Below are 56634 nucleotides of genomic sequence, written 5' to 3' on the forward strand. Positions count from 1 at the left end.
GCAGGGGGGACCCTGTGGGAGAGTAGGACGCCGCCGAACAATTATTCCGAAAAGCCCCTGATCCCAACGGATCAGGGGCTTTTCGCATTTCCGGTGACGTATCGTCAGGGCATGGACGATCAGACAGCGGTCATTGCGGACGATGTGCTCCGGCCCGAGCAGCGCGACGGCGCCCTGCGAGTTCTGGCGGACGCCCAGGCAGTGGACGGCCGGGCCGCCGTGTCCGAACAGGGCCGGCTCCGGTTGCGCAACGCCGAGACGCCCCGCCCGGGCGTGACCCACCTCGTCGAGACCGGTCCCGAGACCGGTCCCGAGACCGGACCCGTCGTCGGCTACGGCCAGCTCGAAGTGCCGGAGGACCCGACCGCCAACCCCGCCGCCGAGCTGGTGGTCGACCCGACCGCCCGTGGCCGCGGTCTGGCCCGTCCACTGGTGGACGCCGTCCTGGCGCAGGCCCACCGGGCGGGGCGCGACGCGGTGGACTTCTGGGTGCACGGCGGCCACCCGGCGGCCCGGCACCTGGCCGGGGCGTACGACGCCGAGCTGGTCCGTGAGCTGCGGCAGATGCGCCGCACCGGCGCGCAGACCGAGGAGGTGGCCGTCCCCGAGGGCATCGAGCTTCGCACCTTCCGTCCGGGGGAGGACGACGCCGAGTGGCTGCGGCTGAACGCCCTGGCCTTCGCCCACCACCCCGAGCAGGGCTCCTGGACCGGCCAGGACCTGGCCGAGCGGATCGCCGAGCCCTGGTTCGACCCGGCCGGCTTCTTCCTCGCCACCCGCGCCGGCACGGTGGTCGGCTTCCACTGGACCAAGGTGCACCCGGCGACCGCCACCGAGCCCGAGCTCGGCGAGGTGTACGTGGTCGGGGTGGACCCGGCCGAGCAGGGCAGCGGTCTCGGCCGCGCGCTGACCGCGGCGGGCCTGCGTCACCTGACCGGCACCGGCCCCGGCGAGCGCGGACTGGAAACCGTCCTCCTCTACGTCGACGCCGACAATCCAGCCGCCGTGCGCGTCTACGAACGACTGGGATTCACCGTTCACGAGGTGGACCTCATGTACCGGGCCCGGTACCGGGCGGACCGGTCGGCCTAGCCGTCGCGTCCGCGGGGCCGCCGCGACCGCGGACCGGTTCTCCGGGCCTTTCGACTCTGTCGGCCGCGGCCGGGAGAGCACCCGGACGGTCCGCGGGCGAGGGGCGGGACGACGACACCCCTTGCCCCGACCGACTCAGCTTTCCTCCTGGCCATGCGGTGTTTACCGTGGATTCAATTGCTGCCGCGAAGATCACAGGATGAAGTCCGTAGTGTCTCGCTCGTGCAGAGTCGACCGCCACGCACCGGCCGGTCCTGTACGGACCGCACCCGGAGGGTGGGTGCTGTCCCCGGGCTCGGTCCGGGGCGAGGGCGACGGCCCGCAGAGCCATACGCGTCCGGACGCCGTCCTGCTGCTGGAGGAGCTGGAGCCCATGAGCATCCCCCGCCCCGTCTCTGCCCCGCTGTCGCCGACGGCCCGGATGTCCAGTGCGCTGGGCATTCCACCGGAGCTGCCGGCCGCGGACGAGGAGGAGTTCGAAGCGTTGCCGCAGGGCCGCTTCCTCGACCGCGAGCGCAGTTGGCTCGCGTTCAACGAGCGCGTCCTGGAGCTGGCCGAGGACCCGGGCATCCCGCTGCTGGAGCGGGCGAAGTTCCTGGCGATCTTCGCGAGCAACCTGGACGAGTTCTTCATGGTCCGGGTGGCCGGCCTCAAGCGCAGGATCGCCACCGGCGTCGCCCAGCGCAGCGCGTCCGGCCTCCAGCCGCGCGAGGTGCTGGACCTGATCTGGACCCGCTCGCGCGAGCTGATGGCCAGGCACGCCGCCGCGTTCCAGCAGGAGGTGCTGCCGGACCTCGTCGCCGAGGGCATCGAGGTGGTCCGCTGGTCGGAGCTGGCGGAGAAGGAGCAGGCCCGGCTGCACACGCTGTTCCGGCAGAAGATCTTCCCCGTCCTGACCCCGCTGGCCGTCGACCCGGCGCACCCCTTCCCGTACATATCGGGACTCTCGCTCAACCTGGCCGTGGTGGTGCGCAACCCGGTCTCCGGCCACAAGCACTTCGCGCGCGTCAAGGTGCCGCAGTCGCTGGCCCGCTTCCTGGAGGCCTCGCCCCAGCGGTACGTCCCGCTGGAGGACGTCATGGGCGCGCACCTGGAGGAGCTCTTCCCGGGGATGGAGGTGCTGGCCCACCACGCCTTCCGCGTCACCCGGAACGAGGACCTGGAGGTGGAGGAGGACGACACCGAGAACATCCTCAAGGCCCTGGAGAAGGAGCTGATGCGTCGGCGCTTCGGCCCGCCGGTCCGGCTGGAGGTCGAGGAGTCGATCGACCCGTACATCCTGGACCTGCTGGTGCGGGAGCTGAACATCACCGAGGCCGAGGTCTTCCCGCTGCCCGGGCCGCTGGACCTGACCGGGCTGTTCGGCATCGCCGACCTGGACCGGCCCGAGCTCAGGTACCCGAAGTTCGTGGCCGGTACGGCCCGCGGGCTGACCGACGTCGAGTCGGCCTCCCAGCCGGACATCTTCGTCGCGATGCGCGAGCGCGACGTCCTGCTGCACCACCCGTACGACAGCTTCTCCACCTCGGTGCAGGCCTTCCTGGAGCAGGCCGCCGCCGACCCGGACGTGCTGGCGATCAAGCAGACCCTGTACCGCACCTCCGGTGACTCGCCGATCGTGGACGCGCTGATCGACGCGGCCGAGTCCGGCAAGCAGGTGCTGGTGCTGGTCGAGATCAAGGCGCGCTTCGACGAGCAGGCCAACATCAAGTGGGCCCGCAAGCTGGAGGAGGCCGGCTGTCACGTGGTGTACGGCCTGGTCGGGCTGAAGACGCACTGCAAGCTCTCGCTGGTGGTCCGGCAGGAGGGCGACACCCTGCGCCGCTACTCGCACGTCGGTACCGGCAACTACCACCCGAAGACGGCCAGGCTGTACGAGGACCTCGGTCTGCTCACCTCCGACCCGCAGGTCGGCGCGGACCTCTCGGACCTGTTCAACCGGCTCTCCGGCTACTCGCGCCGCGAGTCCTACCGCCGCCTGCTGACCGCCCCGCGCGGCCTGCGCGACGGGCTGGTCTCGCGGATCCACAACGAGATCGCCCACCACAGGGCGGGCCGCCCGGCGTACGTGAAGCTCAAGGTCAACTCGATCGTCGACGAGGCCCTGATCGACGCGCTGTACCGGGCCTCCCAGGCCGGGGTGCCGGTGGACGTCTGGGTGCGCGGGATCTGCGCGATCCGTCCGGGCGTGCCAGGGCTGAGCGACAACATCAGGGTCCGCAGCATCCTGGGCCGCTTCCTGGAGCACTCCCGGGTCTTCGTGTTCGGCAACAACGGCGATCCCGAGGTCTGGATCGGCAGCGCCGACATGATGCACCGGAACCTGGACCGCCGGATCGAGGCGCTGCTGAGGATCACCGATCCCGCGCACCGCACCGAGCTGTCCGGGCTGATCGACCTCGGGATGTCGGACGAGACCGAGTCCTGGCACCTGGGGCCGGACGGCGCGTGGACCCGCCGCTCGCAGGACGGCGAGGGCGGGCAGCTGCGGCACGTCCAGGACCTGCTGATCGACTCGCGCCAGCGCCGCCGGGCCGCCACCTCGCGCTGACGCGTCCACGGATGCGAAGCCGCCGGAACAGCAAGGGGACCTGTTCCGGCGGTCGGCCACCAGCTCCGGGGGACCGCCCCGGGGGAACGGGGATCTACCACGCCATGACCGAAGCGCCGATGACGGCCCAGGCGGCCTCCACAGCGACCGCCGGGGACATCCTTTCCCGCCACCTCACCGTCCAGGCCGGCGCCTTCCTGCGCGCGCTGCCGCTGGCGGTGGGCGAGGTCGGCGCCAGACCGGGGACGGCCTCGGTCGTCCCGTCGGCCGGCACCTCGGACCTGCTGCGGTCCGTGCGGCGGGTCGGCGGGCTGCTGCACACCTTCGGCTCGGTCTTCGAGCAGACCTGGGCGCAGGAGTCGCGCACCGAGCTGCGCTGGCTGCTCAACCTGCTGGCGCTGGAGCCCGGCTACGTCCGCCGCTCGGCCCGGCTGCTGGGCGCGCTGGACTCGCTGAGCGGCACCGACCCGGACGGGACGGGCATGCTGGCCGGCCACGCGGGCGCCCCCAAGGCGCGGGCGCTGCTGGACCGGCAGCTGACCCTGGCCAGGACCAGGGCGCACTCCACGGTGCTCCAGGAGCTCCGCTCCGCCCGGCTGCACGCGCTGGCGGACCGGATGACCCTGCTGGTCGGCGAGACGCCGCTGCTGGAGTCGGCGGGCGGCCGGGCCCCGGCGGTGCTGCTGCCGCAGGCCGCCGCCGCGTTCGCGGCGCTGTCCGCGGGTGCCCAGCAGCTGCCGCTGCACCGGGCCGCGACGCCGTACGGCGGGGACGGGATGCGCCGGCTGGGCATGGTGCCGGCCTCCCGCGGCGCGACGGACGCGGACACCGCGCTGGCGGCCGACGACGCGCCCTGGGCCCGGCTGCGGACCCTGGTGAAGCGGGCCAGGTACGCGCTGGAGGTGTGCGGCCGCGCGTCCTCCGAGCTGGACGAGCTGGACGTGGTGCTGGCCAGGCAGCAGGAGGCCGCGGACGCCGCGGTCACCGCCGCCACCGCGGCACGCACCCCGCGGATCACCCCGGCGACCGCGTACGTGCTGGGCGTGGTGCACGCCGACCAGCGGCTGGAGGTGGAGTCGGCGCGGTACGCCTTCGGCCGGCGCTGGCCCGAGCTGCCGCCGGGCCCGGACGGCTGGCTGGACCTCCTCCCGGCCGATGCCTGGGGGCACGCGGCCGCGCCGAGGACGGTCTGAGGTGTCCGGGCCGGGCGAACACCCCGGCGGCGGCCTGGCGGAGGCCCAGGCCGCGCCCGGGAGGGGGCACGCCCCGGTGGTCCTGGCGGCGGGCGCGGTGCTGTGGCTGCCCGGCCGGCTGAAGAAGAGCGGCCGGCTGGGGCGGCCCCGGATCGCGGTGATCCACCGGCCGAAGTACGACGACTGGAGCCTGCCGAAGGGCAAGCTCGAAGCGGGCGAGGGCGTGGTCGACGCGGCGCTGCGCGAGGTCAGGGAGGAGACCGGCTTCCGCTGCCTGCTGGGCCCCGAGCTGCCCGCCCGGCACTACCGGGTGCAGGGCCGTCCTAAGGAGGTCCGCTACTGGGCGGCGGTGCCGGCGAGCGGGTCCTTCCGGCCGAACCGGGAGGTGGACCGGCTGGAGTGGCTGCCGGCCGGGAAGGCGCGTGCGCGGCTCACCCACGACCACGACCGGTCGTTGGTCGACGCCCTGCTGGCGATCCTGGGGGCGAAGCCGGTGCGGGCCGCGGGGGCGGCGCCGGTGAAGGAACAGTGGAAGTGATCTTCCCGCGCCCTTGCCGTGACGCAACCGTTACTACCTGACGTAGTTTCCTGTCATCCCTCCGAGGTTCACTCTACGTTCACTTGTGACCGGCTGACGTGTCACTTCCCCGGCCTAACTTCGGGACCACCGGAGGGCCGGACAGGCCCCGGACCACAGCAAAACCCGCGTCGGGCCGTACCCGTACGGCCTGCGCAGAGGGCAATGCCACAGAAAGGGACACCCCTGTGAAGCTCCAGCGGAACGGCCGCTCCAAGGCCCTCGCGATCGGTGCCATGGCGCTCGTCAGCTCGCTGTCGCTCGCCGCCTGCGGGTCGGACAACAACAACACGACCGCGGCCGGCGGCTCCAGCGGCTCCGCCGCGGCCGGCGGCGCGATCAACTGTGGCAAGCCCGGTTCGCTGATCTCGGCCGGTTCGACCGCGCAGGGCGCCGCGATGGACGTCTGGAAGACCAGCTTCGCCGCCGCCTGCTCCGGCACCACGATCAACTACCAGGGTGGCGGCTCCGGCGCCGGCATCCAGCAGTTCAACCAGGGCAAGATCCAGTTCGCCGGCTCCGACTCGGCCCTGAAGCCGGCCGAGGTCGAGGCCTCCAAGGCGGTCTGCACCGGCGGCCAGGGCATCGACCTGCCGATGGTCGGCGGCCTGATCTCGCTGGTCTTCAACGTCGACGGCGTCGACAAGCTGGTCCTGGACGGCCCGACCTCCGCCAAGATCTTCGACTCGCAGATCACCAAGTGGAACGACCCGGCGATCGCCGCCCTCAACCCGGGCGCCAAGCTGCCGGACGCGGACATCCAGACCTTCCACCGCTCGGACGACGCCGGTACCACCGAGAACCTGACCAAGTACTTCGCCGCCGCCGGCGGCGGCGCCTGGTCCTACCCGGCCGGCAAGGCCTGGGCGGGCAAGGGCGGCCAGTCGGCCAACGGCAGCGCCGGTGTCTCGGCCCAGGTGAAGCAGGTCAAGAACTCGATCAGCTACGTCGAGCTGGCCTACGCCCAGACCAACAGCCTGAAGAGCGCCGCGATCAACACGGGCGCCTCCAAGCCGGTCGAGGCCACCGCCGAGAACGCCGCCTCCACCATCGCCAAGGCGCAGGCCGCCGGCACCGGCAGCGACCTCGCGCTGAAGCTCGACTACGCGACCAAGGAAGAGGGCTCCTACCCCCTGGTCCTGATCACGTACGAGATCGTCTGCGACAAGGGCAACAAGGCCGAGACCCTCGACACCCTGAAGTCCTTCCTGACCTACACCGCCAGCGAGACGGGTCAGAAGGCCGTCGGCGAGAAGGGCTACGTCCCGCTGCCGAAGGCCGTCACCGACAAGGTCAACGGCGTCATCGCCACCCTGGCCTGACCCGACAGGACCCCCGGTGGGGCGGCCCCGTGAGCGAGGGGGGCCGGGGTCGCCCCACCGGAACGGACCACATCCAGCACCACGTCCGGGGCACCGCCGCCATGGTGCCGACCCCCTTCCCGGGGCGGCACCACCAGACCGGAGTAGACCAATGACTTCATCCTCCCCTGCCGCCCCGCGAGGCAGGGAACGCCGGCCGCGCGACAGCCGGGTCGGCGACAAGATCTTCATGAACCTCGCCCGGGGCTCGGGCATCCTGCTGCTGGTCATCATGGCCGCCATCGCCGCGTTCCTGACCTGGCGGTCGGTCCTGGCCCTGAGCACCAACGAAGGCAACTTCCTCACCAGCTTCGAGTGGACGCCGGACGCCCCGAAGCCCGTCTTCGGCATCGCCGTCCTGGCCTTCGGCACCATCGTCAGTGCCGTCATCGCGATGGCGATCGCCGTCCCGGTGGCGATCGGGATCGCGCTGTTCATCTCGCACTACGCACCGCGCCGGATCGCCCAGCCGTTCGCCTACCTGGTCGACCTGCTCGCCGCCGTCCCCAGCATCGTCTACGGCCTCTGGGGTGCGCTCTTCCTGGTGCCCCACCTGGACGGCCTGACCAGCTGGCTCGACGAGTACCTGGGCTGGACGTACATCTTCGACCAGACCAGGACCGGCACCCCGCGCAACCTGTTCACCGTCGGCATCCTGCTGGCGATCATGGTCCTGCCGATCATCACCGCGGTCTCCCGCGAGGTGTTCCGACAGGTGCCGCGGATGCACGAGGAGGCGGCGCTCGCGCTCGGCGCGACCCGCTGGGAGATGATCCGCACCGCGGTGCTGCCGTTCGGCCGCCCCGGCATCATCTCGGCCTCGATGCTCGGCCTCGGCCGCGCGCTCGGCGAGACCATCGCGGTCGCGGTGGTGCTGTCCGCCAGCAACGTCCTGTCGCCGCACATCCTCGACGCGGGCGGCGGCACCTTCGCGCAGAACATCGCGCTGAAGTTCGCCGAGGCCGGTGACAACGGCCGCAACGCGCTGATGGCCTCCGGCCTCGTCCTGTTCGTCATCACCCTGCTGGTGAACGGTGCCGCGCGACTGATCATCGCCCGCCGCAAGGAGTACTCGGGGGCCAACGCATGACCGTCACCGACATCGTCGAGGACGCCCGGCCCGTCGGCCGTCCACTGACCGCCAACCGCCTGCCCACCTGGGCCCCGGCCGCCGTCGCCGCCGGCTCGATCGCGCTCGGCTGCGGGATCGGCCTGGTCGGCGGCCTGGAGAGCCACCTCCAGTGGGGCCTGATCTCGGCCCTGCTCTTCCTCCTGATCAGCTACGCCCTCTCGGCCGGGATCGAGGGCCGCCGGCAGGCCAAGGACCGGTTCGCCACCTCGGTGGTCTGGGTCGCCTTCATCCTGGCCGTCGTCCCGCTGGTCGCCCTGACCTTCTACACCGTCCAGCAGGGCCTCGACGTGGTCGACGCCGACTTCCTGGGCCACTCCATGAAGGGCGTGATCCAGTCCGGGCCCGGCGGTGGCATCTACCACGCGCTGATCGGCACCCTGGAGCAGGTCGGCCTGGCCACCGCGATCGCCGCCCCCATCGGTCTGCTGACCGCCGTCTACCTGGTCGAGTACGGCCGCGGCACGCTCGCCAAGGCGGTCACCTTCTTCGTCGACGTCATGACGGGCATCCCGTCGATCGTCGCCGGTCTGTTCATCCTCTCGCTCTGGAACCTCGCGCTGGGCTTCGGCTACTCCGGCTTCTCGGGCAGCCTCGCGCTGGCGATCCTGATGATGCCGGTCGTGGTCCGGTCCACCGAGGAGATGCTGAAGCTCGTCCCGAACGAGCTGCGCGAGGCCTCGTACGCGCTCGGCGTGCCGAAGTGGAAGACCATCCTGCGGGTCGTCCTCCCCACCGCGATCGGCGGCATCACCACCGGTGTGATGCTCGCGGTCGCCCGCATCACGGGCGAGACCGCCCCGGTGATGATGCTGGTGTTCGGCGCCGACTACATCAACAACAACCCGTTCGACGGACCGCAGCAGTCCCTGCCGATGTACATCTGGACGCAGTACTCGCAGGTGAACAACGACTACGGCTACGCCCGTGCCTGGGGTGCCGCGCTGGTGCTGATCGCCTTCGTGATGGGGCTCAACCTCATCGCCCGGGGCATCGCCCGCTGGCGCTCGCCCAAGGGCGGGCACTGAGCGACCGACTGACGTACGAGACAGACGAGAGAAGCAACGATCATGGCCAAGCGCATCGACGTCAGCGGACTGTCGGCCTTCTACGGCACCACCAAGGCCATCGAGGACATCTCGATGAGCATCGAGCCCCGCTCGGTGACCGCCTTCATCGGCCCCTCCGGCTGCGGCAAGTCGACCTTCCTGCGGACCCTCAACCGGATGCACGAGGTGATCCCGGGCGCCCGGGTCGAGGGCAAGGTCCTCCTGGACGACGAGAACCTGTACGCCTCCAACGTCGACCCGGTCGCCGTGCGCCGCGCGGTCGGCATGGTGTTCCAGCGCCCGAACCCGTTCCCCACCATGTCGATCTACGACAACGTGATCGCCGGGCTCCGGCTCGCCGGCGTCAAGAAGAAGTCCGTGCTGGACGAGGTGGTGGAGCGCTCGCTGAAGGGCGCCAACCTCTGGAAGGAGGTCCACACCCGGCTGAACAAGCCGGGGGCCGGCCTCTCCGGCGGTCAGCAGCAGCGCCTGTGCATCGCCCGCGCCATCGCGGTCGAGCCCCAGGTCCTGCTGATGGACGAGCCCTGCTCCGCGCTCGACCCGATCTCCACCCTCGCCATCGAGGACCTGATCGGCGAGCTGAAGGAGCAGTTCACCATCGTCATCGTGACCCACAACATGCAGCAGGCGGCCCGCGTCAGCGACCGCACCGCCTTCTTCAACCTGGCCGGCGTCGGCCAGCCGGGCAAGCTGGTCGAGCTGGACGACACCCAGCGGATCTTCTCCAACCCGCAGGTCCAGGCGACCGAGGACTACATCTCCGGCCGCTTCGGCTAGACCGGACACCCCGTCACGGGCGCCGCCGTCGCGCGTGACGGACCGCGAGCTGTCCCGTGGTGCTGCATGGCGGTGCCGCCACGGGACATGGAAAAGGGCCCGCCCCCGAGATGTGGGGGCGGGCCCTGCCCGTTCACGCTTCCTGCGGGGCCGTCAGCCCCAGAACAGGTGGACGAACCAGTACATCAGCGCTGCGACGATGGCGGCCGCCGGCATCGTGATGAACCAGCCGAGCACGATGTTCTTGGCGACGCCCCAGCGCACCGCGCGGACCCGCTTGGTGGCCCCCGCGCCCATGATCGCCGCGGTGATCACGTGGGTGGTGGAGATCGGCGCCTTGAAGACGAACGAGGTGATGTACATGACCGCTGCGGAGGTCGCCTCGGCCGCGAAGCCCTGCGGCGGGTCCAGCTCGATGATCTTGCGGCCGAGCGTCCGCATGATCCGCCAGCCGCCCGCGTAGGTGCCCAGCGAGAGCATGGCCGCGCAGGAGATCTTCACCCAGACCGGGATCCCGTTGCCGGACTGGTGGCCGGAGATGGTCAGGGCCAGGACCACGATGCCCATCGTCTTCTGGGCGTCCTGGAGACCGTGAGCCAGGGCCATCGCGGCGGCCGAGGCGGTCTGGGCGACCCGGAAGTTGCGCTTGGCCTTGTGCGGGTTGGCCCGGCGGAAGATCCACAGGATCGCCAGCATCACCAGGAAGCCGCCGACCAGGCCGACCACCGGGGAGACGATCATCGGGATGATGATCTTGTCGAGGACCCCGCTCCAGATCACGTCGACCCCGCCGGCCAGCGCCGCGCCCACCATGCCGCCGAACAGCGCGTGCGAGGAGGAGGACGGAAGACCGAAGTACCAGGTGACCAGGTTCCAGGCGATCGCCCCGATCAGGGCGGCGAACAGGATCGCCATCCCCCGATCGCCGGTGGGGGTCTCGATGATGCCCTTGGAGACGGTGTGCGCCACGCCGCTGCCGAGGAACGCGCCGGCCAGGTTCATCACCGCGGCCATCGCCAGTGCCGCCCGGGGGGTGAGCGCCCGGGTGGAGACCGAGGTGGCGATCGCGTTCGCCGAGTCGTGGAAGCCGTTGGTGTACGTGAAGAAGAACGCAACGCCGACGACGGCGATGAGTGCTGCCATGTCCACGAGGGTCAGGACTCCTTGACGGCGATGGTCTCCACCGTGTTGGCGACGTGCTCGAACGCGTCCGCCGCCTCCTCAAGGACGTCCACGACCTGCTTGAGCTTGAGGACCTCGATGGCGTCGTACTGACCGGAGAACAGGTGGGCGAGCAGCTTGCGGTGGATCTGGTCGGCCTGGTTCTCCAGCCGGTTGACCTCGATCCAGTACTCGGTGAGGTTGGACATGCTGCGCAGGTTGGGCATCGCCGCGGCGGTGAGTTCCGCGGCGCGCGCCAGCACCTCGATCTGCTGCTCGACGCCCTTCGGCAGGGTCTGGATGTCGTAGAGGACGACCAGGTCGACCGCCTCCTCCATGAAGTCCATGATGTCGTCCAGCGACGAGGCGAGGCTGTAGATGTCCTCGCGGTCGAAGGGCGTGATGAAGGACGAGTTCAGCTGGTGGAAGACGGCATGGGTGGTGTCGTCCCCGGCGTGTTCGGCGGCGCGCATGCGCTCGACGATCTCCGCGCGGGCCGACACGTCTGATCCCAGCAGCTCCAAGAGGAGCTTCGATCCGACGACGAGGTTCTCCGCCGCGGCGGCGAACATGTCGTAGAAGCTCGTCTCCTTCGGCGTCAGGCTAAAACGCACGGAAATCTCCGATGTGCGGGGTAGGGACTGAACGATGCTAGGTGCAACCAAGCGCAATCACGCAAACGGGGTGTCGGGGAAGGAGCCGGACCCTCCCCTTCCGTTCGGCTGCCGCACCGGCTGATCCGGACCGCACCGCCACGTACGGATACGGGCCCAGTCTGACGGAACCTCGCCCGGATTGTCCCCGTCGTGCGTGCGGAAGACCGGGGCGCCGCTCAGACGGGTGAACCGCGGGGCACCCCTCCCCGACTCCGTGGCACATGCCGGGTCGGCCGTCGGAACACCACGGAGGGCCCGGGTGTTGGAGACTGGTGGCCGACGCAGCCACCAGGCACTGAGACGAAGGCGGGCCGATGACCACGACGCAAGCGCGCACCGAGCCGGAGCACGCGCAGGGGACCGACCCGCACGCCGGCCACGCGGCCGGAGGGCACGGCCCGCACGGCTACAGCGCGCAGAAGGACGCCCACCTCAAGCGGCTGCGCCGGATCGAGGGCCAGATCCGCGGCCTCCAGCGCATGGTCGACGAGGACGTCTACTGCATCGACGTGCTCACCCAGGTCTCGGCCAGCACCAAGGCGTTGCAGTCCTTCGCGCTCTCCCTGCTGGAGGAGCACCTGCGGCACTGCGTCGCCGCGGCCGCCGAGGAGGGCGGCGCCGAACTGGACGCCAAGGTGGCGGAGGCCACCGCGGCGATCAGCCGCCTGCTGCGCAGCTGAGCCGCCGGCACTCCGGTGCTCCGGCCGTCCGCCGCCGCAGCCGTCCGTCGCTCCGGCCGTCCGCCGCGGGGCCCGCTAGCCGTCGGCCTCCCGGTCGCCCCGTCCGGGTTCGGTCCGGTCGAGCAGCACCTCGTCGATCCGCTCGGTCGGCAGCCGGTCGCCGGAGCTGGCCGTCGCGGCGATCATCAGCTCGCCGGCCAGATCGATCTCGTCGAGGGCCGCGTCGTCGTGGCCGCCGCTGCGGCCGCCCGTGGACGACACCACCTGCACCACCCCTTCAGTGCCTCGCCAGCCCGGGCGGCAGCCACCCGGAGTCCAGCCTAGGCACTTCGGGGCCCGTCCACATGGCACGGACGGGCCATCTCGGCGCCGCCGAAACGGGTGGCCGTCGCTCCCCGGACGGCCACCCGTCCCGGCGGCGCCCCGTCTCGCCCCGGCGCCGGAGCGCTGCCCCGGTGGCCCGGGGCCTGCCGGACCACCCGCCCTACTTCGGGCTCTCCGTCGGCTTCATCTGGTAGATGTCCGAGGCCGAGGGCTCGGCCGCCTCCACCGGCTTGCCGAAGTCCGTCAGCGAGGTCGTCGAGGTCACCTTCACCTGGTCCCTGGGCTCCTTAGACCCGGCCACCCCGGCGAAGGTGAACACCTCCACCACCTTGCGCAGCCGGCCCCGGTCGTCCAGCCAGGCGTCGTACGGCACCTCCCTGACGGTGAAGGTCTGCGCGCCCATCCGCAGCCCGTCCCCGCCCCGGCCACCGGTCGCGTCGGCCGCCTTGGCCAGGTCCAGGGTGCCCCGGTAGTGGTGCAGCGCCACCCCGTCGACGGTCTCGGAGCCGACCGCCTCCGCCTTCTGCGCCCCGCGCAGCGCCCCCGCCGCCGAGGCCGGGTCGGTGGCGCCGCTGCTGACCAGGTTGCCGTCCGGCAGCTGGCGCACGTCCAGCTTGACCCACTTGCCCTCGGGGACCTTGGCGCCGCTGTTCTGGAGGTAGACGGTGCCCGGCAGGACCACCTCGACGATCTTCCCCGTGGTCGCCGCGCCCGGCGGCACCTGGACCTCCAGCCGGCCGATCCGCTTCACGTAGTCGTAGCCGCCGGTGCCGCTGAACGAGGCCTTCTTCTCGGCGGACTCGGTGACCAGCTCGGTCGCGGTGTGCGCGGAGCCGGTGCGGCCGGTGATGTCGGCGGCGTTGCGCACCGCCGTCAGCGGGTCCGCGACGAGCTGGTCGGGGGCGCCCGACTGCTGGTCGGAGGAACCGCCGCCGGAGCCGGCCGCGCAGCCGGCGGCCCCCGCCGCCAGGGCGGCGACGAGCAGGGCGGCCCCGGCCGCCGAGCGCAGGCGCGGACCCGGGCGGCGTGCCGGCCGTCCGGTGTGCTGCTGGTCGGTCATCTTCATTCCCGCGACAACCCCCTCGGGCCCGACTGCCCTGCCGGACACCGCCGGGTGGGCAGAACTCTTTCCGGGTAAACGAGTTGGGGCGCCAGGGGTTACGGGTGCCCGGCCTCCGGCGGGCGTCGCGCGGCACCCGTCCGGCGCGTTACGGTGAACCACGTGCACAGTGAGCTGCCGGCCGCACCCGGCACCGCCCGGATGCCCGAACACCGCCTCGCGGTCAGCGAGCGCGGCTCCTTCGCCTTCGCGACCTGTAGCTGCGGCTGGTACTCGCCGGCCCGTCGCTCGCGCGACCTGGCCCGCCGCGAGGGGGCCGACCACCTCGCCGAGAGCGGCGCCGAGCCGGACTGACCGCACGCGGACCCGTGCGCCGGCCTGTGTGCTTATGGGGCGTCAGGCCGCGAGGTCGGACTCCGGCGGCTGCTCCCCGGCCCGTACGGCCCCGCGTCCGCGCCGGCGGCCGCGCGGACCGGCCCCGCCGCGGGCGGCCGTGCCACCGCGCTCGGACGCCCGGATCAGCGGGCCGACGGCGGTACGGCTCAGCGCGTGGCAGAACGGCACCAGCACCGCCATCGCGATCGGCGCCAGCAGCAGCACCACGGCGACGGCGAGCGCGAAGCCGCCGATCACGTCGGTGGGGTAGTGGACGCCCATGAACATCCGGCAGAAGCCCTGGAGGAGGGCCAGCCCGCCGGCGATCCAGCCGAGCCTGCGGTTCACCAGGAACAGCCCCACCGCGACGCCCATGGTCATGGTCGAGTGGTCGCTGACGAAGGAGTGGGTGCCGGCCTTGCCCTCCACCAGCACCAGCAGCCCCGGATGGTCGACGAAGGGGCGCGGGCGGTCGACGATCGCGGCGATCGGCAGGTTGGCCAGCTCGGCGACGGCCACCGAGAGCGGCACCCAGAGCAGCCCGGCCATCGCCACCGGCGCGTCCGGACGGCGCCTGGCCTGGAGCCAGGCCACCAGGCCGAGCATCGCCAGGCCGATCAGGATGCCGTACTCGCCGATCCACGAGACCAGGTGGTCCAGCCACTCCGGGGAGCGCTTGGCCAGGCCGTTGACGGCGTAGAGCAGGTCGAGGTCGGGGTTGGTCGTGTCGGCAAGCGGCGTCGACACGCCGCACCTCCTTCTGGTCCGCTGCACCTGTACGTTCCCGCCGGGGCCCGCCCGGCACGGGGAGCTGACGGGGGACCACCGGACCCAACGTCATCGCCGGGACACAGCGTTCCATGGAAACGCGCGGTTATGGAAACGTGACTCAGCGTCCACAGTGCGCACACAGGTCCCGGTCGTCCCCGTTGTCCCGGCCGCCCCAGGGCTACCGTCCCGCCCCGGTGGGGCTCACCCCGGCCGGTGCGAGCGGGGCGGCCGCGGCGGCCCGGACGGGGGTCGCCGGGGTGTTGCCCGGTGTGCCACCCCCGCTTCCGGCGGGGGCGGTGGGCGCCGTCTCGCTCGGGCGGCTCGGGGCGTTGACCGCGCCGTCGCCGTTGCGGGTCGGCAGTGCCTGGGCGCCGTCCGAGGTGACCCGGGTCGCGCCGATGTACTCCCTGCTGTCGATCTTGTCGTAGCGGATCACCGCCCCGGTGTGCGGCGCGTTGATCATGTAGCCGCCGCCGACGTAGATCCCGACGTGGTGGATGCTCCGCGGATCGCCCAGGTCCGTCGCCCAGAACACCAGGTCGCCCGGCCGCAGCTGATCGCGCGACGGGTGCGGCCCGGCGTACCACTGGTCGTTGGCCACCCGGGGCAGCGTGATGCCCACGCTGGCGAACGCGGCCTGGGTCAGGCCCGAGCAGTCGAACCGCCCGTTCTGCGAGGGCAGGCCGTCGCCGCCCCACAGGTACGGGGTGCCGAGCTTGGTCTGCGCGAAGTAGATCGCGGCCGCCGACTGCGGGGACGCCTCCACCGGCGCGGCCGGCGAGTCCGGCGCGGTGAAGCTGCGGGCCATCGCCTGGATGTTCCGCACGTAGCCCTGGGTCTCCCGGTACGGCGGGATGCCGCCGTTGCGCGTCACCGCGTACGGGCCGGCGTTGTAGGCGGCCAGCACGTTGGCCTGCGGGTCGCCCGGGACGTTGGCGACGTCCTTGGCGAGCGCGCAGTCGTAGACCGCCGCCGAGGCGATCGCGTCGTACGGGTCCCAGACGTCCTTGCGGCCGTCCCCGTTCGCGTCCGTTCCGTACATCGCCCAGGTGCCCGGCATGAACTGCGCCATTCCCTGGGCCCCGACGCCGGACCGCGCCCTGGGGTCGAAACCGCTCTCCTGGTACAGCTGTGCCGCGAGCATCGGCGGGGAGATCGCCGAGCACAGCGAGCCCCACTTCTGGATCGGCTCCTGATAGGCCGCCGGGACCGTTCCCGGGGAGAGGGAGGAACGATTCGCCGCCTGTTTCGGCGTCCCACTCGCCGCATAAGTCCCCATCGTCACCAGCCCGATGAACCCGAACGCGACAACTCCCGCAGCGGCGGCGGCCGTCCCGGCCTTCCGGAGTACCATCAGCACCATCCCGACGAATCGTCAGTCGAAGTGTCCCGGAAGGCGTTGCTCACCGCAATCATCAGAGATACGAACAGTGAGCGCTATCCTTCGTACGGTGTACATCCTCGCGTACGTGTCCGACGCCTCACGACCAATCTGCGAGAAGTAGCCAAGTCGACATCAGATCTGGCCAAGAATAGGCCCCGACCCTTCGCGCGGGCCGGGTCCGGGCCCTTGAATTTGCCTGATCGGGCGGTGAGATGGAAATGAACCTGAGCAGCGTGCACACCAATGCGGTCGGCCACCTGGCCGAGGACCCCCCCAAGAAGCCGAACATCGACACCATCATCGGCGGAATCGCCCCGGACTGGGGCCCGTTCGCGACCCTCGGGTCGGAGGCCCGGGTGATGGTCGAGGTCGTCATGGCCGTCGCCATCCTCATCTGCCTCGGCCTCGCGGTCTGGGGTGCGGCCAAGCAGCGGATCGGTGCGACCGCGATGCGCGACAGCTTCGGCGCCGAACAGGGCAAGGGGCTGATCGTCGCCGGACTGACCGGCGTGTTCATCATCGGATCACTCGGCACTCTGTTCACCATTGTCTACGGCATGGCGATCTGACGATCGGACAGCAGTAGTCCGGCTTGTCCGGGACCGGTTCCCCGTCCGGGCCCCTCCGGTGGCCGGCCGCCGGGAGTCCACCCCGTCTCCACCCCCGTTCCCACCCTCCGTCCGCGCCCGCCCCCGGGCGGAGGGCCCCCGGAGCCGCCCCGGCTCCCCGCACCAGGAGGGCCGCCGTGCCGTTGTCCGACGACCAGCCGCACACCCGTACGCGGCTGCCGGTCGGCGAACAGTCCTCCCCCCAGCCGAGCTACCGTCAGTCCCGGCCGCTGCGGGCCCTGCTGACCGTCCTGGTGGTCGTCACGCTGCTCGTGGTGGCCATCGCCATCGCCAACCGCGTCAAGCCGGAGGCCGGAGCCAGCGGCAGCGGTGGCGGCGGCTCCGCCGACCGGGCCACCCCCAGCGCTGCCTCCGGCGCCGGCCCCGCCCCCAGCGGCGACCAGCCCGTCGGCACCACCGCCAACGGCATCCCGACCGGCTACCCGCGCACCGAGCCGGGCGCCCAGTCCGCCGCCACCAACTACGCGGTGGCGATCGGCTCGGCGGACATGTTCCGCACCGACAGCCGGCACGGCATCGTCGCCACCATCGCCGACCCGGGCGCCCTGGCGGGGCTCCAGAGCCGGTTGGACCAGGGCTTCTCGCCCGAGACGGCGGCCAGATTCGGAGTGGACACGCAGGGACGGTCACCGAAGGGCCTGACCTTCGTCAGCCGGACGATCCCGGTCGGAACGAAGAGCAGCGGCTACACCGCGGACAGCGTCAAGGTCGAGGTTTGGTGCACGGGTCTATTCGGGTTGGCTGGGGAAGGCTCCGTCAAACCGGTCTCCGAGGAGTGGTTCACACTCAGCATCAGCCTGCGGTGGACGGGGACGGACTGGAAGCTCAGCGACTACAGCCGTGTGGCGGGGCCGGCTCCGGTCCCGCCGGATCAACAGGCCGCGACTGCCGAGGAGATCACTGGTGTCGTCGAGCAGTTCGGAGGATTCCACTATGCCCGCTGACGGTAAATCGGGCGGTGTCCGGTGGGCCATGGGCCGTGTGGCAGGAGTGGCGCTGATAAGCGTGGTCTCGGCCGTGACGACGGCCAATCGAGCATTGGCGGAGCCCGCTCCCACCCCTAGCTCCGGTGTGAACACGAGCTGCCCGGGTGTCCCGCTTCCCGGTAGTGACGTCTACTGTGCCCCGCCTGGTGGGGGCTCCCTTCCCGGGGCCAACACCGTCGGGAACGTGGCCGATCCGCTCGGGGCGCTGGCCAAGAGCTGCGCTCAGGCCGCGGCGTGGGTGGTGCGGAAGCTGTCGGGGGCGATCGACGGGACGACGCAGGTGGACTTCACCAACGCGTCGTTCCTCCAGCAGTACGCCGTGGTGTTCGCCGTGTCGACGGTGATCACCCTGGTGCTGTGGCTGCTGGCGGTGACGAAGCGGGCGGTGCGGGGGGCGCCGCTGACGGCGGCGTTCTCGGAGGCGATCGGCTTCCTGTGGCTGACGGTGGTGGCGTCCGCGTTCACGCCGTTGATCCTGTTCACCGTGGTGAGCGTGACGGACGGTCTGACCAAGACGATCTCGGTCGGGACGAAGACGGACACCGGGTCGTACCTGAGCGGGTTCGCCGACACGCTGGAGAAGGGGGACGTGGGCGGTGGCCCGCTGATCCTGGTGATCGTGTCGCTGGTCGCGGTGCTGGCGGCGGCGGTGCTCTGGGTCGAGCTGCTGATCCGGGCGGCGATGCTGTACGTGGGTGCGCTGCTGGGTACGGCGGTGTACGCGGGGCTGGTGGACCGGCAGCTGTGGAAGCACGTGCGGCGCTGGGCGGGGGTGATGCTGGCGGTGGACCTGGCGAAGCCGATCATCGTGGTCATCATGGGCCTGGCGGGCGCGGTGGCGACCGGGGCCGGGGCCGACGACGACTTCGCCCGGGTGCTGTCCGGCCTGGCGATCCTGTTCCTGTCGATCTTCGCGAGCGCCGCGGTCTACCGGTTCGTGCCGGGCTTCGGGGACGAGATCCTGAACATGCGCCAGGCCAGGGCCAATGCCGTGCAGGCCGGTTCGGCGATGATCAACGGAACCGCGAACCTGATGAAGCAGGGCATCTCCACCCACGGCGAGCGCGGTCTGCCGGGGGCCGGCTCGGGTGGCGGCGGGGGCGCCGGCGGTGGTTCGGTCGCGCCGGGCATCGCCGCCCACGCGGGCCGGACGCCGGCCCCACCGCCGCAGGCCGGGCCGAAGCAGGTCTCGGCTCCGGTCCGCGACAGCAATCCAGCGAAGGGAGGGTGACGGGTAAGTGAGCAGTGAACCGCTCGGCCAGTACGGTGCCCAGTACGCCCAGCCGTACGTGCACCAGCGCCGCACCTACCTGATCGGCAAGGCCCGCCCGAACGCGCCGATCGGCCGGAACCGGGAGTCCGGCGAGATCATCATGATCATCTTCGGGGCCTTCCTCGGCATGCTCTGGGGCCTGCTGATGCCGATCCTGCCACTGCGGATCGGCGGTCTGGTCGGTCTGCCCGTGCTCGCCATCGCGGCGGTGTACGTGCCGTACCGCAAGCGGACGTTCTACAAGTGGGTGGAGATCAACCGCACCTACCGGCGGACGGTCCGCAGCGGGCGGGCGGTGTGGCGCTCGGACGTGATGGACGCCGGCACCCGGCTGGACGGCCGGGAGGTGGAGGTCGGTCCGCCGCCCGGGGTGGGGCGGCTGCGCTGGCTGACGGCGCCGTTCGGTCCGGACGAGGTCGGGGTGCTGATGCACCTGGAGCGGCGCACGGTGACGGCCGCGATCGAGATCGAGGGCCCGGGCGTCGGGCTGCGCGACTCGGAGGACCAGGAGGCGCTGGTCGACCGCTTCGGCACGCTGCTGAAGCACGTCGCGAACGGCGACGGCTTCGTGACCCGTCTCCAGATCCTGGCCCGGACGCTGCCGGCCGATCCGGACGCGCACGCCAAGGACGTGGACCGCCGCGGCGATCCGGCCTCGCCACGCTGGCTGAAGGACTCGTACGACCAGCTCCAGTCGATGGTGTCGACCTCCTCGGAGCAGCACCGGGCGTACCTGGTGGCCTGCATGCACTACACCCGCGACCTGGCCGCCGAGGCGCACGCGATGGGCCGCAGCGCCGATGAACAGCGTGCCGCCGGGCGCCGGGCGCGGGATGACGAGGGGCTGGCGGCCGTGATGGCGCGCGAGCTGACCGACATCTGCGCCCGGCTGGCCGAGGCGGACATCCGGGTGCGCCAGCCGCTGGGGCAGGCCAGGCTCTCCTCGCTGCTGCACTCGATGTACGACCCGGACCACCCGATCGACCACATCCAGGCGATGTCCCGGCGCAACGCCTGGCCGGCCGAGCTGGACGCGACGCACCCGCAGTACCTCCAGGCGAAGACCCGCGAGTCGGCGACCAGGGAGCCGTGGTGCCACGCCACGGCGTGGATCAAGGAGTGGCCGCTCACCCCGGTGGGCGTCAACTTCCTGGCGCCGCTGCTGGTGCACACCCCGGACGTGATCCGCACCGTCGCGGTGACGATGGACCTGGAGCCCACCGACGTCGCGATCGAGCGGATGCTGACCGAGAAGACCAACGACGAGGCCGAGGCCAGCCGTGCGGCCAAGATGAACCGCACGGTCGACCCGCGCGACCTGGCCCACACCGGCCGGGTGGACCAGCGCGGCGACGACCTGGCCTCCGGCGCGGCGGGCGTGAACCTGGTCGGCTACATCACGGTCTCCTCGCGCAATCCCGACGCGCTGGCCCGCGACAAGCGGACCATCCGGGCCTCGGCCGGCAAGAGCTACCTCAAGCTGGAGTGGTGCGACCGCGAGCACCACAGGGCCTTCGTCAACACCCTCCCGTTCGCCACCGGCATCCGCCGCTGAGCACGACCCGCTGAGCACGTCCGACCCCCGGATGCATCCGTACCCGTCCACCGCCGACCCGACAGGAGGCCGCCCATGGCGATCGGCAACCTCACCGAGGCGTTCACCAGCCTGATGTTCGGCAAGGTGGAGACCACCCGCCTGCCGGTGCGCACCTCCACCGGCCAGGCGCAGGCCGTCTACCTGCCCACGGCCGCGCCCGGGCTGGGCGACTCCGGCGTGATCATCGGCCGCGAGGTGTACAGCGGCAAGGGGTACGTGTACGACCCCTTCCAGCTGTACGGGCAGCAGCTGCCGGCCCCGCACTGGCTGGTGCTCGGCGAGTCGGGGAACGGCAAGTCGGCGCTGGAGAAGACGTACGTGCTGCGGCAGTTGAGGTTCCGCGACCGCCAGGTCGTGGTGCTGGACGCGCAGGGCGAGGACGGCGTGGGCGAGTGGAACCTGATCGCCAATGCGTTGGGCATAAAGTCGATCCGGCTGGACCCGATGGCGGCCAGGGACGGCGGGGTGAAGCTCAACCCGCTGGACCCGGCGATCACCCAGACCGGCCAGCTGTCGCTGCTGCGCACCATCGTCGAGGTGGCGATGGGGCGCGGGCTGGAGGAGCGGGCCGGCTTCGCGCTGAAGGCCGCGCACGCCCACGTGGTGGCCTCGGTGCAGGACCGCCAGCCGGTGCTGGACGACATCATCGACACCCTGCGCAACCCCGAGCTGTCCTCGGTGGAGTCGCTGGGCGTATCGGTGGACGAGGTGCAGTCCTGGGGCCTGGACGTGGCGCTGGTGCTGGACCGGCTGGTCGACGGTGACCTGCGCGGCATGTTCGACGGGTCGACCACCGACGGCATCGACCTGGACGCGCCGCTGATCGTCTTCGACCTCTCGCACATCGACCGCAACTCGATCGCGATGCCGATCCTGATGGCGATCGTCGGGGTGTGGCTGGAGCACACCTGGATCAGGCCGGACCGGAAGAAGCGCATCTTCCTGGTCGAGGAGGCCTGGCACATCATCAACAGCCCGTTCGTGGCCCAGCTGTTCCAGCGGCTGCTGAAGTTCGGCCGCCGGCTCGGGCTCTCCTTCGTCGCGGTGGTGCACCACCTGTCGGACGTGGTGGACGGCGCGGCGGCCAAGGAGGCGTCGGCGATCCTGAAGATGGCCTCCACCCGGACGATCTACATGCAGAAGGCCGAGGAGGCGCGGGCGACCGGCCGGGTGCTGGGCCTGCCACGCTGGGCGGTGGAGATCATTCCCACGCTCTCGCCGGGCATCGCGGTCTGGGACGTCAACGGGAACGTCCAGGTGGTCAAGCACATCATCACCGAGGCGGAGCGACCGCTGGTCTACACGGACCGGGCGATGACCGAGGACGCGGTGGCCGAACGGGCGCGCGCGGAGCGGCACCTGGCCGCCGAGCCGGGGGTCTGAGGGGCGCCCTCCACGGGCTCCGCACCCGGCGGACGGCGACGGTTCGTCAGGAGGTAATCCTCTCGTTACGTCCGACGTCCTGACAGCTACGCGCGTTGACCCTAGGCTTCGCTGACGCAACACATGCCCGATCGCCGGTGCTGTCCACCGCCGGTGCTCCTCCAAGGTGCAGGGGAACCCTTCATGCTCACCGTCAGATCCCGACGGACGGCGCTCGCCGTCGTCGCCGCCGCAGGTCTGCTCGGCACGGTGGTCGTGCCGACGGCCGCCCAGGCCGCCGACGCCAACGCCAAGCGCCACAAGACCGTCAACCTCCAGCTGCTGGCGATCAACGACTTCCACGGCAACCTGGAGCCCCCGGCCGGTTCGTCCGGCACGATCAAGGAGATCGACCCGGCCACCGGCAAGGAGGTCGCGACCCCGGCCGGCGGCATCGAGTACCTGGCCACCGAGCTGCGCAGGGCGCGCGTCCCGGCCGACGACTCGATCACCGTCGCGGCCGGCGACATCATCGGCGCCAGCCCGCTCACCTCGGCGCTCTTCCACGACGAGCCGACCATCGAGGCGATGGACAAGCTCGGCCTGGACGTCAGCGCGGTGGGCAACCACGAGTTCGACGAGGGCGCGCAGGAGCTGCTGCGCATCCAGGACGGCGGCTGCCACCCGACGGACGGCTGCTACGAGCCGGGCCGCACGTTCAAGGGCGCCAACTTCAACTACCTGTCGGCCAACGTCACCAACGAGAAGACCGGCAAGCCGGTGCTGGCCCCGTACTGGGTGACCAAGTCGCAGGGCGTGAAGGTCGGCTTCATCGGCGTCACCCTGGAGGGCACGCCGAACATCGTGACCGCCGAGGGTGTCAAGGGCCTGAAGTTCGCCAACGAGGTCACCACGATCAACAAGTACGCCGCCGAGCTCAAGGCCAAGGGCGTCAACTCGATCGTCGCGCTGATCCACGAGGGCGGCTACCCGGCCAGTAGCGTCTACAACTACGACTGCGGCGCGGCCGGCCAGGGCATCTCGGGTCCGATCGTCGACATCGCGCGGAAGATCGACCCGGCGGTCGGTGCCATCGTCACCGGCCACACCCACAACGCGTACGCCTGCAGCATCCCCGACCCCAACGGCGTCCCGCGCTCGGTGACCAGTGCCGCCTCCTTCGGCCGGCTCTTCACCCAGATCGACATGAAGCTGGACAAGACCACCGGCGAGATCGTGCGTCCCTCGGTCAAGGCCGAGAACCACGTGGTGCGCCGCACGGAGAAGGCGTCCGATCTGACGGCGCTGGTCGACCACTACCAGAAGCTGGCCGCCCCGATCGCCAACCGTCCGATCGGCTACATCGCCTCGGACATCAACGGCCGTGGCAACAGCGACCTGGAGAAGCCGCTCGGTGACGTGATCGCCGACGCGCAGCTCGCCGGGCTCGCCCCGGCGGACAAGGGCGGCGCGCAGGTCGCCTTCATGAACCCCGGCGGCATCCGCGCCGACCTGGTCCACAAGGCCTCGGGCAGCGAGGGCGACGGCGTGGTGACCTACGGCGAGGCGTTCACCGTCCAGCCGTTCACCAACATGATGCAGGTCAAGACGCTGACCGGCGCCCAGCTGATCCAGCTGCTCCAGCAGCAGGTGAGCGGTTCCAACGCCGCGGCGCCGAAGATCCTCCAGGTGTCGTCGAACCTGCACTACACCCTGGACCTGCGCAGGACCGGTGCGGACCGGGTGGTCCTGGACTCGGTCCGGCTGAACGGCGCCCCGGTCGACCCGGCCGCCGCCTACCGCGTCGCGGCCAACGAGTTCCTGGCCGGCGGCGGCGACGGCTTCCCGGCCTTCGCGGCCGGCACCGACAAGCTGGTCGGCGCCTCGGACCTGGACGTCTTCGCGGCCTACCTGAGCGGCCACAGCTCGGCGGCCTCGCCGCTCCAGGCCCCGGCGCAGGACCGGATCAAGGTCATCGGCCCGGGCAGCGACCTCGACTGACCGTGAGCCGGCCCTGAGAGGGCGGGTGGGGCGCCGTCGGGGCGCCCCGCCCGCCCCTCCGTCATTCCGGGGCGGGGCCGCCGGGCAGCCGGACGGTGGCCAGCGCGCCGGGACCGCCGTCGGCGGCCGGGCCGAGGGTCACCTCGCCGCCCGCCTCCCGGACGCTCTGCGCGACGATCGACAGCCCGAGACCGGAACCGGGCAGCTGGCGCGAGGACGGCGAGCGCCAGAACCGGTCGAAGACGTACTGGAGTTCCTCGGGCGGGATGCCGGGGCCGTGGTCGCGGACGGTCAGCACTCCCTGGTGCAGCCGGACGTCGATGGTGCCGCCGGGCGGGCTGTACTTGACCGCGTTGTCCAGCAGGTTGATCACCGCCCGTTCCAGCCCGGCCGCGTCGCCGTGCACGTACCAGGGCTCGGTGTCGGTCTCGAAGACCAGCCCCGGGCCGCGCAGTTCGGCCCGCTCGACGGCCCGGGCGGCGATCTCGTGCAGGGCGACCACGGTGGGGGCCGGGCCGCTCTTCGGGGTGTCCGGGCGGGATAGCTGGAGCAGGTCGCCGATCAGGACGGTGAGTTCCCGCATCTGCGCCTTCATGTTGCCGAGCAGCTTGGTCTTGGTCGCCGGGGGCAGTGGGCGGCCGGTGTCGTCGCTGCGGATCAGCAGGTCGACGTTGGTGCGCAGGGAGGTCAGCGGGGTCCGCAGCTCGTGCCCGGCGTCGGCTATCAGCCGGGTCTGCCGCTCGCGGGAGTTGGCGAGGGCGGTGCTCATCGAGTTGAACGAGGTGGAGAGGCGGGCGATCTCGTCGTCCCCGTGGACCGGGATGGTGGTGCCGACCTCCTCGGTCCTGGCGATGTGCTCGACGGCGTCGGTGAGCCGGTCGACGGGCTTGAGGGCGGAGCGGGCGACCAGGCGGCCGGCCACGGCGGCGAGCAGGATGCCGCCGGCGGAGACGGAGCCGAGGAGGACGGCCAGGCTCTGGAGGGAGTCCTCGACGGGCTGGGTGGAGGTGGCCACCATCAGCAGCACCGGGCGTGATCCGAAGTGGGTCAGCGAGATCCGGACGACCGCAGGGGTTCCGTCGGTGAAGCGGCCGTCGCGGATGATCGACTGGCCGTTCTTGAGCCTGAACCCGGCGGTGTCACCGGGCTGGACCACGATCGCCTTGGTCGCGTTCGGCGGCAGGCAGACGCCCGACGGGTTGGCCACCACGAACTGGGTGTCCCGGGCCACCGCGCCGCCGTTCTCCGAGGTGAGACCCGTCGGCTGTTCCGCCAGGGCTTGTTCCGCGGTCGGGTAGCAGGGGAGGGCGGGCACCCGGGGCTGCGGCGGGAGCGTCGCGTTGGCGAGATCCGTCCGCACCTGGTCGTACAGCTGCTTCTCCACGATGAACCAGCACGCCAGCGCCGACAGCGCGATCGCCACCGCCACCGCCGCCGCGCTCAGGAAGGTGAGCCGGCTGCGCAGCGAGCGGGAGCGGTACCAGCGGAGGATGCGCTGCCGGCGGCCGGACGTGCGGGGCGGGACCAGCGGCGGGGCCAGCGGCGGGGGCGGAACGTTGTTCACGCGCTCGGGCCGGTGGCCGGGCGCAGGGCGTAGCCGACCCCGCGTACGGTCTGGATCAGCCGGGGCATGCCGCCCTGCTCGGTCTTGCGGCGCAGGTACATCACGTACACGTCCAGGGAGTTGGAGGAGGGCTCGAAGTCGAAGCCCCAGACCGCCTTGAGGATCTGTTCGCGGGTGAGGACCTGGCGGGGGTGGGCGAGGAACATCTCCAGCAGCATGAACTCGGTGCGGGTGAGTTCGATCGGCTTGCCGGCCCGGGTGACCTCGCGGGTGGCGGTGTTCATCCGCAGGTCGGCGAAGGCGAGCACCTCGCTCGCGTCCTCGACGGCGGCGCGGGCGGCGGCCTCGGCGGCGAGGGCGTTGCGGCGCAGCAGCGCGCGGACGCGAGCGAGCAGCTCGTCCAGTTCGAAGGGCTTGGCGAGGTAGTCGTCGGCGCCGACGTCGAGGCCGGTGACGCGGTCGCCGACGGCGTCGCGGGCGGTCAGCATCAGCACCGGGACGGTGTCGCCGCGCGAGCGCATCCGGCGGACGGCGGTGAGGCCGTCCATCCGGGGCATCATGATGTCCAGCAGGACCAGGTCGGGCCGGTCGCGTTCGACGGACTCCAGGGCTTCGTAGCCGTCGGTGGCGGTGGCGACCTCGTATCCCTCGAAGGCGAGGCTGCTCTCCAGGGCGTCCCGGAGGGCGGGTTCGTCGTCGACCACGAGGAGCCGGGCGGAGGGGTGGCCGGCCTCGGCGGTGGTGCGGTCGTCGGCGGACGGGGTCATGGGCGGGTGCCCTTTCTCGTCGGGTGGAGGGCCTGCTGGGGCAATTGTCCGTCTCAGGAAGTGTGGCTCACAGACTCTGGCCGGCCTGGAGCTTCGGCAGAACCTGCTTGATGTCGTCGATCGGGATGGCGAAGCCGAGGCCGACGCTGCCGGCCGAGCCGCTGTCGGAGGAGCCGGAGCCGCTCGGCGCGTACATCGCCGAGTTGATGGCGATGACCTGCCCGTTGGCGTTGATCAGCGGACCGCCGGAGTTGCCGGGGTTGAGCGCGGCGTCGGTCTGGAAGGCCTTGTAGGTGGTGGTGCTGCCGTTGTCGGGCTGCGGGGCGGTGCCGCGGAGCCCGGGCAGGTACGGGAGGCCGAAGCCGCCGTTGCTGCCGGTGGTGCCTTCGTCGAGCTTGACGGTGACGTCGCGGTTCTCGGCGCTGATGATGCCGGAGGTGACGGTGCCGGTGAGGCCGTCGGGGTTGCCGATGGCGACGACCGGGTCGCCGACGGCCACGGCGGAGGAGTCGCCGAGGACGGCGGGGGTGAGGTTCTTCGCGCCGGTCGCGGTGATCACGGCGACGTCGAGTGCCTTGTCGGTGCCGGTGACGGTCGCCTGGGCGCTGGAGCCGTCCTTGAAGGTCACGGTGATCCGGCCGCCGGCGGTCGCGGTGTCGATCACGTGGTAGTTGGTGAGGATCTGCCCGTCGGTGTTCAGGACGACGCCGGTGCCGGTCGAGGTGCCGTTGCCGCTCTTGACGGTGATCTGGACGGTGCTGGGGGAGACCGCGGCGGCGACGGCGGGGACGTCGGCGCTGCCGTCGGAGCGGGCGGAGACGGGGCTGGCGACGGTGCCGACGCGGTCGCCGTTGCTCTGCCGGTCGGCGGTGACCAGTCCGCCGGTGACCCCGCCGAGGACGGCGGCGATCGCGGCGACGGCGGTGACCAGGGCGAGCCGGCCGCGCAGCACTCCGCGCCGGGCCCGGCCGCCGTGGCCGCCGGGGCCCTCGGGGGAGCCCGGGCCGAGGATCGTGGGCGGCTCGGGCGGGATCGGCGGCGGGGGCGGCGGTCCGTCGAAGCCTCCGCCGGAGTGGTCGTCGTGGGGGCCGTACCCGGCCGGAGCGCCGCTGCCGGGGCCGCCGGCGGCCGGGCCGGTGCCGAGCACGGTGCCCTCGATCACCCGGGGCTCGTCGGCCTGGTACGGGCCGTACTGCGCCTGGGCCTGGTACGGGCCGTACTGCTCGTCGGGCCGGTACGGGCGGTACTGCTCGTCGGGGTGCTGCTGCTGTTCGGTCATGCCGACCAAGCTCGGCCCGGTGCATGAGGACTTCATGAGAACCGGCTCAGAACGGGGAGAGAAGCCCGTTGACTTCTCATAAAGCCTGGTCAGGCAGTCCGCCGAGCGGAATCGACTATTCCGGTACGGACCGGCTCGGGCCGTCGCCCGAGCAGCCGCAGGAGCGGCGGATGACCAGCCGGGACGGGAACGTGCGGACCCGCTCGGTGTCGGAGCCGGGCACCATCAGCGAGTCGTCCAGCACCAGGTCCACGGCGGCCCTGGCCATCGCGTCGCGGTCGGAGGCGACGGTGGTCAGCGGCGGGTCGGCCAGCGCGGCCTCCGGCACGTCGTCGAAGCCGGCCACCGCGAGGTCCTCAGGGACCCGCAGGCCGACCTCGCGGGCGGCCCGCAGCACGCCGATCGCCTGGTCGTCGGTGGAGCAGAAGATCGCCCGCGGCCGGTCCGGCGAGCGCAGCACGCCGAGCGCGACGTCGTAGGCGCCGTAGCGGTGGAAGGGCGCGTCGATCAGGTGCGGTTCGGTGGGGACGCCGTGCGCGTCCATGGCGCGCTGCCAGCCCTCGACGTGGTCGATGACCGGGTCGCCGGGGGCGGGGGACTCGACCGGGCCGCCGAAGCAGGCCACGTACGGGTGCCCGTGCACCTCCAGCAGGTGGCGCACGATCGCCTCGGCGCCGGCCACGTCGTCGGTGACCACGGCGACGTCGTCGATCGCCTCGGGCCGGCGGTGCAGCAGCACCACCTTGGCGCCCTCCATCGCGGCGAACTCCTCGGCGGCGCGCTGCGAGGGGCCCTGGCTGACCAGGATCAGGCCGGAGACGCGCATCCCGAGGAAGGCGCGGACGTAGTGCACCTCGCGGTCGTCGACGTAGTCGGAGTTGCCGATCAGCACGAGCTTGCCGCGCTCGGAGGCGGCCCGTTCCACGGCGTGCGCCATCTCGGCGAAGAAGGGCTGGCGGGCGTCCGGGACGACCATGCCGATGAGGTTGGTGCGGCGGGAGGCCATCGCCTGGGCGACGCTGTTCGGCCGGTAGCCGAGCTGCTCGATCGCCGCGAGGACCTTCTCCCGGGTCGCGGGCGCGACCGGGCGCGGCCCGTTGTTGATGACGTAGCTGACGACCGCGGTCGAGGTACCAGCCAGTCGGGCTACATCGTCGCGCGTCACTTTGGCCACGGGGGGAGTCTACGCGTGTGGTCTCCGGGGCGGCAGTGGGACCTGGGGCCCCGTCCGGCAGGCCGGCGGGCGGCTCCGGGAGGAAGCCGGACAAGCCGGGCGGGAGTCGGCCCGCCCGGCCCTGCCTCAGACGTCCAGGGGGGTGGTGGGGCGCTGGGCGAGCTCCGGCCGCTCGCCCTTCTCGGGCTTCTCCGGGACGACGAAGCGGTAGCCGACGTTGCGCACGGTGCCGATCAGCTGCTCGTTCTCCACGCCGAGCTTGGCGCGCAGCCGCCGGACGTGCACGTCCACCGTCCGGGTGCCGCCGAAGTAGTCGTAGCCCCAGACCTCCTGGAGCAGCTGCGCCCGGGTGAAGACCCGGCCGGGGTGCTGGGCGAGGTACTTGAGCAGCTCGAACTCCTTGAAGGTGAGGTCGAGCACCCGGCCCTTGAGCTTGGCGGAGTAGGTGGCCTCGTCGACCGAGAGGTCGCCGTTGCGGATCTCCATCGGGCTGTCGTCGGTGACGACCTGGAGGCGGCCGAGCGCGAGCCGCAGCCGGGCCTCGACCTCGGCCGGGCCCGCGGTGTCCAGCAGGACGTCGTCGATTCCCCACTCGGCGGTGACGGCGGCCAGGCCGCCCTCGGTGACCACCAGGATCAGCGGGCAGCCGATGCCGGTGGAGCGCAGCAGCTGGCAGAGGCTGCGGATCTGCGGCAGGTCGCGCCGGCCGTCGACGAGGATGACGTCCGCGCTGGGGGTGTCCACGAGGGCGGCGCCCTCGGCGGGGGCCACCCGGACGTTGTGCAGCAGCAGGCCGAGGGCGGGCAGCACCTCGGCGGAGGGTTGCAGCGCGTTGGTGAGGAGGAGGAGAGAACTCATACCCGGTGGTCCCCTTTCCGGGTCGTCGCGGTCACGTGACGGCTGCCGCCACAGCCGGATGGCGCACGTGCTGAGGGGGAGGAGCGGACGACGGTCGCCCGCGGCGCGCCGGGGGAGTGGACGGCGTACCGGGCGCGACGGCGGGTCCGCAGGGGGTCCCGCGACCCCTGGCGCACCGTTCCTGCCCTGTTCCTCACCGTGAACCCTCCGGTCTGGTCCGGTGCCGGGTGGCGGCCCGGTGCCGGGTGGCGACGCCCCGGCCCGGCCGGGGCACGTCGTTGTGCCGCGTCAGGCGGGTTCCCGCGGCGCGTCGGAGGTGGGCCGACGAATCGCAAGAACGTCCGTACTGGCGTCCTGGAAGCACAAAAGGACCCGGGGGCGACTCTGCCCGGATCCCTCTAGGTGGTCGAGGATAGCCGACCACCCCCCGGGCCGGGAGTGCCCCAATCCGGCGGTTCGCCCGAATCGGGCGTGCGCCGGGTGAGGCTGGACACAGCTTCGAGTGCCGGTCCGGCGTCCCCCGGTGGCGGTCGGGTGGAAGGCCGGTGCGTGCTCCGTGTCCGTCCGGCCAGGGCGATTGCCGCTCGTGGTGGCGGACACGCCATCATGGGACGCACATCGTCGGCGCTGTTCGGGTCCATCGTTCGGGTGGCCGTGCGGGTGCCGTGGTGGCGGACCGGACCGGGGCACCGGGGCCGGGCGAGGACGACGAGAAGGGGTGGCCCGATGGGCGCGACCACCGAGCCCGCGAGCGGAGCCCGGGTGCGCGGGACGATCCGCTACTGGGCGGCGGCGAAGTCCGAGGCCGGGCTGGCCGAGGAGCCGTACGAGGCGGCGACCCTGGCGGAGGCGCTGGCGGCGGCCAGGGAGCGGCACGCCGGCCGGCCGAAGCTCGTCCGGCTGCTCGGGCACTGCTCGTACCTGGTCGACGGTGCCCAGGTGGGCGGCCGCGACCACGCGGCCGTCGCCCTGACCGAGGGCGGGACGGTCGAGGTCCTCCCGCCGTTCGCGGGAGGCTGAGCGGCGTGACGGACATGAACAACCCGAACCATCCGAACCACGGCGGCCACGACGAGTGGCCGCCGCAGCCCCACCAGCCCCAGGCACCGCAGCCACCGCGGTACCCCCACCAGCCGCGGCACCAGCAGCACCCGCAACAGCACCAGCCCTTCCCGCCGCAGCACTCGGGCCACCGGCCGCCGTACGGCTACCCGGTGGACGACGCGGCGGCGACCACCGTGCTGCCGCCGGTGCCCGCGTTCGACGACGCGGACGCGACCACCCTGCTGCCGCCGGTGCCGGCGGTGGACGACGTCGAGACGACGGCGCTGCTGCCGCCGGTGGTGGTGTCCGGTGTGCCGCCGGTCGCACCGCGGCAGCACCAGGCCCAACAGGTCCAGCAGCCTCAGCAGGCCCAGCCTCAGCGGCCGGGGCGGTCCCGGCCGCAGGCCCAGCCTCAGCCCCAGCCGGACCCGACGGTGCAGCTCAGGCAGCCGTCGAGGCCGCGGGCCAGGCACGCGGCCCCGGCGCCGCAGCCCGCCCCCGCACGGCAGGCGGCGGACGCCTTCGACCCGCCGACCATGACGCTCAAGCGCCCGACCGCGCCCGGCCCGGTGGGCCCGGGCCGGGCGGCAGGCCCGCCGGGCGCCCCCGCCGCGCCGCCGTACGCGGCCGTCCCGCCGCCGGCCGCGCAGCCCGCGGGCCCGCCCGGCCGGACCGGCTCGCCGATCATCGACCCGGGCCTGCGGCCGGCCCTGATCACCGCCGGCGCGGCCGCACTGCTGGCCGGGGGCGCCGCGCTCGGCCAGATCGCCCTGGCCCTGGTGCTCGCGCCGCTCCAGCTGCTGACGGCGGCCGGCTGGTTCCGGCTGAACGGCATGTGGCCGGCCCGGCAGGGCATCCTGCTCGCCGCGCTGGCCGGGCTCGTCGCGGACGTCTCGGTGCTGCTGGCGGACTCCGACGGCGGCGTGGCGGCCGTGGTGGGCACCCTGGGCGGGTTCTTCCTGCTCGTCCTGGTGCTCCAGACGTTCCGCCCGTCGGACCCGAAGGAGCGGTTCTACGCGCTGACCGTGCTCGGCTCCGCCACTGTGGTGACGGCGCTGGGCACCATGCTGCTGCTGGCGGACTGGGTGCCGGCCGGGGTGGGCGCGGTCGCGCTGGCCACCGTGCTGGCGGCGGCGCCGCTGCCGGGCCCGAAGCAGCTGGGCCCGGTGCTGGGCCTGGCCGCGGCGGTGGTGCTGGGCCTGCTGGTCGGCGCGCCGGTGGCGCTCGGCCTGCTGGCCGGGCTGGGCGCACTGGTCGGCCGCCGGGTCGCGGCGTACGACTTCCCGTCCCGCTTCGTGCACATGACGGCGGGGGTGGCGCTGCCGCTGGCGGTGGCCGCGCCGCTGATCTGGATCGCCACCGACCTGCTGGCCTGATCCTCCTGTCCGGCCCGGCCGCGTCGGCTGGGCCGGGCGGGCCCGGTCCCGCCCCGGAACCATGTTCCGGGGCGGGACGTCGTACGGTCGTGCGGGAGCGGGCGCGTCCTGCGCCCGCCACGGAGCGGCGAACGACCCACTGAGACCCACTGAGACCCACTGAGATCCACTGCGAACGACTGCGAACGACTGCGGACGACCGGCGGCGACCGGCGACGACGGGGGACACGATGCGCGGATGGCTGAAGGCCACGATCGGCCTGGCGGTGCTCTCCGGCCTGCTGCTGGGCGCCGACCGGATCGCGGTCGGCGTGGCCGAGGACGAGGCCGCCGACCGGATCGTGAAGAGCGGCCGGATGAGCCAGCGCCCGGACGTGTCGATCGAGGGCTTCCCGTTCCTCACCCAGGTGCTGTCGATGAGGCTGGACGACGTCCGGATCTCCTCCGACGGCCTGACCGTCGGCGACGGCGGCCACCAGGTGGCACTGCACTCGTTCAAGGCCAAGCTCGCCGGGGTCAAGGTCAGCGACAGCATGAACAGCGCCACGGTGGAGAGCGGCACCGGCAGCGGGGTGATCTCCTACCCGGACCTCGCGCAGCTGCTGCCGCCCGCCTCCGAGCTGCTGCACGGGACCAAGCTGCCGGTGGGCGGCAGCTCCCGGCTGAGCCTGTCCTACGCCGGTCCCGGCAAGATCAAGGCCTCGCTGGGGCCGCTCGCGATCGGTGAGGGCACCGTGCACAACAAGGGGAACACCGTCACGGTGGACGGCTTCCGGCTGAGTTCGCTGGTGGGGGCGGTGGCCGGTGTCACCAGCCAGCAGATCGAGCCGATGAGCTTCACCCTCGACCCGCTGCCGGCCGGGCTGGGACTGGCCGACAAGGACGGCGGGGGCGGTGGCGTGACGCCGCTGCCCGAGGGCCTCCAGCTGACCTTCGACGGCAGGGACGTCAAGCTCCTGGGCTGATCCCCGGCCCCTTCCGGGCCCTGCCGAATCGTTCCGCTCCGCGAGACGCGCTGTCCAGCGCGGGCCGCGGAGCGGTGTCGTTTCCGCCCCGGGGGTGCCGCCGGAGGGCTTCCGGGCGGGCCCCGGCGGGCCGGACCGAGGCCATATCCCACGATGCGGTCTTTTCGATCCCAGCATTCGATACGCTGATGACAGCGGGCCTCCGGTGTCCCTAGCATCGTCGGCATGAAGCGACAGACGGACCTCACGAAGCGGCGGGCGGTAGACCTGTGCCGCGTGGCCGCCTGTCTGTGTCGAATGCGCTGACTCGGCGCCCCGGCAGGGCAGTTGACGCCCGCCGCCGATCTTCCCGGCAACCGCGCCCGGCTCTGTGAGCGGGCTGGCGCCGACGTACTCCGCAGCTCCCCGCCCGGTCGCACCGGTCCACCCTCCTCGTCCCGGTATTCGGACGGGAATTCGGACCGCACCCATCTGGGCGTCCTCGCAGCACCCTCCTGAGCAGCACCTTCCGCACAACCGCCCTCGGATGGAGAACACCACCATGAGCCGCAGCGACGTCCTGGTCGACGCCGACTGGGTCCAGGCCCGCCTGGACGACCCGAAGGTCGTCATCGTCGAGGTCGACGAGGACACCTCCGCGTACGAGAAGAACCACATCCGCAACGCCGTCCGGATCGACTGGCGGCAGGACCTCCAGGACCCGGTCCGCCGCGACTTCATCGACCAGGCCGGCTTCGAGGCGCTGCTCAGCGCCAAGGGCATCGCCAACGACGACACCGTCGTCCTGTACGGCGGCAACAACAACTGGTTCGCCTCGTACGCCTACTGGTACTTCAAGCTGTACGGCCACGGCGACGTCCGCCTGCTGGACGGCGGCCGCAAGAAGTGGGAGCTGGACTCCCGCGACCTGGTCGCCGAGGTGCCGGCCCGCCCGGCCACCCAGTACACCGCGCAGGCCGTCGACTCCTCGATCCGCGCCTTCCGCGACGACGTGCTCGCCGCCATCGGCAGCCTGAACCTGGTCGACGTCCGCTCGCCCGACGAGTTCTCCGGCAAGCTGCTCGCCCCGGCCCACCTCCCGCAGGAGCAGTCGCAGCGCCCCGGCCACGTGCCGAGCGCCCGCAACATCCCGTGGGCCAAGAACGCCAACGACGACGGCACCTTCAAGAGCGACGACGAGCTCAAGGCGCTGTACGAGGCCGAGGGCGTCGACCTGGCGAAGGACACCATCGCCTACTGCCGCATCGGCGAGCGCTCCGCGCTCACCTGGTTCGTGCTGCACGAGCTGCTCGGCCAGGAGAACGTCAAGAACTACGACGGCTCGTGGACCGAGTACGGCAGCCTGGTCGGCGTGCCGATCGAGCTCGGCAACTGAGCCCCGGCTCGACCCGTAAGTCAGAAGGGAAGTACAGACATGTGCGGTGCGAAGGCCGGCGGCCCGGACCTGGCAGGAGTTGACGTGGCGAACGAGACGATCATCCAGGGTTCGGTGACCCGCGACGGTGAGCCGGTCAACGGCTACGTCCGGCTGCTGGACGAGAACAACGAGTTCACGGCCGAGGTACCCACCTCGGCGACCGGCCAGTTCCGGTTCTTCGCCCGTCCGGGCAAGTGGACCCTGCGCGCGCTGGTGCCCGGGCAGACCGTGGACCGCCAGGTGGTGGCCTCCCAGGGCACCGCCGTCGAGGTCGCGATCGCGGTCTGACCGGCGCCACGACGTTCCCGGACCACCCCGAGGGCCCCTGCCGCGCAGGGGCCCTCGGCCGTACCGTGGAAGGGTGCAGGCAAGGCGGCGGCGTCGCTACTACTTCGCCATGATGGGCGTGTGCCTGGGCCTGTTCGTCATGGCCTGGGGCGTGGTGCGGTTCTTCTCGGTGGGCGCCGCGATCGGCATGTGCGTGGTCGCGATGGTGATCCCGCCCGCCGCCGCGGTGTTCGCCAACAAGCGGGACCCGGACGACGACTGGTGGGACGACCCGCGCTGGGACGACCCGAAGTGGGACGATCCCGGCCACGACCGGGACCACCCCGACCACGAACCTCGGGACGGTTCCTAGAGCCTCGGGACGGCTCCTAGTAGACGAGCGCCTGGACGCCGTCGGCCATGATCTCGCTGACGAAGACCTGGGCGCCCGCGATCCGGACACCCTCGACGGTGTCCTTCTGCTCGATCCCGCGCCGGACCGCGCACTGGGTGCACAGCGTCACCGAGCCGGCCGCCAGGATCGACTCCAGCAGGTCGGGCAGCGGCGCCGCGTGCGGCAGTTCGAACTCCGCCGCCCGGCCCGGCAGCGCGAACCAGGAGGACTCCCCGGTCAGCCAGAGCGAGACGTCGATCCCGCTGGCGACGGCCACCGCCGCGACCGTGAACGCCTGCGAGCACCGCTCCGGCGCGTCCGCCCCTGCGGTGACCTTGATGACGAGTTTCTTCGGCATGGCGCCACCTTAGAGGTCCCGCCGCCCCCGCCGTCCGGCATCCCGGGAAGCCTTGGGCAAAGCTTGGGCAGCCGGGGGGAAGGGCGGCGCGAACGGCTACGTGGTGGGGCTCACCGCGAACGGCCGGAGCACGGCGGATAGAGTGAGCGGAGCAAAATCCACCACACTGTCGCCGCCTGGGAGCCACCCGTGTCCGGTCTGGAAATCTTCTTCGACGGTCTGCTGGCCCTCATGGCCGTGCTGATCACCTGGTTCGCCATCTTCTCGGTGATGAAGCTGTACCAGGGCCAGCGCTGAGCCTGCCGTACGGTTGAGGCAGCCCCACACCGACGACGACAGCGACCAGGAACATGATCGAGATCCCCTCTGACCTCCACAAGGACGTCGTGCCGCTCGCCTTCCTCCTCGGCACCTGGGAAGGCGCGGGCGTCTACGCCCCGCTGCCGGGTGAAGGGGGCGCGGGCGCCGAGAAGTGCAACTTCGGCCAGGAGATCGTGATCCGCCACGACGGCCGCCCCTTCCTGGAGTTCCGCTCCAGGACCTGGGTGCTGGACGCCGAGGGCGAGAAGGTCCGTCCGCTGGAGAACGAGCACGCGTTCTGGCGTATCACCAGCAACAACGACGGCACCAGCGGTGTCCGGGGGATCGAGATCTCCTCCGTCCGCGACGACGGCACGGTCGAGATCTGGTACGGCGAACTGGCCGACGGCAAGCCGCAGGTCGACGTCTCCACCGACGCGGTGGCCCGGATCGAGGGCTCCCCGGAGTACTCGGGCGGCAAGCGGCTGTACGGCTTCGTCAACGGCGAACTGCTCTGGGTCGGCGAGAAGGCCGCCCCGAACGTGCCGCTGCGTCCGTACATGTCCGCCCAGCTGCGCAAGGTGCTCAGCCCGGCCCAGCTGATCAAGGACATCAACGACCTGCCGGACGACGGCATCGCGTTCTTCAAGTGACCGGCCCGAAGTGACCGGCTCGAATTGATCGGGTCGCCGGCACTTCCGCGCACGAGGTAGGGACCGGCCGCCGGCCGGTCCCTACACTTGTCCCAGGACCCCCGACGTTTGGCAGGGACAGGACCGTGGCGGACACCGGCACCACCGACTGGCAGCTCTCCGGCGACTGGCACCTCTCGGACGACTGGAAGGCCGACCTGCGCGAGCGCGGCTACCGCCTCACCCCGCAGCGGCAGCTCGTGCTGGAGGCCGTCGACGTGCTCGACCACGCCACCCCCGACGACATCCTCTGCCACGTCCGCCGGACCGCCAGCGGCGTCAACATCTCCACCGTCTACCGGACCCTGGAGCTGCTGGAGGGGCTGGGCCTGGTCTCGCACGCCCACCTCGGCCACGGCGCCCCGACCTACCACCTGGCCGGCCGCCACCACCACCTGCACCTGGTCTGCCGGGACTGCGACGAGGTCACCGAGACCGGCACCGAGATCGCCCAGCCGCTGATAGAGAGCCTGCGCGAGCGGCACGGCTTCGACACCGACCTCAAGCACTTCGCCATCTTCGGCCGCTGTGCCGACTGCACCGCCAAGCTCGCCGGGGACCGGTCGTAAGCTGGCCGGTATGACCGGTGTGAAGAGCCCGCTGCTTGCCCTGTCCGGAGCCGTCCCCGCCGAGGGGGCCGACGAGGGCGTCGCCGCCCACTACGGCGACATCTTCCGTGAGCAACGCAACCTGTCGCAGGGCACGGGCTTCGTCGACCTCTCGCACCGCGGCGTGGTCACCGTCACCGGCGCCGACCGGCTCGCCTGGCTGCACCTGCTGCTCACCCAGCACGTCAGCGGGCTGCCGCCGCAGCAGGCCGCCGAGGCGCTGGTGCTCTCCGCGAACGGGCACGTCGAGCACGCGCTCTACCTGGTGGACGACGGCACCACCACCTGGGCGCACGTCGAGCCGGGCACCCAGGGCGCGCTGGTGGCCTACCTGGAGAGCATGAGGTTCTTCTACCGGGTGGAGGTCGCCGACGCGACCGCCGAGTACGCCGTGGTCCACCTGCCGGCCGGCTCCACCGCCGCCGTCGAGGGTGCCGCCGCCGTCCGCGAACTCCCCTACGGGCGCGACCTGTTCGTGCCGCGCGCCGAGCTGGAGAAGCTCACCGCCGGGTACGGCCCGGCGGCCGGGGTCTGGGCGTACGAGGCGCTGCGGATCGAGGGCCACCGGCCCCGGCTGGGCTTCGAGACCGACCACAGGACCATCCCGCACGAGGTGGACTGGCTGGGCACCGCCGTCCACCTCCAGAAGGGCTGCTACCGCGGCCAGGAGACCGTCGCCCGGGTGCACAACCTGGGCCGCCCGCCGCGCCGGCTGGTCTTCCTGCACCTGGACGGCACCGAGGAGACGCTGCCCCCGCACGGCACCGAGGTGCGGCTGGCCACCGACCCGGACGGGCGGGCGCTGGGCTTCGTGACCTCCTCGGCCCGGCACCACGAGCTGGGGCCGATCGCCATGGCGATCGTCAAGCGGAACGTCCCGGTGGACGTGGTGCTGCTGGCCGGGACGGTGCCGGGCACCCAGGACGTGATCGTCCCGCAGTAGACCGTCCGGCAGTGGATCGCCCCGCCGTGGATCGGCCCGCAGTGGATCGCCCCGCGGCGGGCGGTCCTGCGGCGGGCCGTCTCGCGGGAGGGGCCGCTCAGACCTCGACGAGGACGGTGAACGGGCCGTCGTTCACCAGCGCCACCCGCATGTCGGCGCCGAACCGGCCCGTCTCCACCTTGGCGCCCAGCTCGCGCAGCCGGGCCACCACCTCGTCCACCAGCGGCTCGGCGACCGGGCCGGGGGCGGCGGCGTTCCAGGTGGGGCGGCGGCCCTTGCGGGCGTCGCCGTAGAGCGTGAACTGGCTGATCACCAGCAGCGGGGCGGCGAGATCGGAGCAGGACTGCTCCACGCCGTCCTCGTCGGCGGGCAGCAGCCGCAGCGTCCAGAGCTTGCGGGCCAGCTGGGCGGCCTTGGCGGGGGTGTCGTCGTGGGTGACGCCCACCAGGACACAGAGCCCGGGCCCCTCGATCGCGCCGACGGTCTCACCGGCCACGGTCACCCGGGCCTCGGTCACTCGCTGCACCACTGCTCGCATGCCGCCATTGTGCCGGAGCGCCGCACGGCCCCGGGAAGGCCCCAGCGGCCTCCCCGTGCCCTCCCTGCGTCCTCCCCGCGCTCTCCGTGTCCGGCCTCGCCGTCGCAGCCTTCCCGCGCGTCCCGGCGGCCTCCTCGGGGCGCACCCCTGGGGCGCGTACATCGGAGGCGCACGCCCTGGCGTGCACGCCTGCGCTGAATCGGGCGCCACTCTCCCTGCGGAAAGGGCCGGTCATATCAGCCACCCCCGTTCGCCAGGGGGCCGTTCGGGTGCACGGGCAGTGCGCGCGCGCCGGGCGGGGTGGCACGCTGGTGGACCGTACGAAGGGTCCGGGGCGCCAGGAGGTCCGCCGCGCCGGGCCGGGGTTCGGCCGGGCGGTCGGGCCGGTGGGTCAGCGTTCCGGCGGTGCCGCCCGATGGGCGGTCGCGGCCGGGGGCCGGAACCTCCGGGGGCTCCCGGGTGTGCCGGTGGACGGGACGCGCGGCCCGTCGGGGGACGGGCAGGACCGGCGGCGGGAACGGGAGCCGCGAGCGGGCGGGATCGGACGACGTCAGGTGGTTGGGTGATGGACGCGAGCAGCGCGGCGCGGGACCGGTCCGGGCCGGTGGCGCGGGCCCCCGGGGGCCCGTACGGCCCGGCGGCGGGCGCGGAGGACGAGCCCGACCTGGAACGGCTGGGCCTGGACCAGCTGCGGGTGCTGCGCCGGGAGACCCTGGAGCAGGAGGCCGACCTGTCCTACCTGCGGCGGCTGCTGCACGGGCGGATGGACATCCTGCGCGCCGAGCTCGACCGGCGGCCCGGCGTGGGCCCGGTCCGCACGGCAGGCCCGTCCGGCCCCGGGCTGGTCCCCGGCGACCTGCTGGACCGGCTGCCGGCCATCCTGACCGACGCGCCCTCCACGGTGCGGCGCTCGGCCCGGCACGTCACCCTCGGCCCGCCGCGCACCCGGGAGTCCCGGCTGGAGGCGGACGCGCTGATGGGTGACGTCCAGCTCGCCGATCTGGCGGCGCACCCGGCCGAGGAGCTGCTGGCGGCCCTGGAACGGCTGCGGGCGCACGAGCGCGAGGTGTCGGGACGGCGCCAGCGGCTGCTGCGCACGGCCGACGGTTGCAACGCCGAGATCACCCGCAGGTACCGTGATGGGGAAGCACGGGTCGACGACCTGCTCGCGGGAGGGTCGCTCTGACCGGGTGAGTCGCCGCGGGCGGTGGGCCCGGCTCGCTCCCAGGCCCACCCTCGCCCCGGAAGGCTCATCCGCCATGCCCCTGCCCGCCACCGCGCCCGTTCTCGCCGAGGTCGTGCGCTCCGGTTTCGTCGAGGGCCGCCACCGCGGCTCCCTGGTGCTGCTCGCGGCCGACGGCTCGGTCGATTTCGCCCTCGGTGACCCGGACGCCCCGGTGTTCCCGCGGTCGACCGCCAAGCCGTTCCAGGCGGTGGCCACGCTGCGGGCCGGGCTGGCGATCGGGGGCGAGCTGCTGGCGCTGGCGGCCTCCAGTCACTCCGCAGAATCGTTTCACCTTGACGGTGTGCGGAGCATCCTCGGCTCCGCGGGGCTCGACGAGTCGGCCCTGCGCACCCCGCCGGACCTGCCGCTGGACGAGACCGAGGCGGAGCTCCTGCTCGCCGCCGGCGGCCGGCGCGCCCCGATCCTGATGGACTGCTCGGGCAAGCACGCCGGCTGGCTGGCCGCCTGCGCGGCCAACGGCTGGGACACCGCGGGCTACCTCGACCCGGACCACCCGATCCAGCGGCTGGCCCGCGAGGCCCTGGAGGAGGGCACCGGCGAGACCGCCGGCCACGCCGGGGTGGACGGCTGCGGCGCGCCGCTGCTGGCCGTCTCCCTGACCGGTCTGGCCCGCGGCTACCGCGGCCTGGTGCTGGCCGCCGAGGGCACCGCGCCGCGCCGCGTCGCCGACGCGATGCGCGCCCACCCCGAGTACGTGGCCGGCACCCGCAGGGCCGACACCTGGCTGATGCGGGCGGTGCCGGGCGCGCTGTCCAAGATGGGCGCCGAGGCCGTCCAGGTGGTGGCGCTGCCGGACGGACGGGCGCTGGCCTTCAAGATCGAGGACGGCGGCGAGCGGGCCCGCGGCCCGGTGCTGGCGGCCGCGCTGCGCCGGCTCGGGGTGACCGGGGCGGACGAGACCGTCGAGCGGATCGCCGCCGCCCCGCTGTTCGGCGGCGGCGTGCCGGTCGGCGAGGTGCGGGCGGCGTTCTAGCGCGCCCGGCGGCCGCCCGTCGGCGTGCGGGCGGCCCCGGGCCGGTGCACGGTGGACCGGGGGCCGTCGCACAGCTGAGGGAGTCCGCCATGACCGACCACGTGTACCGGGTGACCGAGATCGTCGGGTCCTCGTCCGAGAGCGTCGACGCCGCGATCCGCAACGGGGTGGAGCGGGCCTCCAGGACGCTGCGCAACCTCGACTGGTTCGAGGTCTCGCAGGTCCGGGGCCATCTGGAGGACGGCCGGGTCAAGCACTACCAGGTGTGCATGAAGGTCGGCTTCCGGCTGGAGGACTGAGCGCCGCCCGAACGTTCAGTGTCGGCCGGGGACCGGGCGCCGGCCGGGGGTTCAGCGCTCCGGCAGCACCAGTGGCACCCCGGTGCGCGGGTGCGCCAGCACCTCGACGGGGTGCCCGTACACCTCGCTGAGCAGCGGCGCCCGCAGCACCTCGGCGACCGGTCCGTCCGCGACCGTCGCCCCGCCCGTCAGCAGGACCACCCGGTCCGCGTAGGCGGCCGCCAGGGACAGGTCGTGCAGCACCACGACCACCCCGTCCCCGGCGGCGGCCCTGGCCCGGGCGACCCGCAGCACCAGCTCCTGGTGGCGCAGGTCCAGGGCGGCGGTCGGCTCGTCCAGGAGCAGCAGCGGGGTGCGCTGGGCCAGCACTCTGGCCAGTGCCACCCGGGCCCGCTCGCCGCCGGACAGGGCGGTGAACGGCCGGCCGGCGAAGGCGGCGGACTCGGTGGCCGCCATCGCCTCGGCCACGACGGCCTCGTCCTCGGCGGCGGCCGCCGTGCCGGCCCAGGGCGCGCGGCCCATCCGGACCACCTCGTCGGCCGGGAACGGGAAGGACAGCGCCGCGGACTGCGGCAACAGCGCGCGGTGCAGCGCGAGTTCGGCGGCGCCGTAGCCGCTCAGCGGGCGCCCGCGCAGGGTGACCTCGCCGTCGTCCGGCCGGACGTCGCCGGCCAGCACGGACAGCAGGGTGGACTTGCCGGCGCCGTTCGGCCCGAGCAGCGCGACCACCTCGCCGGCGGTCACCCGGACGGCGGCGCCGGACAGCAGCGGGCGTCCGCCGACGCTCAGCCGGACGGCCTCGGCGGCGAGCAACTCGCTTCCGGGCAAAGGTCGTTCCGGGATCTCCCGGTGGTGGCGCAGCCTCACGCCCAGCCTCCCTGTCTGGTCCTGGTCCGGCGCAGCAGCCAGAAGAAGAACGGGCTGCCGATCAGTGCGGTGAGCACTCCGAGCGGCAGTTCGGCCGGCTCGGCGATGGTGCGGGCGGCGAGGTCGGCGGCCACCAGCACCAGCGCGCCGCCGAGCGCGGAGGCGGGCAGCAGGAAGCGGTGGCCGGGTCCGGCGAGCATCCGCAGCAGGTGCGGCACGACCAGGCCGACGAAGCCGATGATGCCGCTGACCGCGACGGCCGCCGCGGTGAGCAGCGCGACGACGGTGATCAGCACCAGCCGCATCCGCTCGACGTCCACCCCGAGGTGGCGGGCCGGGCGTTCGCCGAGGGCCAGCAGGTCCAGCTTGCGGGCGTACAGCGGGGCGACGGCCAGGCCGGTCAGTGCGAACGGCAGGACGGCCAGCACCTTGCCCCAGGTGGCCTGGGAGAGCGAGCCGAGCTGCCAGAAGGTGACCTGGCTGATCGCGGCGGAGTCGGCGGTGAACAGGAAGATGCCGATCAGCGCGCCGCAGAAGGCGTTCACGGCGACGCCGGTGAGGATCAGCGTGACCACTTCGGTGCGCCCGCCGGAGCGGGCCATGACGTACACCGCGAAGACCGTCAGCAGGCCGCTCGCGAAGGCGAAGGCGGTGATGGTCCAGCTGCCGAGGGCGTCCAGGCCGAGCACGATGCAGGCCACCGCGCCGACCGCGCCGCCCGAGGAGACGCCGATCACGGCGGGCTCGGCGAGCGGGTTGCCGAACACGCCCTGCATCAGCGCGCCGGCGCAGCCCAGCGATCCGCCGACCAGCAGGGCGAGCACCACCCGGGGCAGCCGGACGTTCCACAGCACCGACTCCGGCACCCGGTCCAGGGCGTGGCCGCCGAGGCCGAGGCGGTGGGCGGCGGAGGCGAGGATGTCGCCGAGCGGGATGCGGTAGGCGCCGACTCCGGCCGCGAGCAGGGCGCAGAGGACCAGGGCGGCGGCGAGGCCGGCGGTGATCAGGGTGGTGCGGCGGACGGTCGGGACGGCCTTCCGGCTTGCGGCGAGGGTCACTTGGCGTCCGCCGGGTAGAGCTGGGCGGTGATCTCGCGCAGCACCTGCGGGGTGCGCGGGCCGTAGCTGAGCAGCTGGCCGTCCTCGATCGAGACGATCCTGCGGTCGAGGCCGGCCGGGGTCTGGGCGACGCCGGGCAGCTTGAGCAGGCCGTCCACGCCGCCGACCGAGTCGAGCCCCTTGCTCATCACCAGGATCGCGTCGGGCGCGGCCTTGACCAGGGCCTCGCTGGTGAGCGGGGTGAAGTCGCCGGTGAGGCCGGCGGCGGTGCCGGCGTCCTCGCCGCCGACCGCCTCGATCAGCGAGCCGGCGCCGGAGGCGGGGCCGCCGAGCAGGTAGACCGAGGCGCTGCCGCGCAGGTAGAGGAAGGCGACCTTGGGGTGGCGGCCGTCGGCCGGGACGGCCGCCCTGGCCTCGTCGATCCGCTGCCCGGTGCGTTCCTTCAACTGCCCTCCGGCGTCCGGGACTCCGAGCGCCGCGGCGACGGTGTCGATGCGCGGGCCGACGTCGTCCAGCCGCTTGGCGTCGTCCAGCACGACCAGCGGGACGCCGGCCGCCCGGATCTGCGCGATCGCCTCGGCCGGGCCGGTGGAGCGGTCCGCGAGGACGACGGTGGGGTGCAGCGAGAGCACGCCCTCGGCGGAGACGTCGTGGGCCTGGGTGATCACCGGCAGGGCGGCGGCCTGCCGGAAGGTGGTGGAGACGTCCCTGGCGACCACCTTGGGGCCCAGGCCGAGGCTGAACACCAGCTCGGCGAGGCTGCCGTTGAGCGGGATGATCCGTTCGGCGCTGGTGACGGTGACCTGGCGGCCGTCGGCCGAGGCCGTGGTGGCCGGGAGCTGCGGGACGGGCTCGACGGACAGCGGCTCGACCGCGTCGGGTGCGCGGGAGCCGGTCGCCGCGGCCGGTCCCGCGGCGGAGCCGCAGGAGGTGAGGGCGAGCAGCAGGCCGAGGGCGAGCAGCAGGAGGACGGGCCCGCGGGCCGCCCCGGATCGGATCGTGCGGCTGCTCAACCTGGTTCCCTCCGCCGGGAGTTGGTGCCGGTGCCGCCCGGGGTGGGGGAGTGGGGCGGCGGGGCTCTTGACTCATATATTAGGTTAGCCTTACCTCAGCTCCGCAAGGGGGTGGCCTCTGTCACCCCCCCCTGCGGAAAATCCCCCGCGCCCCCCTTCGAGGAGTGATTCGCCGTGCCCCTGTCCAGCCGGCTCCGCCGTCTGGCCGCCGCCCTGGTGGCCGCCCTCGCCGCCCTGCTGGCGGTGGGCCTGTCGCCGGGACCGGCGGCGGCCGCCGAGGGCAGGGTCTCCGGCGGCCGGCTGGACTGGGGGATCAAGCAGTCCTTCCTGACCTACGTCACCGGGCCCATCGCCAAGGGCAGTTGGGCGCTCACCGGCGGCGCGGCCACGGTCGGCGGCAGCACCTTCCGGTTCCACTCCGCGAACGGCGCGTACGACCCGGCGACCGGTGCGCTGAGCGCGGCGTTCTCCGGCGGTGTCCGGTTCACCGGGCACCAGGAGAACGGTTCCAACGCGCTGGATCTGAGCGTCGGCCGCTTCACCTTCAAGGCCGCCCAGGGCGGTGCGGCCGGCCTGTACGCGGACGTCAGCAGCAAGTCCAAGGAGACCGGCCAGGTGAGCAGCGCGAGCCAGGCGAAGCTGGCCGACCTCTCGCTGGCCGGCGTCGACCTGCGCGGCGCGGCCGGCACCCTGACGCTCGACAACGTCCCCGCCACCCTCACCGACGCCGGGGCGAAGGCCTTCGGCGGCTTCTACCAGGCCGGTACGGCCCTCGACCCGCTCACCCTCTCGGTCAACCTGCCCGCGGCGCAGGAGAAGCCCGCGGTCCAGGAGAAGCCCGCGGCGCCCGCACCGGCCGCCACCCCGACGCCCACCGCCGCTCCCGCCACCCCCGCGGCCCCCGCCGCCACGCCGAGCGCCGAGCCGACGGCCGAACCGACCGCCCAGGCCCCGACCAGGACCGAGTTCGCCGCCGGCGCCCTCGACTGGGGCGTGCGCCGCACCTTCCGGGACTACGTCACCGGCGCGATCGCCCAGGGCCGCTGGGAGCTCGGCGGCGGGGCGGCGGACGGCGGCGCGTTCTTCCGCTGGACCCCGGCCAAGGGCGCTTACGACCCGGCGACCGGTGAGCTGACCGCCGCCTTCACCGGCACCGTCCGCTTCACCGGCATGCGCAGCGGTGACAGCTACGGCCTGGACCTCACCCTCGCCAACCCGGGCGTCACCGTCTCCGGGGGCCGGGGCAGGCTGGTCGCCGACGTCTCCGGCCGGACCCCGGACGGTGGCACCCGGCAGCTCCCCGGCGTCGAGCTGGCGGTGTTCGACCCGGCCGGCCTCCAGGCCGAGGGCGGTCTGCTGAAAGCCGTCGAACTGCCGCTCAAGCTCGCCGAGGGCGGCGCCGAGGCGTTCGGCGGCCTGTACCCGGCGGGCACCGAGATGGACCCGCTGAGCTTCGCCGTCGCCCTCGACCCGGCCGCCGCACTGCCCCCGCTGCCCGACCTCGGCAGTGCCCCGGCCACGGCGCCGAGCACCCCCGCGAGTGCGGCCTCCTCCCCGTCCGCCGCGCCCGTCGCCGCCTCCTCCTCCGCGGGCGGCGTCCCGGTGGCGGCCGTGGCCGGCGGAGCGGTGCTGGTGGCGGCGCTCGCGGCCACCGGCGGCCTGCTCGTCCGGCGTCGCCGGGCGGCCGCCGCGTCCGGGGCAGCCGTCGCCGGACCCACCGCCGACGACGCGGCCTGACGACCCCTCCAGGGAGCTTCCCCCGGCTCCCTCCCCCCATCCGAACGGAGTACCCAGCATGTCCCGCAACCGCACCCGGCTGGCAGCCCTCGCGGCCGCCACCGCCGGTCTCGGCCTGACCGCCCTCGGTGTCCCCGCACTGGCCTTCGGCGCGGGCGCCCCGAGCAGCGTCACGTACGACACCGGCTCGCTGGACTGGGGCGTGAAGGCCAGCTTCCGCAACTACCTCAACGGCCCGGGCTCCCAGGGCGGCGCGATCGAGCTGACCGGCGGCGCGACCGCCAACGCCGACGGCACCTTCCACTTCGGCCTGGCGAACGCGACGTACGACCTGGGCACCCACGTGCTCAGCTCCTCCTTCACCGGCGGCGTGCACTTCACCGCCCACCACGGGGCGCTGGACGTCGCGCTCAGCGACCTGCGGATCACCACCTCGGGCACCTCGGGCACGCTGACCGCCGACACCGCCTCCAAGGAGTCGATGGGCGCCACCGAGATCACCCGGCGCGACGACGTTCCGCTGGTGACGTTCACCGTCGCGCGGGACACCACCACCGGGGTGCCGGCCGCCGCCAAGCTGACCGAGCAGGGCGCCCAGGCGTTCGCCGGCTTCTACCAGGCGGGGGCGGACATGGACCCGCTGTCGCTGCTGCTGAAGCAGAGCCCGGCCACGCCCTCGCCGTCCGCCACGGCGACCGCCTCGCCCACCGCCACGGCGACCGCCTCGCCCACCGTCACGCCGAGCGCCACCGGCACCCCGAGCGCGACCCCCACCGCCACGCCGACGGACACGCCGACCGCGACCCCGACGCCGACCGCAACCCCGTCGGCCACCTCCTCGCCGAGCGCCACCGCCACTCCCTCCGCGAGCGGGAGCCCCAGCACGGCCCCGTCCAGGCTGCCGGTGCTGAACGGCACCCTGGACTGGAAGGTCAAGGAGAGCTTCCGCACGTACCTGGCGAGCCCGATGGCGGCCGGCAAGGTCGAGTTCGGCGGCGGCGCGGCCGACTACCGCTTCGGCGGTGCCACCGGCGCCTACAACACCGCCGACCACACGCTGACCGCGGGCTTCGACGGCTCGGTCCGCTTCCTCGCCCACCCCGGCAAGGACGGCTGGGCGCTCGACACCACGCTCTCCAAGCTGGGCCTGACCGTCGACCGGGACGGCGCCTTCCTGACCGCCGACGTCAACGGCAAGTCCCCCGACGGCAAGTCGACCGCGCTGACCGGCGCCAGGATCGCCAGGCTCGACGTCCCGGCCGCCGCCCTGAAGCCGGTCGACGGCGTGGTGACGCTCACCGGCGTGCCGGCGACGCTCACCGCCGAGGGGGTGCCGGTCTTCTCCAACTACCCGGCCGGTACGGCGCTGGACCCGGTCAGCGCCACGCTCGCCTTCGACAAGGACGCCAAGCTCCCGACCGCCCCGCCCGCCGGCTCCTCCGGCAGTGGTAGCGGCAGTGGCGGTGGCTCCGCGGCCGGCGGCCAGGGCGCGGGGAGCGGCACCTCCGGGGGCCCCTCGCTGACCACCGGCGGTGCCTCGCTCACCACCGGCGGCCTGGGCGGTACGGGAGGCGGCTCGCTGGCCGCCACCGGGGCGGACACCCCGGTGGTCCCGCTGCTGGCCACCGCCGCCGGTCTGCTGCTGGTCGGCGGCAGCGCCACCGTGCTGGTGCGCAACCGCCGCGGTGCCGCCAAGGCCTGACGATGGCTCCGAAACGTGCGACGGCCCCGGCGAGCAACCGCTCGCCGGGGCCGGGCCCTTGGAAAGGGCCTGGAGAAACGTTTATGCGCTCAGCTGTTCACGCGCTCAGCGGGTAACGCGCGTCCAGGTCCCGGAAGATCGCCCCGTTGAGCACGAAGGCCCGCTTGCACTCCTCGACCACCCGGCGCCGCTCGACCTCGTCCAGCGCCTCCCCGGCCGCGTCCAGCTTGGCCCGGTACTCGCGCTTGAAGGCCGCCGGGTTGTCGACCTCCTCGAAGACGTAGAACCGCACGCCGTCGCCCTTGCGCTCGAAGCCCCAGGTCTTCTCCGCGACGCCCCGGATGATCTGGCCGCCCGAGAGGTCCCCCAGGTAGCGGGTGTAGTGGTGCGCGATGTACCCGGCCGGCCACTCGGCGGCCAGTTCCTCCACCCGGGCGACGTACGCGGCGGTGGCCGGCAGCGGCGCCAGGCCGTCCCGCCAGCCGGGCCCGCGCAGGTGCGCCAGGTCGCGCTCGACGGCGGCGGTGCGCAGCAGCGCCCGGTCGATGAAGGGGCCCGCCAGCGGGTGCTCCGCGAGCTGCTCCGCCCGGCCCTCCAGGGCCCGGTAGACGTACCAGAGCTGGCTGGTGAGGTCGGCGTACGCCTCGATCCCGAGCCGGCCGCCCAGCAGGTGGCTCATGAACGAGGACTGCTCGGCGGCCTCGTGCTCCTCGCTGCTGGCGGTGCGGAGCACGGTGGAGAACGGGGTGGGCGCGGGCGTGGGCATGCGGCCTCCAGGGTTCGGGGTCGGCCGGTTCGCGATCGGGCCGAATGTTTTGGTTAGCCTAACCTAACTTCACATCATGCCGACAGGGTGTCGGCAAACCGTCCGGTCCCCGGACACGACGAAGGCCGGGGCCCGCGGAAGAATCCGCGAACCCCGGCCCCAGGCTGTCCCGACCCGTCTCGACTGTCCTGGATCGAGTGGGATCGGAACGACGGCTCAGTGGCCGCCCTGCTCCGCCAGACGCTTGATCGAAGCGGTGACCTCGGCCTCGGCCTCGGCGCGGCCGACCCAGTCGGCGCCCTCGACGGACTTGCCGGGCTCCAGGTCCTTGTAGACCTCGAAGAAGTGCTGGATCTCCAGGCGGTCGAACTCCGACACGTGGTGGATGTCGCGCAGGTGCTCCCAGCGCGGGTCCGTCGCCGGGACGCAGAGCAGCTTGTCGTCGCCGCCGGCCTCGTCGGTCATGTGGAACATGCCGATGGCACGGCACTTGATCAGGCAGCCGGGGAAGGTCGGCTCGTCCAGGATGACCAGCGCGTCCAGCGGGTCGCCGTCCTCGCCGAGCGTGCCCTCGACGTAGCCGTAGTCGGCCGGGTAGCGGGTCGAGGTGAAGAGCATCCGGTCGAGCCGCAGACGGCCGGTCTCGTGGTCGACCTCGTACTTGTTACGAGAGCCCTTCGGGATTTCGATAAGGACGTCGAACTCCAACGGTTCCTCCAAGGTAGGGACTGACAGAATCCAAGTGTCTCCTACGGGAGCGAGTGCTCGGGAAAGGGGCCGGTCGGTGGGAGCAGGGGGAGCGGCGGCGCGGCGCCGCGGGGGGACGGTCTCGGGGCTGTTCGGGGCGGCCCTGCTGGTCGTCGGCACGGTCCTGACCTCGGGCGGCGCGTACGCGCAGCCGTCCCCGCCGCCGGGCGGGCACAGCGCCGGGCACGGTGACGACGAGGACCACGACGGGCAGGGCGGTCACGACGGCGGCAAGGGCGACCACGGGAAGGGCGGCGCCAAGTCCCGGGCCGGCGACGGCCCGAGCGCGGTGCCCACCCGCCGGTCCCTGCCGCCCGCCACCGCTCCCGTTCCCGTCGGCAGCGACGCGCCCGCCGCGGGCCCGGCCCCCGCGCCGGGCGCCGTCCTGGCGGCCGTCGAGGGCGGCGCGGGCTCCGCCGTCCCCACCGCGCAGGGCCTCCAGCAGGCCCTCGCCGCGGCCCTCGCCGACAAGAGCCTCGGCGAGGTCACCTTCGCCGTCGCGGACGCCGGCACCGGTCAACTCCTGTACGGCTCGGGGGAGAACACCCCGGCCACCCCCGCCTCCACCACCAAGCTGGCCACCGCCGTCGCGGCCCTGTCGCTGATCCCGGGCGACACCCGGCTGACCACCCGGGTGGTCAGGGGCGCCGACCCTGGCACGATCACCCTGGTCGGTGCCGGCGACCCGACGCTCACCGCACTGCCCGCCGACCAGGTGCAGATCGGCGGGCAGCCGGCCGACGCCGACACCGCCCCCGCCTCGCTGGACGAGCTGGCCCAGCAGACCGCCGGCACCCTCAGGAACCTCGGCACCACGACGGTCCGGCTGGACTACGACCTGTCGCTGTACGCGGGCAACCCGCAGCACAGGAACCACGACGGGCAGAACATCGCCCTGGTGGTCCCGCTGATGGTGGACGAGGCCAAGGTGGACCCGAAGAGCAGGGAGGACGCCCCGGAGCGGGTCGCCGACCCGGCGGCCGCGGCCGCCGAGACCTTCGCCGCGCTGCTCAGGGCCCGCGGCATCACCGTGACGGGCAAGGCCGGTCCCGCCGCCGCGCCCGCCCCCGACCCGGCCGCCTCCGGCACGACCGTCCTCGGCGGGGTCGACTCGCCGACCGTCGCCCGGCTGGTCGAGCGCCTGCTGACCACCTCCGACAACCAGCTCGCCGAGGCGATCGCCCGTCAGGTCGCCATCGCCGCCCACCAGCCGGCCGGTTTCGAGGGCGCCGCGGCCGCCGTCACCCAGGAGCTGACCCGGCTCGGCGTGCCGATGGGCAACGTGGTCCTCAACGACGGCAGCGGCCTGCACCCCGGCAACGCGATCCCGCCCGCCGTGCTGGTCCGGCTCCTCGCGCTGGCCGCCTCCGAGCAGCAACCCGCCCTGCGCCCGGTGCTCACCGGCCTCCCGGTCGCGGGCTTCACCGGCACCCTCAACAAGCGCTACGGCTCCGGTTCGGGCGCGGCCGACGCGGCCGGCCTGATCCGCGCCAAGACCGGGACCCTCAGCGGAGTCAACACCCTCGCGGGCACCGTGGTCGACGCCGACGGCCGCCTCCTCGCCTTCGCCGTCATGACCCGCACCGGCGCCCCCGCCGACACCGCCCGCGCCGCCATGGACCGGGTCGCCGCCCGCCTCACCGCCTGCGGCTGCCACTGACCGGACACGGGCACCGCTCCCGCCCGGGCCGGGGCCGCCCGCCCCACCCGTCCGTCATCCGTGGGCCGTCGGGCGGGAGGTGTTCGCGGCGGGTGGCTGCCGTTGGTGGTGGGGAGCACGTACGGTGAGGGCATGACGAGCGCGAGTGGCGGTGCTGACATGGTCGACTGGAACCTCGCGGTCGCAACCGCGACCAGGTTGGTGCGGCCGGGGCCCGAGGTGAGCCGGGAGGAAGCGGCGGCGGTGGTCGCCGAACTGCGCAGGCACGCCCTGGAGGCGGAGGAGCACGTGCGGGCGTTCACCGGCATGCGCTCGTCGAGCCTGTCCCGGGCCGCGGCGACGCCGGTGCTGGTGGTGGACCGCCCCGGGTGGATCCGGGCCAACGTGGCGGGTTTCCGTACGGTCGTCCAGCCGCTGGTGGAGAAGCTCCAGGCGCGTCGGACGAACAGCGCGGCGGCCGGGGTGTTCGGCGCGGTGGGCGAGAAGGCCACCGGGATCGAGGTCGGGGCGCTTCTGGCGTTCCTGTCCACCAAGGTGCTGGGCCAGTACGAGACCTTCGCCCCGGCCGAGCCCCCGCTGGAGGCGCCGGACAGCCCGGCCGCGCTGTTCGACAAGCCGCGGCTGGGGCCGGACGGTCCCGGTCCCGGCCGGCTGCTGCTGGTGGCGCCGAACATCGTGCACGTCGAGCGGGAGCTGGACGTGGACCCGTCCGACTTCCGGCTCTGGGTCTGCCTGCACGAGGAGACGCACCGGACGCAGTTCACCGCGGTGCCGTGGCTGCGCGACCACATCCAGTCCGAGGTGCAGTCCTTCCTCAGCGAGACGGACGTCGACCCGGGCGCGCTGCTGGAGCGGCTGCGGGACGCGGCGGGCTCGCTCGGCGGCCTGCCGGGCGGCAACCGGGAGAGCGCCTCCTCGGGGAACCTGCTGGAGATCGTCCAGTCGCCCGCGCAGCGCGAGATCCTCGGCCGGCTGACGGCCGTGATGTCGCTGCTGGAGGGCCACGCCGACGTGGTGATGGACGGCGTCGGACCCGCCGTGGTGCCGACGGTCGCCGAGATCCGGGAGAAGTTCCAGCAGCGCCGGGACCGCGGCGCCAACCGGCTCGACCTGCTGCTGCGCCGGCTGCTGGGCATGGACGCGAAGCTGCGCCAGTACCAGGACGGCGCGGTGTTCGTGCGCGGCGTGGTGGAGCAGGTCGGCATGGAGGGGTTCAACCGGGTGTGGACCTCCCCGAACACCCTGCCGACCAAGGAGGAGATCCACGATCCGGCCGCCTGGGTGGCCCGGGTGGCCCGCTGAGCGGGGTCGTGGCACCGGCGCGCCGTGAGCCGGACGGCAAGCGGCGCGCGTCGGTCAAACCCGCTCGTACGAGTGGTCCAATCGGCCAGACGACGGGTGAAGAAGCGTTTCTTCATTCACCCGAACGTGGGACGGGGGTCGTACCGGTGGCGCGGGTGGCGTAGCGGGTCGCTCCTTTCTGCCACCATCTGTGAGCGCCCGGTAACAGGGTGCTCATGCAGGGGCGCGGTCCCCGCCGCGTCCGCCGCACGTCCTGTCCCCCCTCCGTCGAGGAGTCGTCCGCCGTGGGCCCTCACCCCGCCGTCGCCGCGATACGCCTGGCCGTTCGCCGTACGCTCACCGACCTCGCAGCCGAGGCCGGTTCCACCTTCACCGCGCCCGTGCGCGAGCCCCGCGAGCGCCCGGCCGGGGTGCCGCTGGTGGGCGCCGCGGTCGGCACCACCCTGATCGGCAACGCCGCGCGGCACCCCTCCGGGCTGCCCCGCACCCCTGCCGCGCCCGGCTCGCCGCTGGTCCTGGTCGCCGTCAGCGGCGGCGCGGACTCGATGGCGCTGGCCATCGCCACCGCCTTCGAGGCCCCCAAGATCGGCCTGCGGGTCGGCGCGGTCACCGTCGACCACGGCCTCCAGGCCGGCTCCGCCGAGCGCGCCGCCCAGGTGGCCGACCGGCTCCGCTCGCTCGGGCTGGACCCGGTGGAGGCGGTCCCGGTGCGGGTCGGCCGGGCCGGTGGCCCCGAGGCCGCCGCCAGGGACGCCCGCTACGCCGCCCTGGACGGGGCCGCCGAACGCCACGGCGCGATCGCGGTGCTGCTCGGCCACACCAGGGACGACCAGGCCGAGACCGTGCTGCTCGGCCTGGCCCGCGGCTCCGGCGCCCGCTCGCTGGCCGGGATGCCGGCCCAGAAGGGCCGCTACCGCCGTCCGCTGCTGGAGCTGGACCGGGCGGCCACCCGGCAGGCCTGCACCGCCCAGTCGATCCCGGTCTGGGACGACCCGCACAACTGTGATCCCGCCTACACCCGCTCCCGGGTCCGCCACGAGGTGCTGCCGGTCCTGGAGAAGCACCTGGGCGGCGGAGTGGTCGAGGCGCTGGCCCGTACCGCCCGGCTGTTCCGCGACGACGCCGACGCCCTCGACCAGTGGGCCTCCCTGGCCGAACGCGACCTCCGTACGGGCGATGGCGCCCTGGACGCCGTGAAGCTGGCCGAGCTGCCGTCCGCGGTGCGCCGCCGGGTGCTGCGCCGGGCCGCGCTGCGCGCGGGCTGCCCGGCCGGTGACCTCTTCGCCCGGCACCTGGAGACGATCGACCTGCTGGTCACCGGATGGCGCGGCCAGGGCCCGCTGCACCTACCCGGGGGCGTCGAGGCGACCCGCAGGTGTGGCACGCTGGTCTTTCGGCGGCAGGGCGACTGACGGGCGAGGCATGCCCCGGGGGAGCCGGCCGCCGGCCACAAAGACCCCGAACGTTTGAGGACGTATCCCCGGTGGACCAGAACGACATGGGCGCTGACCTCGCGAAGGTGCTCATCAGCAAGGACGAGATCGACGCCAAGCTCCTGGAGCTGGCCGAGCGTATCGACCGGGACTACGCAGGCAAGGACCTGCTGATCGTCGGCGTCCTCAAGGGGGCCGTCATGGTCATGGCCGACCTCGCCAGGACCCTGCACTCGCAGGTCACCATGGACTGGATGGCCGTCTCCTCGTACGGCATGGGCACCAAGTCCTCGGGTGTGGTGCGGATCCTGAAGGACCTGGACACCGACATCGCCGGCCGTGACGTCCTGATCGTCGAGGACATCATCGACTCCGGTCTGACGCTGTCCTGGCTGCTGGGCAACCTGGGCTCGCGCGGCCCGGCCTCGCTGGAGGTCTGCGCCCTGCTGCGCAAGCCGGACGCGGCCAAGGTCGAGATCGACGTGAAGTACGTCGGCTTCGACATCCCGAACGAGTTCGTGGTCGGCTACGGTCTGGACTACGCGGAGAAGCTGCGCAACCTGCCCTTCATCGGCACCCTCGCCCCGCACGTCTACGGCGGCTGAGGGCCCCGTTCGGGCGACGGGCGGGAACAGTAGGCCGTTCCCGCCCGTTGGTCCGGGGGCAAGGAACCAAAGTCGTGTCGCAGTGCTCCCGCCACCGGTGGGTCCGACTGCGGTACGGTCCAATAAACCGCTCTTCACATGAGCACCAACCGGACGCGCCGCGGCCCAACAGCCCCCCGGCGCCGTTGAGTGGCAGGAGGGACGGGGCGGCAACGCCCCGCATGGATGGACGTCAAGCGATACTTCCGTGCGCCGATCATGTGGATCGTGCTGGCCGTCCTCGCCGTCATCGTACTGATGCAGGTCGTTTCGGATTCGAACGGCTACAAGACGGTGGACACCGGTCAGGTCGTCGCGGCGATCGATGCGCACAACGTCAAGTCGGCGCAGATCACCACCGGTGACTCGAACACGATCAAGATCCAGCTGAAGGACGGCGCCACGCTGCCCACCGCCGGTACGGGCAAGACCCCGTCCGGTACCAAGTTCCAGGCCTCGTACATCGGCGACCAGGGCGTCGCCATCGCCGACAAGCTCCAGGCCCAGGTCAACGACAAGGACCAGGGCACGCTCGCCGAGGGCTACACGATCAGCCCGGAGAAGCAGAGCACCTTCGTCAGCCTGCTGCTGTCGATGCTCCCGATCGTGATCATCGTCCTGGTCTTCCTGTTCCTGATGAACCAGATGCAGGGCGGCGGCTCCCGGGTCATGCAGTTCGGCAAGTCCAAGGCCAAGCTGCTCACCAAGGACACCCCGAAGACCACCTTCTCCGACGTCGCGGGCGCGGACGAGGCGGTCGAGGAGCTCCACGAGATCAAGGAGTTCCTCCAGGAGCCGGCCAAGTTCCAGGCCGTCGGCGCCAAGATCCCCAAGGGCGTGCTGCTCTACGGCCCGCCCGGTACCGGCAAGACCCTGCTGGCGCGCGCCGTCGCGGGCGAGGCCGGGGTGCCGTTCTACTCGATCTCCGGCTCGGACTTCGTCGAGATGTTCGTCGGTGTCGGCGCCAGCCGCGTCCGCGACCTCTTCGAGCAGGCCAAGGCGAACGCCCCGGCGATCGTCTTCGTCGACGAGATCGACGCCGTCGGCCGGCACCGCGGCGCGGGCCTCGGCGGCGGCCACGACGAGCGCGAGCAGACCCTCAACCAGCTGCTGGTCGAGATGGACGGCTTCGACGTCAAGGGCGGCGTGATCCTGATCGCCGCGACCAACCGCCCCGACATCCTGGATCCGGCGCTGCTGCGCCCGGGCCGCTTCGACCGCCAGATCGCGGTGGAGCGCCCCGACCTCCAGGGCCGGCTGGACATCCTCAAGGTGCACCAGAAGGGCAAGCCGATCGCGCCCGACGTCGACCTCTCGGCCGTCGCCAAGCGCACCCCCGGCTTCACCGGTGCCGATCTGTCGAACGTCCTCAACGAGGCGGCGCTGCTGACCGCCCGTTCGGACAAGAAGCTGATCGACAACTTCATCCTGGACGAGGCGATCGACCGCGTCGTGGCCGGTCCGCAGAAGCGCACCCGGATCATGTCCGAGAAGGAGAAGAAGATCACCGCGTACCACGAGGGCGGCCACGCCCTGGTGGCGGCGGCGTGCCCCAACAGCGACCCGGTGCACAAGATCACCATCCTGTCCCGCGGCCGGGCCCTCGGCTACACCATGGTGCTGCCGGAGGAGGACAAGTACTCCACCACCCGCAACGAGATGCTCGACCAGCTGGCCTACATGCTGGGCGGCCGCGCGGCGGAGGAGCTGGTCTTCCACGACCCGACCACCGGCGCCTCGAACGACATCGAGAAGGCCACCGCCACGGCGCGGGCCATGGTCACCCAGTACGGCATGACCGAGCGCCTCGGTGCGATCAAGTTCGGCTCGGACAACGCGGAGCCGTTCCTGGGCCGTGAGATGGGCCACCAGCGCGACTACTCGGAAGAGGTCGCCGGGCTGGTCGACGAAGAGGTCAAGAAGCTCATCGAGAACGCGCACAACGAGGCCTGGGAGATCCTGGTCGAGAACCGCGACGTGCTCGACAACCTGGTCCTGGAGCTCCTGGAGAAGGAGACCCTGAACAAGGAGCAGATCGCCGAGGTCTTCGCGCCGATCGTCAAGCGCCCGGCCCGGCCGGCCTGGACGGGTTCCTCCCGTCGCACGCCGTCCACCAGGCCGCCGGTGCAGTCCCCGAAGGAGCTGGCGCTCACCAACGGCGCCGCCGCCGGTGACGTCCCCCAGGTGGACGTCGTGAAGCTCCCGCCGCTGCCGGCGACCGAGCCGCCGGCCGAGGGCTGACCCCCGCAGCAGAGGGAATGGATGCCGCGTCACCAGGGTTTGTACCCTGGAGGCGCGGCATCCGTGCTGTTCAGCCACAGTCTTCCGATACATAAGCGAGGCCCGCATGATCGATCCGGTGACGCTCGACGGTCCGCCCGCCGTCGGTACCTTCGACCAGAAGCGGGCCGAGAACGCCATCCGCGAGCTGCTGCTCGCCGTCGGGGAGGACCCGGACCGCGAGGGTCTGCTGGAGACCCCGGCCCGGGTCGCGCGGGCCTACAAGGAGATATTCGCGGGCCTGTGGCAGGAGCCCGAGGACGTCCTCACCACCACCTTCGACCTCGGCCACGACGAGATGGTGCTGGTCAAGGACATCGAGCTGACCTCGGTCTGCGAGCACCACCTGGTGCC

The 56634-nt window shown here is 72.7% G+C and carries 55 protein-coding genes (1 of these 55 only partly in view); 37 read left to right on the plus strand and 18 right to left on the minus strand.

The genetic code is table 11. The annotated features are described in order from the left end of the window. Nucleotides 1-111 precede the first annotated feature (111 nt). From mshD to pstB, 8 genes are all read left to right on the plus strand, one after another. The gene (gene mshD, locus ACIQOW_RS25145) at nucleotides 112-1092 is read left to right on the plus strand and encodes a mycothiol synthase (protein WP_401088536.1); all 981 of its coding nucleotides are present in this window, start codon (nucleotides 112-114) and stop codon (nucleotides 1090-1092) included. Between the two features lie 373 nt (nucleotides 1093-1465). Beyond that, entirely contained in the window at nucleotides 1466-3643 is a 2178-nt protein-coding gene (locus ACIQOW_RS25150) for an RNA degradosome polyphosphate kinase (RefSeq protein ID WP_401088884.1), read from the plus strand. A gap of 104 nt (nucleotides 3644-3747) precedes the next feature. Then, the gene (locus tag ACIQOW_RS25155; protein WP_401088538.1) at nucleotides 3748-4836 is read left to right on the plus strand and encodes a CHAD domain-containing protein; all 1089 of its coding nucleotides are present in this window, start codon (nucleotides 3748-3750) and stop codon (nucleotides 4834-4836) included. A 1-nt stretch (nucleotide 4837) separates the two neighbouring features. Then, nucleotides 4838-5374, plus strand: coding sequence for an NUDIX hydrolase (locus tag ACIQOW_RS25160; protein ID WP_401088540.1), 537 nt, complete (start codon nucleotides 4838-4840; stop codon nucleotides 5372-5374). A gap of 227 nt (nucleotides 5375-5601) precedes the next feature. After that, entirely contained in the window at nucleotides 5602-6735 is a 1134-nt protein-coding gene (pstS, locus tag ACIQOW_RS25165; protein ID WP_401088541.1) for a phosphate ABC transporter substrate-binding protein PstS, read from the plus strand. 151 nt (nucleotides 6736-6886) lie between these two features. Beyond that, on the plus strand, nucleotides 6887-7864 hold the full coding sequence (pstC, locus tag ACIQOW_RS25170; RefSeq protein ID WP_401088543.1) for a phosphate ABC transporter permease subunit PstC: 978 nt from the start codon (nucleotides 6887-6889) through the stop codon (nucleotides 7862-7864). After that, on the plus strand, nucleotides 7861-8931 hold the full coding sequence (gene pstA / locus ACIQOW_RS25175; protein WP_401088545.1) for a phosphate ABC transporter permease PstA: 1071 nt from the start codon (nucleotides 7861-7863) through the stop codon (nucleotides 8929-8931). Before pstC ends, pstA begins: the two co-directional genes overlap by 4 nt. Before the next feature lie 42 nt (nucleotides 8932-8973). After that, the gene (gene pstB / locus ACIQOW_RS25180; protein ID WP_188298806.1) at nucleotides 8974-9750 is read left to right on the plus strand and encodes a phosphate ABC transporter ATP-binding protein PstB; all 777 of its coding nucleotides are present in this window, start codon (nucleotides 8974-8976) and stop codon (nucleotides 9748-9750) included. A 153-nt stretch (nucleotides 9751-9903) separates the two neighbouring features. On the opposite strand, the gene ACIQOW_RS25185 is transcribed toward pstB, so the two are convergent. Both ACIQOW_RS25185 and ACIQOW_RS25190 read right to left on the minus strand, forming a co-directional pair. Then, nucleotides 9904-10899, minus strand: coding sequence for an anion permease (locus ACIQOW_RS25185; RefSeq protein WP_401088548.1), 996 nt, complete (start codon nucleotides 10897-10899; stop codon nucleotides 9904-9906). A gap of 5 nt (nucleotides 10900-10904) precedes the next feature. Next, on the minus strand, nucleotides 10905-11525 hold the full coding sequence (locus tag ACIQOW_RS25190; RefSeq protein WP_188298808.1) for a DUF47 domain-containing protein: 621 nt from the start codon (nucleotides 11523-11525) through the stop codon (nucleotides 10905-10907). Between the two features lie 356 nt (nucleotides 11526-11881). Between ACIQOW_RS25190 and ACIQOW_RS25195 the strand changes: the two genes are divergently transcribed. Next, nucleotides 11882-12247 (plus strand): metal-sensitive transcriptional regulator, encoded by a 366-nt coding sequence (locus ACIQOW_RS25195; RefSeq protein ID WP_401088549.1) that lies wholly within the window; start codon nucleotides 11882-11884, stop codon nucleotides 12245-12247. A 75-nt stretch (nucleotides 12248-12322) separates the two neighbouring features. Here the strand turns inward: ACIQOW_RS25195 and ACIQOW_RS25200 are convergent, their stop codons facing one another. Then, complete coding sequence (locus tag ACIQOW_RS25200; RefSeq protein ID WP_223244828.1) at nucleotides 12323-12511, minus strand: hypothetical protein; 189 nt, start codon at nucleotides 12509-12511, stop codon at nucleotides 12323-12325. A 220-nt stretch (nucleotides 12512-12731) separates the two neighbouring features. After that, on the minus strand, nucleotides 12732-13631 hold the full coding sequence (locus ACIQOW_RS25205) for a hypothetical protein (protein WP_401088551.1): 900 nt from the start codon (nucleotides 13629-13631) through the stop codon (nucleotides 12732-12734). A gap of 162 nt (nucleotides 13632-13793) precedes the next feature. Here ACIQOW_RS25205 and ACIQOW_RS25210 point away from each other — a divergent pair, with 162 nt between their 5' ends. Next, nucleotides 13794-13985, plus strand: coding sequence for a hypothetical protein (locus tag ACIQOW_RS25210; RefSeq protein ID WP_401088553.1), 192 nt, complete (start codon nucleotides 13794-13796; stop codon nucleotides 13983-13985). Between the two features lie 42 nt (nucleotides 13986-14027). On the opposite strand, the gene ACIQOW_RS25215 is transcribed toward ACIQOW_RS25210, so the two are convergent. Both ACIQOW_RS25215 and ACIQOW_RS25220 read right to left on the minus strand, forming a co-directional pair. After that, a complete protein-coding gene (locus ACIQOW_RS25215) occupies nucleotides 14028-14753 on the minus strand; it encodes a phosphatase PAP2 family protein (protein WP_401088555.1) in 726 nt (241 codons plus the stop codon). 202 nt (nucleotides 14754-14955) lie between these two features. Next, on the minus strand, nucleotides 14956-16131 hold the full coding sequence (locus ACIQOW_RS25220) for an NlpC/P60 family protein (RefSeq protein ID WP_401088557.1): 1176 nt from the start codon (nucleotides 16129-16131) through the stop codon (nucleotides 14956-14958). Between the two features lie 248 nt (nucleotides 16132-16379). On the opposite strand from ACIQOW_RS25220, the gene ACIQOW_RS25225 reads away from it, so the two are divergent. From ACIQOW_RS25225 to ACIQOW_RS25250, 6 genes are all read left to right on the plus strand, one after another. Beyond that, the gene (locus ACIQOW_RS25225; RefSeq protein ID WP_401088559.1) at nucleotides 16380-16730 is read left to right on the plus strand and encodes a hypothetical protein; all 351 of its coding nucleotides are present in this window, start codon (nucleotides 16380-16382) and stop codon (nucleotides 16728-16730) included. A gap of 176 nt (nucleotides 16731-16906) precedes the next feature. After that, nucleotides 16907-17734, plus strand: coding sequence for a hypothetical protein (locus tag ACIQOW_RS25230; protein ID WP_401088561.1), 828 nt, complete (start codon nucleotides 16907-16909; stop codon nucleotides 17732-17734). Between the two features lie 226 nt (nucleotides 17735-17960). Next, nucleotides 17961-19007, plus strand: coding sequence for a hypothetical protein (locus tag ACIQOW_RS25235; protein ID WP_401088563.1), 1047 nt, complete (start codon nucleotides 17961-17963; stop codon nucleotides 19005-19007). Nucleotides 19008-19014: 7 nt separating this feature from the next. After that, nucleotides 19015-20604, plus strand: a complete 1590-nt coding sequence (locus tag ACIQOW_RS25240; protein WP_401088565.1) for an SCO6880 family protein — start codon at nucleotides 19015-19017, stop codon at nucleotides 20602-20604. 75 nt (nucleotides 20605-20679) lie between these two features. Continuing rightward, nucleotides 20680-22029 (plus strand): ATP-binding protein, encoded by a 1350-nt coding sequence (locus tag ACIQOW_RS25245; protein WP_401088567.1) that lies wholly within the window; start codon nucleotides 20680-20682, stop codon nucleotides 22027-22029. Nucleotides 22030-22212: 183 nt separating this feature from the next. After that, on the plus strand, nucleotides 22213-24009 hold the full coding sequence (locus ACIQOW_RS25250; protein WP_401088569.1) for a bifunctional metallophosphatase/5'-nucleotidase: 1797 nt from the start codon (nucleotides 22213-22215) through the stop codon (nucleotides 24007-24009). Between the two features lie 61 nt (nucleotides 24010-24070). On the opposite strand, the gene ACIQOW_RS25255 is transcribed toward ACIQOW_RS25250, so the two are convergent. The 5 genes from ACIQOW_RS25255 to ACIQOW_RS25275 form a co-directional block, all read right to left on the minus strand. After that, nucleotides 24071-25573 carry an ATP-binding protein gene (locus ACIQOW_RS25255; protein ID WP_401088571.1) on the minus strand — a complete coding sequence of 501 codons (1503 nt, stop codon included), beginning with the start codon at nucleotides 25571-25573 and terminating at the stop codon, nucleotides 24071-24073. Continuing rightward, complete coding sequence (locus tag ACIQOW_RS25260; RefSeq protein WP_188296177.1) at nucleotides 25570-26340, minus strand: response regulator transcription factor; 771 nt, start codon at nucleotides 26338-26340, stop codon at nucleotides 25570-25572. The genes ACIQOW_RS25255 and ACIQOW_RS25260 overlap by 4 nt, the downstream gene beginning before the upstream one ends. Nucleotides 26341-26407: 67 nt before the next feature. Next, nucleotides 26408-27619: a S1C family serine protease gene (locus ACIQOW_RS25265; protein WP_401088573.1), complete on the minus strand. Its 1212-nt coding sequence runs from the start codon at nucleotides 27617-27619 to the stop codon at nucleotides 26408-26410. Nucleotides 27620-27734: 115 nt separating this feature from the next. After that, complete coding sequence (locus ACIQOW_RS25270; protein WP_401088575.1) at nucleotides 27735-28793, minus strand: LacI family DNA-binding transcriptional regulator; 1059 nt, start codon at nucleotides 28791-28793, stop codon at nucleotides 27735-27737. 126 nt (nucleotides 28794-28919) lie between these two features. Next, nucleotides 28920-29651 carry a response regulator transcription factor gene (locus tag ACIQOW_RS25275; protein ID WP_188300445.1) on the minus strand — a complete coding sequence of 244 codons (732 nt, stop codon included), beginning with the start codon at nucleotides 29649-29651 and terminating at the stop codon, nucleotides 28920-28922. A gap of 726 nt (nucleotides 29652-30377) precedes the next feature. On the opposite strand from ACIQOW_RS25275, the gene ACIQOW_RS25280 reads away from it, so the two are divergent. The 7 genes from ACIQOW_RS25280 (at nucleotide 30378) to ACIQOW_RS25310 (ending at nucleotide 35093) form a co-directional block, all read left to right on the plus strand. After that, entirely contained in the window at nucleotides 30378-30671 is a 294-nt protein-coding gene (locus tag ACIQOW_RS25280; protein ID WP_188300444.1) for a MoaD/ThiS family protein, read from the plus strand. Nucleotides 30672-30685: 14 nt separating this feature from the next. After that, nucleotides 30686-32071 carry a hypothetical protein gene (locus ACIQOW_RS25285; RefSeq protein ID WP_401088886.1) on the plus strand — a complete coding sequence of 462 codons (1386 nt, stop codon included), beginning with the start codon at nucleotides 30686-30688 and terminating at the stop codon, nucleotides 32069-32071. Nucleotides 32072-32301: 230 nt separating this feature from the next. Beyond that, nucleotides 32302-33036: a DUF2993 domain-containing protein gene (locus ACIQOW_RS25290; RefSeq protein ID WP_401088578.1), complete on the plus strand. Its 735-nt coding sequence runs from the start codon at nucleotides 32302-32304 to the stop codon at nucleotides 33034-33036. Between the two features lie 225 nt (nucleotides 33037-33261). Next, a complete protein-coding gene (locus tag ACIQOW_RS25295; protein ID WP_350517234.1) occupies nucleotides 33262-33342 on the plus strand; it encodes an Ms5788A family Cys-rich leader peptide in 81 nt (26 codons plus the stop codon). Nucleotides 33343-33577: 235 nt separating this feature from the next. Continuing rightward, complete coding sequence (locus ACIQOW_RS25300; RefSeq protein WP_188300441.1) at nucleotides 33578-34411, plus strand: sulfurtransferase; 834 nt, start codon at nucleotides 33578-33580, stop codon at nucleotides 34409-34411. Nucleotides 34412-34450: 39 nt separating this feature from the next. After that, entirely contained in the window at nucleotides 34451-34741 is a 291-nt protein-coding gene (locus ACIQOW_RS25305; RefSeq protein ID WP_030288989.1) for a DUF1416 domain-containing protein, read from the plus strand. Between the two features lie 73 nt (nucleotides 34742-34814). After that, nucleotides 34815-35093, plus strand: coding sequence for a DUF3099 domain-containing protein (locus tag ACIQOW_RS25310; protein WP_188300440.1), 279 nt, complete (start codon nucleotides 34815-34817; stop codon nucleotides 35091-35093). Between the two features lie 16 nt (nucleotides 35094-35109). Here ACIQOW_RS25310 and ACIQOW_RS25315 read toward each other — a convergent pair whose 3' ends face one another. Then, the gene (locus ACIQOW_RS25315; protein WP_188300439.1) at nucleotides 35110-35472 is read right to left on the minus strand and encodes a DsrE family protein; all 363 of its coding nucleotides are present in this window, start codon (nucleotides 35470-35472) and stop codon (nucleotides 35110-35112) included. 350 nt (nucleotides 35473-35822) lie between these two features. Between ACIQOW_RS25315 and ACIQOW_RS25320 the strand changes: the two genes are divergently transcribed. The 3 genes from ACIQOW_RS25320 (at nucleotide 35823) to ACIQOW_RS25330 (ending at nucleotide 38015) form a co-directional block, all read left to right on the plus strand. After that, nucleotides 35823-36425 (plus strand): FABP family protein, encoded by a 603-nt coding sequence (locus tag ACIQOW_RS25320; RefSeq protein WP_401088582.1) that lies wholly within the window; start codon nucleotides 35823-35825, stop codon nucleotides 36423-36425. A 125-nt stretch (nucleotides 36426-36550) separates the two neighbouring features. Beyond that, complete coding sequence (locus tag ACIQOW_RS25325; protein ID WP_401088584.1) at nucleotides 36551-37033, plus strand: Fur family transcriptional regulator; 483 nt, start codon at nucleotides 36551-36553, stop codon at nucleotides 37031-37033. 19 nt (nucleotides 37034-37052) lie between these two features. Then, nucleotides 37053-38015, plus strand: a complete 963-nt coding sequence (locus ACIQOW_RS25330; RefSeq protein WP_401088888.1) for a YgfZ/GcvT domain-containing protein — start codon at nucleotides 37053-37055, stop codon at nucleotides 38013-38015. Nucleotides 38016-38112: 97 nt separating this feature from the next. Here the strand turns inward: ACIQOW_RS25330 and dtd are convergent, their stop codons facing one another. Then, complete coding sequence (gene dtd / locus ACIQOW_RS25335) at nucleotides 38113-38553, minus strand: D-aminoacyl-tRNA deacylase (protein WP_401088586.1); 441 nt, start codon at nucleotides 38551-38553, stop codon at nucleotides 38113-38115. 565 nt (nucleotides 38554-39118) lie between these two features. Here dtd and ACIQOW_RS25340 point away from each other — a divergent pair. The 3 genes from ACIQOW_RS25340 to ACIQOW_RS25350 all read left to right on the plus strand — a co-directional run bounded on the left by ACIQOW_RS25340 (nucleotide 39119) and on the right by ACIQOW_RS25350 (nucleotide 41071). Then, nucleotides 39119-39739 (plus strand): ABC transporter substrate-binding protein, encoded by a 621-nt coding sequence (locus ACIQOW_RS25340; RefSeq protein WP_401088588.1) that lies wholly within the window; start codon nucleotides 39119-39121, stop codon nucleotides 39737-39739. Between the two features lie 73 nt (nucleotides 39740-39812). Then, nucleotides 39813-40772, plus strand: a complete 960-nt coding sequence (locus ACIQOW_RS25345) for an asparaginase (protein ID WP_401088590.1) — start codon at nucleotides 39813-39815, stop codon at nucleotides 40770-40772. A gap of 89 nt (nucleotides 40773-40861) precedes the next feature. Beyond that, complete coding sequence (locus ACIQOW_RS25350) at nucleotides 40862-41071, plus strand: dodecin (protein WP_188300434.1); 210 nt, start codon at nucleotides 40862-40864, stop codon at nucleotides 41069-41071. Between the two features lie 51 nt (nucleotides 41072-41122). On the opposite strand, the gene ACIQOW_RS25355 is transcribed toward ACIQOW_RS25350, so the two are convergent. Genes ACIQOW_RS25355 through ACIQOW_RS25365 form a run of 3 tightly spaced genes read right to left on the minus strand, consistent with a single transcriptional unit; the run spans nucleotide 41123 to nucleotide 44009 of the window. Next, nucleotides 41123-41932, minus strand: coding sequence for a heme ABC transporter ATP-binding protein (locus ACIQOW_RS25355; protein ID WP_401088890.1), 810 nt, complete (start codon nucleotides 41930-41932; stop codon nucleotides 41123-41125). Nucleotides 41933-41934: 2 nt separating this feature from the next. Beyond that, the gene (locus ACIQOW_RS25360) at nucleotides 41935-42996 is read right to left on the minus strand and encodes a FecCD family ABC transporter permease (RefSeq protein WP_401088592.1); all 1062 of its coding nucleotides are present in this window, start codon (nucleotides 42994-42996) and stop codon (nucleotides 41935-41937) included. Then, entirely contained in the window at nucleotides 42993-44009 is a 1017-nt protein-coding gene (locus ACIQOW_RS25365) for a hemin ABC transporter substrate-binding protein (RefSeq protein ID WP_401088594.1), read from the minus strand. Before ACIQOW_RS25365 ends, ACIQOW_RS25360 begins: the two co-directional genes overlap by 4 nt. A gap of 174 nt (nucleotides 44010-44183) precedes the next feature. On the opposite strand from ACIQOW_RS25365, the gene ACIQOW_RS25370 reads away from it, so the two are divergent. Further along, a complete protein-coding gene (locus ACIQOW_RS25370; protein ID WP_401088596.1) occupies nucleotides 44184-45746 on the plus strand; it encodes an HtaA domain-containing protein in 1563 nt (520 codons plus the stop codon). Between the two features lie 58 nt (nucleotides 45747-45804). Then, nucleotides 45805-47448, plus strand: a complete 1644-nt coding sequence (locus tag ACIQOW_RS25375; protein ID WP_401088598.1) for an HtaA domain-containing protein — start codon at nucleotides 45805-45807, stop codon at nucleotides 47446-47448. A 97-nt stretch (nucleotides 47449-47545) separates the two neighbouring features. Here the strand turns inward: ACIQOW_RS25375 and ACIQOW_RS25380 are convergent, their stop codons facing one another. Together ACIQOW_RS25380 and ACIQOW_RS25385 are read right to left on the minus strand one after the other, a co-directional pair. Then, nucleotides 47546-48214 (minus strand): heme oxygenase (biliverdin-producing), encoded by a 669-nt coding sequence (locus tag ACIQOW_RS25380; protein ID WP_401088599.1) that lies wholly within the window; start codon nucleotides 48212-48214, stop codon nucleotides 47546-47548. A 216-nt stretch (nucleotides 48215-48430) separates the two neighbouring features. After that, on the minus strand, nucleotides 48431-48922 hold the full coding sequence (locus tag ACIQOW_RS25385) for an inorganic diphosphatase (RefSeq protein WP_188300447.1): 492 nt from the start codon (nucleotides 48920-48922) through the stop codon (nucleotides 48431-48433). 76 nt (nucleotides 48923-48998) lie between these two features. Between ACIQOW_RS25385 and dacB the strand changes: the two genes are divergently transcribed. From dacB to folE, 6 genes are all read left to right on the plus strand, one after another. Next, nucleotides 48999-50621, plus strand: a complete 1623-nt coding sequence (gene dacB / locus ACIQOW_RS25390; RefSeq protein ID WP_401088601.1) for a D-alanyl-D-alanine carboxypeptidase/D-alanyl-D-alanine-endopeptidase — start codon at nucleotides 48999-49001, stop codon at nucleotides 50619-50621. A 132-nt stretch (nucleotides 50622-50753) separates the two neighbouring features. Continuing rightward, a complete protein-coding gene (locus tag ACIQOW_RS25395) occupies nucleotides 50754-51923 on the plus strand; it encodes a zinc-dependent metalloprotease (protein ID WP_401088603.1) in 1170 nt (389 codons plus the stop codon). Nucleotides 51924-52207: 284 nt separating this feature from the next. After that, the gene (gene tilS / locus ACIQOW_RS25400; protein WP_401088605.1) at nucleotides 52208-53335 is read left to right on the plus strand and encodes a tRNA lysidine(34) synthetase TilS; all 1128 of its coding nucleotides are present in this window, start codon (nucleotides 52208-52210) and stop codon (nucleotides 53333-53335) included. Between the two features lie 71 nt (nucleotides 53336-53406). Next, nucleotides 53407-53961, plus strand: coding sequence for a hypoxanthine phosphoribosyltransferase (gene hpt, locus ACIQOW_RS25405; protein WP_049654051.1), 555 nt, complete (start codon nucleotides 53407-53409; stop codon nucleotides 53959-53961). 225 nt (nucleotides 53962-54186) lie between these two features. Continuing rightward, nucleotides 54187-56241: an ATP-dependent zinc metalloprotease FtsH gene (gene ftsH / locus ACIQOW_RS25410; RefSeq protein WP_188301526.1), complete on the plus strand. Its 2055-nt coding sequence runs from the start codon at nucleotides 54187-54189 to the stop codon at nucleotides 56239-56241. A gap of 106 nt (nucleotides 56242-56347) precedes the next feature. Continuing rightward, on the plus strand, nucleotides 56348-56634 hold the start of the coding sequence (gene folE, locus ACIQOW_RS25415; protein WP_030309924.1) for a GTP cyclohydrolase I FolE. It continues 319 nt past the right edge of the window; only the first 287 of its 606 coding nucleotides appear in the window; its start codon is at nucleotides 56348-56350; its stop codon lies off the right edge, out of view.

Origin of the sequence: Kitasatospora sp. NPDC091335, assembly GCF_044757205.1 — a bacterium.
In the GTDB taxonomy this organism is placed as follows: domain Bacteria; phylum Actinomycetota; class Actinomycetes; order Streptomycetales; family Streptomycetaceae; genus Kitasatospora.

Bases quoted from the DNA above. Each gene is read 5' to 3' on its own strand.
- ACIQOW_RS25345 (WP_401088590.1), top strand. From the start codon at position 39,813: ATGCCCCTGCCCGCCACCGCGCCCGTTCTCGCCGAGGTCGTGCGCTCC.
- mshD (WP_401088536.1), top strand. From the start codon at position 112: ATGGACGATCAGACAGCGGTCATTGCGGACGATGTGCTCCGGCCCGAG.
- ACIQOW_RS25225 (WP_401088559.1), top strand. From the start codon at position 16,380: ATGAACCTGAGCAGCGTGCACACCAATGCGGTCGGCCACCTGGCCGAG.
- ACIQOW_RS25260 (WP_188296177.1), bottom strand. From the start codon at position 26,340: ATGACCCCGTCCGCCGACGACCGCACCACCGCCGAGGCCGGCCACCCC.
- ACIQOW_RS25315 (WP_188300439.1), bottom strand. From the start codon at position 35,472: ATGCCGAAGAAACTCGTCATCAAGGTCACCGCAGGGGCGGACGCGCCG.
- ACIQOW_RS25220 (WP_401088557.1), bottom strand. From the start codon at position 16,131: ATGGTACTCCGGAAGGCCGGGACGGCCGCCGCCGCTGCGGGAGTTGTC.
- ACIQOW_RS25290 (WP_401088578.1), top strand. From the start codon at position 32,302: ATGCGCGGATGGCTGAAGGCCACGATCGGCCTGGCGGTGCTCTCCGGC.
- pstC (WP_401088543.1), top strand. From the start codon at position 6,887: ATGACTTCATCCTCCCCTGCCGCCCCGCGAGGCAGGGAACGCCGGCCG.
- ACIQOW_RS25155 (WP_401088538.1), top strand. From the start codon at position 3,748: ATGACCGAAGCGCCGATGACGGCCCAGGCGGCCTCCACAGCGACCGCC.
- ACIQOW_RS25265 (WP_401088573.1), bottom strand. From the start codon at position 27,619: ATGACCGAACAGCAGCAGCACCCCGACGAGCAGTACCGCCCGTACCGG.
- ACIQOW_RS25195 (WP_401088549.1), top strand. From the start codon at position 11,882: ATGACCACGACGCAAGCGCGCACCGAGCCGGAGCACGCGCAGGGGACC.
- ACIQOW_RS25380 (WP_401088599.1), bottom strand. From the start codon at position 48,214: ATGCCCACGCCCGCGCCCACCCCGTTCTCCACCGTGCTCCGCACCGCC.
- ACIQOW_RS25285 (WP_401088886.1), top strand. From the start codon at position 30,686: ATGAACAACCCGAACCATCCGAACCACGGCGGCCACGACGAGTGGCCG.
- ACIQOW_RS25340 (WP_401088588.1), top strand. From the start codon at position 39,119: ATGGACGCGAGCAGCGCGGCGCGGGACCGGTCCGGGCCGGTGGCGCGG.
- ACIQOW_RS25295 (WP_350517234.1), top strand. From the start codon at position 33,262: ATGAAGCGACAGACGGACCTCACGAAGCGGCGGGCGGTAGACCTGTGC.
- ACIQOW_RS25280 (WP_188300444.1), top strand. From the start codon at position 30,378: ATGGGCGCGACCACCGAGCCCGCGAGCGGAGCCCGGGTGCGCGGGACG.
- ACIQOW_RS25320 (WP_401088582.1), top strand. From the start codon at position 35,823: ATGATCGAGATCCCCTCTGACCTCCACAAGGACGTCGTGCCGCTCGCC.
- ftsH (WP_188301526.1), top strand. From the start codon at position 54,187: ATGGACGTCAAGCGATACTTCCGTGCGCCGATCATGTGGATCGTGCTG.
- ACIQOW_RS25250 (WP_401088569.1), top strand. From the start codon at position 22,213: ATGCTCACCGTCAGATCCCGACGGACGGCGCTCGCCGTCGTCGCCGCC.
- ACIQOW_RS25205 (WP_401088551.1), bottom strand. From the start codon at position 13,631: ATGACCGACCAGCAGCACACCGGACGGCCGGCACGCCGCCCGGGTCCG.
- dtd (WP_401088586.1), bottom strand. From the start codon at position 38,553: ATGCGAGCAGTGGTGCAGCGAGTGACCGAGGCCCGGGTGACCGTGGCC.
- ACIQOW_RS25305 (WP_030288989.1), top strand. From the start codon at position 34,451: ATGTGCGGTGCGAAGGCCGGCGGCCCGGACCTGGCAGGAGTTGACGTG.
- ACIQOW_RS25395 (WP_401088603.1), top strand. From the start codon at position 50,754: ATGACGAGCGCGAGTGGCGGTGCTGACATGGTCGACTGGAACCTCGCG.
- ACIQOW_RS25350 (WP_188300434.1), top strand. From the start codon at position 40,862: ATGACCGACCACGTGTACCGGGTGACCGAGATCGTCGGGTCCTCGTCC.
- pstA (WP_401088545.1), top strand. From the start codon at position 7,861: ATGACCGTCACCGACATCGTCGAGGACGCCCGGCCCGTCGGCCGTCCA.
- ACIQOW_RS25150 (WP_401088884.1), top strand. From the start codon at position 1,466: ATGAGCATCCCCCGCCCCGTCTCTGCCCCGCTGTCGCCGACGGCCCGG.
- ACIQOW_RS25245 (WP_401088567.1), top strand. From the start codon at position 20,680: ATGGCGATCGGCAACCTCACCGAGGCGTTCACCAGCCTGATGTTCGGC.
- ACIQOW_RS25300 (WP_188300441.1), top strand. From the start codon at position 33,578: ATGAGCCGCAGCGACGTCCTGGTCGACGCCGACTGGGTCCAGGCCCGC.
- pstB (WP_188298806.1), top strand. From the start codon at position 8,974: ATGGCCAAGCGCATCGACGTCAGCGGACTGTCGGCCTTCTACGGCACC.
- ACIQOW_RS25375 (WP_401088598.1), top strand. From the start codon at position 45,805: ATGTCCCGCAACCGCACCCGGCTGGCAGCCCTCGCGGCCGCCACCGCC.
- ACIQOW_RS25275 (WP_188300445.1), bottom strand. From the start codon at position 29,651: ATGAGTTCTCTCCTCCTCCTCACCAACGCGCTGCAACCCTCCGCCGAG.